Origin of the sequence: Litoreibacter roseus (assembly GCF_009811795.1) — a bacterium.
GTDB lineage: Bacteria > Pseudomonadota > Alphaproteobacteria > Rhodobacterales > Rhodobacteraceae > Litoreibacter > Litoreibacter roseus.
Window position 1 is genome coordinate 908,656 of the sequence record NZ_BLJE01000002.1, and the last position, 57,671, is coordinate 966,326.

Sequence of the window (57,671 nt, forward strand, 5' to 3'; positions counted from 1 at the left end):
GAGCTGACAATGATCAGTGTCACACCCAGAAGCTGCCCCATGTCACCGCTGAACGGCATGCACTGGAGGCGGTACAATTTATTTTCGGATTCGAAGTCCAACTCGATTGCATCGCCAAAATGAAGCGCACGGTTGCAGACATCCACAAGGCGGGGGAAACCGTCTGGCAGGCTAACCTGACTGAGGTGGGGCGAATTGATCGGGACCGGAATATCGAACATTTCGACCGCGGCGCGGCTGGCCCGGCCGATTTGCAGCGCGTTGTCGAGCACCAGAAGGGGGATCGGAATGTTGCCCAGAACCGATCCAAGTTCTGCATTGAGGGCGGTCAGTTCTGATGAGTTCACCTGAAGTTCTTCGTTCACCGTGATCAGTTCTTCATTGGTGGACTGAAGCTCTTCGTTTGAGGTCTCAAGCTCCTCGTTCGTGGCCTGAAGTTCCTCGTTTGTTGATTGCAGCTCCTCGTTCAGCGCCTGCAGCTCCTCGTTTGAGGTTTCAAGTTCCTCAATCGTTTGCTGCAATGCTTCGCGGGCCGTGGCGAGTTCCAGATCAAGCTCTCGCAGGTGTTCGCTCGACAATTCGTTTGTTGGCGCCGCGTTTGCATCCGCTTCGTCGAAATCCGTTTTCTCCCACCGATTTATCGTCAGAAGTGCGAGCTTTTCTTCGGTCTGACGTGCCTTGATCGGAATGGCCTCCAGACGGACCATTTCGTTGTCGCCGACCGGATGCCTTCCACCAACGCGCTTGTCCTGATGGCGGATTGCCAGTGTCACAAGGCTGCGCGCCTCTTCCCGGAAGGGGGACTTCAGAAGGGCAAGTTTGAGGTCGAGCTCGACACCTTCGCTGAGGTCTACATAGGGCGCGACTTCGCCGTAGATGCGCAGAAATGAGTGATCCTCAGACACGAGAATCGCGTTGTCACCCAGCGATCGCGCGAGCCCGTCGAACATCATGCGCTCAACAGATTGGTCGGTTTTCAGCTCAGGTTTGCGCGCAGGGGTCGCTGCCAGAGGCGTTCGAGACGACCAGTTGCCACTAAACGTATGCGGCTCGATGGGTTGCTTGCGGGCTAGCATCCGCTTCCGAAACAGACGGACCTGATCGGATGCCGAATGGAACAGCGCGTCGGACCCGCTGATGTTCTCAGCGGTGCCCAGAAACAGGTGGGCGTCCTGTTTTAGCGCATAGTGCAGGCGCGACAGTACCCGCCCCTGAAGTTTGGAGCCGAAGTAGATCAGCACATTGCGGCAACAAATCAGGTCCATGTTGAGGAAAGGGGGATCCTGACACAGGTTGTGATCGGAGAAGAGAATCACCGAACGCAGGGCTTCGATCACCCGCACGCCGTCAGACTGCTGGATGAAGTATGTCTCCACCAATTCTTGTGGCACGTCATAAAGGGCGCCTTGGGAATACTGCCCGCGTCTGGCGTATTCGAGTGCGGCCCGGTCAATGTCGGTTGCGAAAATCTGCGTTCCGGATCGGGCAAGCGCGTTAGGACCACCCATCGCCTCGGCCAGCATGATCGCAATAGAGTAGGCTTCCTCCCCGGTGGCACAGCCCGCGACCCAGATCCGAAGGGATTGTTGCTCGTTCTTTTCGACCATTTCGCTCATCGCGTCGGTCAGGCCAAGGAACTGTTCCTTATCCCGGAAAAACCGGGTCACCGAGATCAGCATGTCCTTGAGCAGCGCGTCCACCTCGGGCGGATGGTTGCGGCAATAACTGACATATTCTTCGATGGTTTTGATGCCAAGGGCCGTCATGCGCCGTTCCATCCGGCGTTGGACAGTCGCTTGTTTATACTCACGAAAATCGACGCCGGTGCGGGCCAGCAGGATTTGCAGGACGGTGGCCGTCGGCCCCTGCATATCGTCGCCTTCCCGGAACTGTTCGAGACTGCGCGGCGATGCCATTATACTTTTGAGTTGGGTGCCAATCTGGCTAGGTCGCAGGACCAGATCGACGCAGCCGGTCTCAATGGCGGCGTTGGGCATGCCGTCATATTTTGCGCTGCTGTCATCCTGAGCGATGGTAATGCCGCCCGCCTCACGAACGGCCTGGACGCCGTAAGCTCCGTCCGATCCAGTGCCGGACAAGATCACCGCAGTGCTTCGCTCTCCCAATTCGTTGGCCAGACTGATCAGGAATCGGTCGACCGATGGCTTGGGTTTGCCGGGTTGGTTGCTGGGTTCTACCAGCAAAAGCCGTCCCTTGTTGATCACCACATCGTAGCGGGGCGGGGTCACATAGATGATGTCCGGTTCCGGTACCATGTCGTTTTCTACGTCCACCACATTCAGCGTAGTTTCACTGGCGATCAGATGGGTCATGAGACTTTTGTGCTGAGGCGACATGTGCTGTACGAGCACGTAGGCACAGCCGTAATTGGGCTGTAGTGCGCTTGCGAGCTCGCGGATCGCCTCTAGCCCGCCGGCAGATGAGCCGACGCCGACGATGGGAATCGCTTTCCTTGGGGTTGCTGTCTCGATTTCAGCTTGGTCCTGAGCGTCAACTTGATCTGTCACTTTGCCTCAAATCACGAAAAATGATTTCTCTGGAAGGGATTGCTGGCTGCGGGATGCGTGATGTGCAGAGAACAATTGCCTAATTTCTAAATTCGATGGAACGAAAAATTAATACTGTTCGCGTAATAGTCTGTGCCTGACTGGAACAGGTTATTTCGAAAAAGGCAAGAAAGCGCCGAGGTCATGTCCGTAAACCATTTATTAATGAATTTTAATTAGCTGTTATCCTTACAGGCACTGCGGACACCAAGTAGATATTCGTTTTGCCCTTTGCGGAGTGGTTCATGAAAAGTGTGATGATGAATAGACCGGGCGATCAGGATACCTTTGTTGTGCATGTCATGCGCAAGCCTGGTGCTGTGCCGTTTGTCACTTCGATTGAGCTGTTGCTCGCCGACATGCGCAACCGTTACACGTTTAAAACGCCGCGGAACTTCAAATCCCTGTTCACGGACGACTTGGCTGATCGGCTCAACGAAGTGCTTGGTCGGATCGAGGGCGAGGAAACTGTTGTCAGCCTTCCCGACTTTGAAATGGCGAAACCGGGTCTTGTGCTTGCTGGATTGCGGGTTCTCGTAACGCGGCTGTCCGATGGGGTCGAACATATCATGATGCGCTTTCGTTATTACGTTGGTGCGATCAAGTCCGTTTTCAAATTTGATGAGACGATCACCATAGAGAGTGCGACCGTGCGGGAGCAGATTGCGGTGGAGGTGCTGCGTGACATCGTAACACCGCTGTTTGACATTGTTGCGCTGTCCGACAGCAATCTGACGCGGATGAGCGACAACAATCAGGATGCGATCAGAAAGAGGCTGCGTGCTATCTCGTCGCGTCAGAATGACCTTTCGTTCTACCTGTCTCTTTTGCAACGGTATGTCGCCGGATGCGAATCCGACACGAACAACAAACTGACCCAGGCGATGTCGGAAAAGCGGAAGATGCTGGCTGAGTAAAACCGGTCAGATGTCGCCCGTCTGAAGAAGTATCTGCTTCCAGATCGCTGTTTCATCAAAAAGTGTCCATTCCCGCCGAACAGTGCCGTCTTCATGTCCGTAGGGGCCGAACTCGGCATGCGTGATTCCCATCACGTGAACATTCGCCCCCGTTGGTCGTCCAAAGTGGCCCCAACCGTCATGGACACCATCAAGGGACCATCTCACCGCAGCGCGGGGTGAAGTTTGAGGGTCCTGAGCCCCGATGATGTGATGGATTTCAAACTTTGCGGAAGGAAACGACGCCCGCAATCCAAGCCAAAACCCATCAGCATCGCGGGGGCCGGTGCCTGTCTTGTGGCCAGGATACGCCAAAGCTGCTGCTCGGTCGTAGCGCCCCGGAATGGTTGAGAACTCAGCTGACATAATCCGGTAGAGGACATCTGCCAGTGTCTGACCCCATGGATCATCCGTGCCACGACCCTGATAAGGGCCCTCTATGTTCAGCGCCGGGCTGAAGGGTTGTACGCAGTGTTCTGGCCCACCTTCTCGTCTGATCAGATCACGGGTCCAATCGATGACATCAAAACCCATTTGCTGAACGATGGCGCTCTGGTCGCGCACAAGCCATTCATCTTTCACCTGATTATCGGCGCAGAAACAGTCGGCAATGATTCGGTAGGTCAAAGCGCGGCCTGTCGGGGGGCCATAGATGCCCTGTTGCGTATGGGTCGCGGTGCAAATTAACCGGTGAGAGGACAGAAACCCACCATTCGCATGATCCGAGGCGTCGCACCAGATCACGTCTTCTCCAAAGAGTGCCCTGTCAGGAAACTCTGCCAACGTCGCCAGCGTCGCGGCGATGATCCCGTCATTGCCTTTCACGATGGACGCCGGGGACCGAACGATTAGATCATCGCCGTAATAGGTGTGTAGGGTGTCGATGCCCCGGTCTTCCCAGATGGCTTTCGTGATACCCAAGATGTAGTGCGCAGGATCGGTCCATTTCGGATCGAAATTTTTCATAACCTCTCCTCGAACGGATCGTCTGGATAGCCCACACCCGACAGGTAGAGCCCTTCTGGCGGGGACACCGGCCCGCACGCCGCGCGGTCTTTCGCGTCTAGGGCAGTTTTAATGTCGCTTGGCTGCCACGACCCAGACCCGACCCGTGCCAAAGATCCCACAAAGCTGCGCACCTGATTGTGTAGAAAAGAGCGCGCGCGCAGGTGAAATCTGTATTCCACGCCATGGTGGGACGGGACCTCTTGAATACTCAGTTCGTCGAGGGATTTCAGAGGCGACTTGGCTTGGCACATGGTGGAGCGGAAGGTCGTGAAATCGTGATGCCCAATAAGATGCTGCGCGCCTTCCGTCATCGCCTCTACATTCAGGCGATGATTTATCTGCCAGACCAATCCGGCCTCTTGGGTCGACGGCGCGCGTCGGGACAGCAGTCGAAAAAGGTACCGCCGCTCGGTCGCACTGAAGCGGGCATGCCAGTCGTCTGCAACGGGGGTGACCTGCAGAACCGCGATCGGGTGGGGCCGCAGATGATGGTTCAGTGCCTCCGACAGCCGAAACGGCGTCCAGTTTTTCACCATGTCGCAATGGGCAACCTGAGCGAGCGCATGAACGCCTGCGTCGGTGCGTCCGGCTGCAGCGATTCCGGGGCAGTCCGGTTCCAGCTTGCGCAATGCGGTTTCAATACAGCCTTGAACCGTGACAGGCCCGTCTTGCCGCTGCCATCCTGCGAAGGGGCCGCCGTGATACTCTATTTTCAATGCGTAGCGTGGCATTCCGCCCCCATATCCCCTTGAGGCAGAAACGCCAAGACCTACACAGTGCCGCCCGATGGCCCTATGTAATGGCGAAACGGTGAGAGGGCGCGTGTGATACTTTACGATATTGTCGATGGCATCGGCAGGACGGTTGAAGGCGCGACCCAAACCGTCACAGGAACGTTTGAGCCAACCATTCGGCTTGGGGTCACTGGGCTGAGCCGGGCGGGAAAGACGGTCTTTATCACATCGCTGGTTGCCAATCTCATGGACCGGGCGCGCATGGGGCAATTGCAGGCGGCAGCGACAGGGTCGATCCAGATGGCGTATCTGCAGCCGCAGCCAGACGATACGATCCCGCGCTTTGATTTTGAGACGCATCTGGCTGCGATGACGGGGCCGTCGCCCACATGGCCAAATTCCACCCGTACAATCTCGGAGCTTCGACTGTCGCTTCGGGTGCAGCCAACCGGATTGCTGGGCGCGTTTTCCGGGCCGCGCACGGTTCATCTGGACATTATCGACTATCCCGGGGAGTGGCTGCTGGATCTGGGATTGATGGATAAGAGCTTTGCGGAGTGGTCCAAGGAAAGTCTGACGCGCGCCGAAGCGCGCGCGCCCGCCACTGACTATCTGGCGCTTCTGTCCCAGACCGATCCTGCGGCGGCCTTGGATGAACCCTGCGCGCAGCGTCTGGCGGCCGCCTACACCACCTATCTTCGGCAAAGCCGTGAAGCGGGACTGTCAGATTGCACCCCGGGGCGGTTCTTGTTGCCCGGTGATCTGGACGGCTCCCCGGTGCTGACATTTGCCCCGCTTCCGGCGCCCGATACCTCCACACGCAAGTCGCTCTACCGAGAGTTCGACCGCCGCTACGAGGCCTACAAATCACGGATCGTGAAGCCGTTCTTTCGGGATCACTTCGCCAGACTTGATCGCCAGATCGTTCTGATTGACGCCTTGGGTGCGATCCATGCCGGTCCGCAGGCAGTCGAGGACATGCGAGGGGCGATGGCTAGCATTCTGGCGGCGTTCCGCCCCGGTCAGAATTCCTGGCTCAGTAAATTGCTCTTCGGCAAGCGTGTCGAAAAAATCCTGTTCGCAGCAACCAAGGCCGATCATCTGCATCATAGTCAGCATCCGCGTTTGACTGCGGTGATGGAAGCACTGCTGCGGGAGGCGAAGGACCGTGCCGATTTTGCGGGCGCCAAAACACACGCGATGTCTTTGGCTGCCTTGCGCGCGACAGTCGAGGACCGGATGGATCATGAGGGGACGCCGCTGGATGTCGTGCGCGGGCGTTTGCTGGATACGGGAAAGCAGGCGGCGTTCTACCCGGGCGAGCTGCCCGCAGATCCCAGCCATTTGCTGACACCTGCACGGGATGGACAGACGGCTTGGTTAGATGGCGATTATGCGATCATGCGGTTCGCGCCCGCCGCCATCGAGTTGAAACCGGGGGAGGGACCGCCCCATATCCGGTTAGACAAGGCAGCGGAGTTTTTGATCGGGGATCGGTTGAGATGAGCGGAGCAAAACCAAAGGGTCCGGTCTTATTTGATCTGGACGATGCGCCACAGATCACGGAACCCGTCACCCCGGCCACTGCACCGGTTGTCCCGGACCTCGACACGCCCAAACCCTCTGGGCAGGCGATGAAAACGCTTGCAGTCGTGGCGGCGCGCCCTCGCAACCGGCTTGTGGGACTCTTCTGGTCGGCGCTCTTGTCTTTGATCGGATTTGCGGTATCCGTCGCGGCATGGGATTTTGTGACCGGTCTGCTCGAACGCAACGCCGTTCTGGGCACGATCGCCATGGTTCTGATCGGCGTCGTCCTTATTGCGCTGCTCTTGCTTGCGGGGCGAGAATGGATCGCCATCGGACGGCTTAAACGCATCGATACGCTGCGGGTCGAAGCTGAAGCGGCCTTGACGACGGGCGATCTGGGCGCGGCGCGGCGGGTGCGGGACCAATTGCTGACGCTGTATTCCAAACGACCCGGTCTCGACGCGGCGCGCGCCACGGTCAAAGAGCGGGCATCGGATAGTTTTGATGCTGATGCCGCGCTGGATCTGGCGGAACGACACTTGCTGGCGCCCTTGGATGCGGCGGCGAAAGCAGAGGTTGAAGCGGCGGCGCGCCAGGTTGCAACGGTCACGGCGATCGTGCCGATTGCACTGGCTGATCTGATCGCAGCGCTGACCGCCAACCTTCGCATGATCCGCCGGATCGCTGAGATCTACGGCGGGCGATCCGGTACGTTGGGCAATTGGCGGCTGACGCGTGCCGTCATGACCCATCTGGTCGCCACTGGGGCTGTGGCTGTGGGGGATGACATGATCAGTTCCATCGCAGGGGGCGGGGTTCTGTCACGCATTTCACGGCGGTTCGGGGAAGGTATCATCAACGGTGCTCTGACCGCCCGCGTCGGCGTGGCCGCCATCGAAGTGTGTCGCCCCTTGCCGTTTCACGCGGAAAAGCCACCTTCCGTCACACGATTGATGCAGCGGGCGCTTACGGGTCTGATCCCAAGCGGCTCTGCCACACCGAAGGACTAGTTCACATGGAAAGTCTCGCCGCCGATCTACGCCAGATGCAGCGTACGCCTCTTCACGACAGCCACGTCGCCGCGCTGCGCAAAGCGGGAAAAATACAGAGCTTCAAGAAGGGCGATATACTCGCCAATGCTGGCGACCGGATGGACAAATTTTACTACGTTCTGGACGGTGAGATTGAAGTCGTTGACCCATACACGTGGGAACGGTATTTGCCGCACGGTTTGGGCCCCACGCAGTTCATGGGCGAGATCGCGTTTCTGAACGGCGGGAATTACTCACTGCCGATGCGCGCGGCCAAGGACACTGAAACGCTTGTGGTCGAGCGCCGCCGGATGCTGGAATTGATGAGCCAAATCCCGGAGATGAGTGATATCATACTGACGGTGTTCGCGGCCCGCCGTCGCCGTCAAATCGAGGACAATGACAGCTCGCTCAAGATCATCGGGGCCGATCAGGACCGCAACATCCGGCGCATCGCTGCGTTCGCGGCGCGCAACAAGATACCTTACCAATCGATGGATTTGGGGTCACCAGATGCGGAAGATACCGCCGAAACGTGCTCGATATCCCACGGCCCAGCTGTGATCTTTGGACAAAACACCGTGGTTGACGATCCAACCCCGCGCAAGATCGCGCAGCTTTTGGGGCTGGATCTGGACATGTCCGAAAGTGAGGTGTTTGACGTCATTATCGTGGGCGGCGGACCAGCGGGCGTGGCCGCAGCGGTCTATGCCGGGGCAGAGGGGCTGTCGGCGCTCGTCGTGGAAGATATCGCGATTGGCGGGCAGGCGGGCACGTCCAGTCGGATTGAGAACTACATGGGCTTCCCGACCGGAATTTCCGGGTCCGATCTGGTCTGGCGCGGCGAGATCCAGGCGATGAAATTCGGAACGCGCTTTGCGATGCCTCGTCGCGTTTGCAATTTGGAAAAACGCGACGACGGCCTTTTTTGCGCGACCTTGGATGATGGCCATGAGGTCTGTGCGAAGGCCATCGTCGTGTCCACCGGTGTTCAGTATCGGCGGTTGCCGTTTGATCGGCTCGAAGAGTTCGAGGGCGCAGGTGTTTATTATGCGGCGACGGACCACGAAGCGCGCTATTGCAAGGGGTCCGAGATCGTCGTCATCGGGGGTGGAAACTCTGCGGGGCAGGCGGCCATGTATCTGTCGCGAACAGCAAAGCATGTCCACGTTTTGGTGCGGGGTAAAACACTGGCGGCCTCCATGTCGGATTACCTTCTGAGCAGGCTGGAAGCGGATCCAAAGATCACCATTCATTATCAGACTGAGCTGTTGAGCTTGGCGGGCGAGGATGAGTTGGGCTGTGTTACAATCTGCGACAAGGCCTCTGGTCAGGACTGGCAGTTGAATGCAAAAGCTTGCTTCATCATGGTCGGGGCGGCTCCGAATACGGAGTGGCTGTCCGGGCTGGTCGATCTGGATGACAAAGGGTTCGTAAAAACGGGGGCGGATGTCGATGAAGCATCGCCGTTTGCCACGTCCCATACGGGTATTTTTGCTGTGGGCGACGTGCGCGCGGGCTCCGTAAAACGTGTGGCAAGCGCGGTCGGCGAAGGGTCGGTCGTCATTTCTCGTGTTTGGGATCACGTGAGTTCTTAACTTCCGTTAATACAAAAGTAATTGAATCTCCCTATAGCTGCCGCGAATTTGACAGAATTCGGGTAATCGGGAAAATAAAGTGCTGAAGTTTAACAAGGGTCTTGCCATTGTCGGGGCAAGCATTTGGGGCGTTGCGGCTGGGGCCAATGCCTCAACCATCCATGGTATCGATTTCCCCCAAGGGGATCTATCTTTTGCTGATCGCATTGTAAGTTACACGCCCGGGGCAGGCGTCACTTCGCGCTACATGAAGAGCGTCGAGGCACGTGGCCTGCCGGACTGGCCAAAGGGCGGCGGCGTCGATTTCGTCTCGCTTGGATTCGGTGGATCGCTGGTGTTGGAATTCACCGACAACTTTCTGACAGCATCGGGCGACGACGCCGCGGACCTGTATGTTTTTGAGATCGGCGATCAGATCGAGGAATTTGAAGTGGCCATCTCGGTCGATGGCACGGACTGGGTTGATTTAGGCATCTACGTGGGTCAACCCAGTGGCATCGATATTGATGCGGTTTCTACCGTTCTGACGGATGAACTTTATAGCTTCGTCCGCTTGATCGATGCGCAGGAAGATCTTCCCGGCGCACCGAATTACGCAGGCGCAGACATTGACGCCGTAGGTGTGATTCAGCGGGTGTCGCTTGTGCCATTGCCCGCCAGTGCGTGGATGCTTTTGGCCGGGCTTGCAGGGCTTGGCGCTGTATCGCGCAAGCGCGCAAAGTAGGTCGGTCCCCAACCGAACCCCATCGCTAGAGCGGGCGCACTTTACGGCGCGGTCGCATCTGCATATAAGCGCGGTCATGACCCGCCCTACGCTGATCATTATTCGAATTATATCCCCGGCGCTCTGACCTGATGAGACGCCGGGCCAAGGTGTTTGAGCCACTCGCACCGCCCCTCCCTTGCTTTTCCGATACGTAGACCAAAGGACGCCACCAATGTGCGCCGACACGCCCGATTACAAAGACACGTTGAACCTGCCTCAGACTGATTTTCCCATGCGCGCAGGGCTGCCCAAGCGGGAGCCCGATTGGCTGGCGCGTTGGGAGAAGATCGGCATCTACGACCGCCTGCGCGAGAAAGACGGCCGAGACAGCTTCACTTTGCATGATGGACCGCCCTATGCGAACGGCCACCTTCATATCGGGCACGCGTTGAACAAGATCCTGAAAGACATGGTCGTGCGCAGCCAACAGATGATGGGCAAAGATGCGCGCTACATCCCCGGTTGGGACTGCCATGGTTTGCCAATCGAGTGGAAGATAGAGGAAAAATACCGCCAGAAGGGCCGCGACAAGGACGCTGTGCCGGTCGTCGAGTTTCGTCAGGAATGCCGCGAGTTCGCTGAAGGCTGGGTGGATATCCAGCGGGATGAGTTTAAGCGTCTGGGCATCACCGGCAACTGGTCTGATCCCTATCTGACCATGGCCTTTCATGCCGAGCGCGTGATCGCCGAAGAGTTCCAGAAGTTCCTGATGAACGGCACGCTCTATCAGGGTTCAAAGCCTGTCATGTGGTCTCCGGTTGAGAAAACCGCGCTGGCCGAGGCGGAGGTGGAATACCACGACCGCCAGACCGATGCGATTTGGGTGAAGTTTCCTGTCGTGCGCGGCAAAGGTCCTGACTTTGAAAGAGCTCAGGTTGTGATCTGGACGACGACGCCGTGGACCATCCCGCAAAACCGGGCAATCTGTTTTGGGCCTGAAATTTCTTACGGGCTCTACGAGGTGATCGGACGGCCCGAGGAATGCTGGGCGACGATTGGCGATCGTTACGTACTGGCCGATGCGCTGGCGGAGGATGTTCTGTCGTCCGCACGGCTGGAGGACGGTATGTATCGACGTCTGGGGGATGTGTCGGCGGAAGAGTTGTCGGCGCTGGTTTGCGCACACCCCCTGCGTGGGGCTGATGGTGCCGAGGGTGAATGGGATTTCGACGTCCCACTTCTGCCCGGGGATCATGTTACTGATGACGCTGGAACGGGTTTTGTCCACACCGCCCCTAGCCATGGCGACGATGACTACGCAATTGGCATCAAGCACGGGCTGCCAATGACCTATAACATCCTTGATGATAGCTCGTTCCGCGCCGATCTACCGCTCTTCGGGGGGGAGGCCGTCCTGAAGCCAAACGGCAAGCCCGGCGGGGCGAACAAGGCTGTTATGGCAAAACTGGTCGATGTGGGCGAACTGTTGGCGCGCAAGCGTATCACGATCAGTGACGCGCATTCCTGGCGGTCCAAGGCACCCGTGATCCGTTTGAACCGTCCCCAATGGTTTGCCGCTGTCGACAAAGAGATCGGCGATGGTCTGGACACCTATGGCAAAACGATCCGGGAACGGGCGCTGACTTCCATCGACAAACTGGTGACGTGGACGCCCCAGACCGGCCGCAACCGGCTCTATTCAATGATCGAAGCGCGGCCCGACTGGGTTCTATCGCGGCAGCGCGCGTGGGGCGTTCCGATGACGTGTTTTATCAAGAAAGACACCAAGCCGGACGCGCCCGATTTCCTCTTGCGCGACCCGGCCGTCAATCAGCGTATTCTGGAGGCGTTTGAGTCTGAAGGTGCGGACGCATGGTATAAGAACGGCGCAAAGGAGCGCTTTCTTGGCAACGATCACAACCCGGATGAGTACGAGCAGGTGTTCGATATCCTCGACGTGTGGTTCGACAGCGGTTCGACGCACGCATTCGTATTGCGGGATCGGCCGGATGGCTCTGACGACGGCTTGGCGGATCTTTATCTGGAAGGCACCGATCAGCATCGTGGGTGGTTCCATTCGTCAATGTTGCAGAGTTGTGGAACGCAGGGACGGGCACCCTATCGGGCGGTGCTGACCCACGGGTTTACGCTGGACGAGAAGGGCATGAAGATGTCCAAGTCCATTGGCAACACCATCGTTCCCGATGAGGTCGTCAAGCAGTATGGCGCGGATATCTTGCGGTTGTGGGTGGCACAGACCGATTACACTGCTGATCAGCGGATCGGGCCGGAAATACTGAAAGGAACCGCAGACAGCTATCGCCGCTTGCGGAATACCATGCGGTTCATGCTGGGCTCGCTCGCGCAGTTTTCCGAAAGCGATCGGACCGCGGCTGAAGACATGCCCGAACTGGAACGCTGGGTTCTGCATCGTCTGTCAGAGCTCGATCAGATCGTTCGGGATGGCTACGCCACCTATGATTTCCAAGGGGTGTTTCAGGCGGTTTTCACCTTTGCAACGGTGGATCTGTCCGCCTTCTACTTCGATATTCGGAAGGACGCGCTATATTGCGACGGTGACACGGCACGCCGCAGGGCAGCCCGTACGGTTCTCGATCTGATCTATCATAGGCTGACCACGTGGCTTGCCCCCGTGCTGGTCTTCACCATGGAAGAAGTCTGGCTGGAACGGTTTCCGGGCGATGACAGTTCTGTCCACTTGGTTGATATCCCCGAGACGCCCGCTGCGTGGCGAGACGATGCGCTGGCTGAAAAGTGGGGGACCGTGCGGCGTGTCCGGCGCGTCGTGACCGGTGCGCTGGAGGTTGAGCGCCGCGAAAAGGTGATCGGGTCTTCTCTCGAAGCGGCGCCGATTGTTCACACAGATGCGGCCACCGTTGATATCCTGAAGACTGTCGCATTTGAGGATATGTGTATCACGTCTGGCCTGCATCTCAGCACAGATCCGGCGCCCGACACCGCGTTCCGCGGGGAGGACAGCAGCGATATTGGCGTGGTGTTCGCAAAGGCTGAAGGAGACAAATGTCAGCGGTGCTGGAAAATCCTCCCGGACGTGGGCAAGCATAGCCATCCGGACGTTTGCAGCCGGTGCGACGATGCGCTTGGCTGAGTGGTGATCCGGCGGGCCATATCGGTTTGCCGGTCACTCCAATCTAGAGAGGTGTCTTGATGTCACCGGGCGATCTGACGAAGGCGAGTGTCGAAACACCGGTTGGTCGCATAAGGGTCGAAGGGTCGGAGAGTATTACAAGCGTGGATTGGGGAGGACCGGTCTACGAGACCGACAATCCGACGTTGTCAGAGGCGGTCCGACAGATCACGGAGTACTTTGCGCGGGAACGCGTGGCTTTTGATTTACCCTTGGCGCCGCGCGGGTCCGCGTTTCAGCAGCAGTTTTATGCTGCGCTTCAAGCCATTCCGTTTGGCGAGACCCGGACTTATGGCGACATCGCGCGCGAACTTGGCGTCTCAGCGCAGGCAATCGGCCAAGCGTGCGGTGCCAACCCCATTCCGATTTTGATCCCGTGTCACCGGGTTCTCGCCGCCACAAGTCTGGGTGGTTTTTCCGGGGCCGGCGGGGTGGAGGCGAAGGTCGCACTGCTGAAGCACGAAGGCGCCGCCTCGCTGTTGATCTAGGCGTTCTGACGTTCCGGGATCAATTGCTGTGCGATGCCAGCGAACAGAAGGTAGATTGATGTCACGACCAGACCCCAATGCGCCCAGCTTTGCGGGTCGAAATCAACCCAAGCCGCCCAACCCGCAAACCATGTCCACGCAAGAGCCATAGGCAGGCTGACCGCGCGCCACCGCTTGGTTCGGACGGGATGAACGAACTTGAGCGGCAGAAACATTGCGACGGCCAGCACGGTGACAAGCGTCAGGATGACCCAGAAATTCGGCTCTAGCGCAAAGACGACGAGGGCCACCATGTTCCAGCAGCCAGGAAAGCCGGAAAAGGAATTATCCTTCGTTTTCATTCTGGTGTCTGCGAAATACATCGCGCTGGCAAAGGTGATCACGATGATGACGAACCACCCCGTCCAGCCCTCGAACAGCCCCGACTGAAACAGCGCGAAAGCCGGAATGAAGACGTAGGTGAGGTAATCGATGATTAGATCCAGAAGCACACCATCAAAGGCTGGCGCATGGGTCTTCACGTTGTAGCGTCTGGCCAAAGGCCCATCGACGCCGTCGACTGCAAAGGCCACGACGAGCCAGAGGAACATCAATGCCCATTTCTCTTCTACGGCCGCCAACATGGCGAGCATCGCAAAGACCGCGCCGGTTGCGGTGAAAAGGTGAACGAACAGCGCTTTGAGTTGAATTGTCATCGGCGTCTCATGCCGGAAGGCACTTCGGTATGTAAAGCGAAACCTTCGCCGGGATCGAGACGTCCTCGCATATGAAAATGCCACGCGCGGTCACACACGTGGCATCTGATCGTTCGGACCGTCTGGGTCAGTTCGAGATTCGAACCTCTTCGAGAGGGTAGGCCAGCATGTCCTGCGTTTCCCAAGCAGAGTGGCAGTCGTGACAGAAGCTTTGCTTCACCTTCATGACCTTGCCATTCGGTTGCACGCCCCCATAGAGCCAGTCGCCGGCATCAGGTGCCGCGCCCGTTTCGAGCTTTGTCATAGTGAAAAGAGGACCAACCCGCCCGGTTTGCTTCTTGGTTATCTTGATACTCTCTTTCGCGAGTACCGCGCCGACAGGCATTACGACGCCCTCTTCCTCAAACTTTAGATATTGCTCGGCTGCGATGTCGTTTGCGAATGTTTGCAGCAGGCGATTGCCGTGGGCGCCAGCAACGGCCGGTCGCGTGGATGTGACGGTCCAACTGCGGAAGGCTGTGCCGATTTCATGGCCCTCTTTGGCGTATCCCTCGGCCATCTTGCCTTCGATACACGCATAAAGCTCAGTGACATCCGCTTCGCCAAGATCGAAAGGATCAGCGGCATTCACGGTGCAATCCGCGGCTTGTGCCACGGCTGTGGTTGCAGCTGTCGCGATGATGGCAGCGGTAAAAAAACGACGAAAATTCATAAAGATGCGGGCCTCCCGTTGGCATTACAGTATCCTTGGGTGGCATCCCCCGCGTGGCTTTTCCATTAAACTAAGTCTGACGAACTGACACAAAGGCGTGATGCCCCTTGGCCCAGTCAGACATTTTCGCCACGCGGATGGGCCTTGTTATAGACCTCCATCAGCCGCGCAGTGTCCACCGCGGTATACGCTTGCGTGGTGGAGAGCGAGGCGTGGCCCAACAGGTCCTGGATCGTGCGTAAGTCACCACCGGCTTCAAGCAGATGGGTCGCAAAGGAATGGCGCATCGCGTGGGGTGTCGCGGTCGCGGGTAAACCAAGTTGAAGACGCGCGCGCTCCATTACCTTTTGAATTACCCGCTGTGAAACCGGCCCGCCGCGTACCCCCCGAAAGACAAGATCTTGCGGGGCAAGCTCGAAGGGCAGGAGCTTTAGATAGCGATCAACAGCGGTGCGCGCGGGCGCAATCACGGGCACAACGCGCTCTTTCCGGCCTTTCCCCACGATACGCAACACATCCGCGATCGGCATCTCAGCCATGGTCAGGGATAACGCCTCTGATATGCGAAGACCGCAACCGTACAGCAGCGTGACCACCGCCATATCCCGCGCGGCGACCCAGTCTTCGGAGGTTTGCAGCCCGACCGTTTCGATCATCGTTTTCGCAGCATCCGGATCAAGCGGGCGGGGTAGTTTTTTCTGAAACTTTGGGGCGCGGGCCGACAACACCGCTGTCGCGTCAAACCCATCGCGTTGGGAAAACCAGCGGAAGAAGGACTTCACGGCGGACAATCGGCGCGCCAGAGATCGCGGTTGGACGCCGCGTCTGCGCTCGTGCGCCATCCAGCCCCGCATATCGCTTTGACTGACCCTTGTCAGTGGCGCCACGCCTTGGGCTGCCCCGTGATGTTCCGTCAGGAACGCAATGAAATTGTAGACGTCGTTGCGATAGGCCTCGACCGTATGATCCGCGACATCATCAAGCGCTTTCAGGCGCATCAACCAATCCTGCGCCAGATCACGTGCCGCGGGCGATATCAGGTCCATCGCGTCAGGCCAGATGCCGCCGGATCGAGCGCTCGAACACGCCACCAAAGAACGACAGAAGATCCGTGCCCTGGCTTGGACGGAACTGATGCGGGTTCTCGGATCCCATCACCAGAAGGCCCGGCAAACGGCCGTTCCCCAGATCAAGGCGAATGAGCGCTTCAGATTTGATGAACGGGGCCTGATCGCCGTAAACCTCGGGCGAAGCGGGAGAGACTTGCCTCAGCGTGACGGGACGAACTGCGATATCACGCCCCGCGGTGATGTAATGATCCACCACACCCGGACCAACCGCACGCAACACCTCATCAAAGCCTACGGATGGCCCAAGCGGATCGCGGCTTTCAAGGATCAGGCGGACGGCTGTCACTTTCAGGGCTTCGGGTAACTCGGTCGCCAGACTTTTAAGAAAGCTGGGAAAATCCACCGGATCCAGCACCCGAAGGGCTGCGTTGTGGACCAGATTTGTCCCTGCGAGATTGTCGTAAGCTGCTGCGATAACCGCCTTGTGTGTCTCTTCAAGACGATCAAGGCGGGCTTCGAGGCGCTCCATCGCGATGCCGCGCAAATCGACGATATTGCTGCCGTGGGTCCGTTCGTTGGCGTCAATCAGCGCACGCATCACATCCTGATCTTCCAGGACAACTTCGGGTTCGGACAGTATAGAGGCGCGCACGGTGTCGCGCACATCTGCTTTGGTGCTCATGCCTGTATTCCTTTTTTCTTTTTCCTATAGCGGAAAGAAAATCGGATTTCACCAGCAGAGTTCTAGAAAGCTAGGAAACGGCCTGAGGGGTTGCGCAAAGCGCACGGGCGATCACACGTTCCTCGTCGGTTGGGATAACCAACACGCGGGTGTCGCCCGTTCCTATTTCCTCACGGTTTTCGCGATTGGCCGCCTCGTCGATGGCAATCCCCATGAAGCCAAGCGCCTCTGTGGCGCGGGCGCGGATCAGGCGCGAATTCTCGCCGATGCCCCCGGTGAAAACCAGACCGTCGATCCCGCCCAGACTTGCCGCCATTGCGCCGATCTCGCGCTGCAGCCGGAACACGTAGTAGTCGATGGCTTGGGCTGCCTCGGGCGCGTCGGAGGCTTCAAGGGTGCGCATATCGCTTGTGAGACCGGACAGGCCAAGTATGCCGCTTTCCCGGTAAAGCAATGTGGTCAGTTCAGCGGCACTCATCCCGCGCTGATCCATGAGATAAAGTAATACACCAGGATCAAGCTGGCCCGAGCGGGTTCCCATCGGCAGCCCGTCAAGCGCGGAAAAGCCCATGGTTGAAGCGAGGCTTTTCCCTTCCTTGATCGCACAGATGGACGCCCCGTTTCCTAGATGTGCCACGACAAGGCGACCTTTGGTGAGGTTGGGGTGCCGTTCAGCGAGAACGCCCGTGATGTAGTCATAGCTCAGCCCGTGGAAGCCATAGCGTCGGACACCTTCCCGGTAAAACCGACGGGGCAGGGCAAAGGTGTCGTTCACCCACGGATGGCCGCGGTGGAAGGACGTGTCAAAGCATCCCATCTGAACCGCATCCGGGAATGTTGCGATGGCTGCATCCACGCAAGTAAGATTATGCGGCTGATGGAGCGGTGCCAGAGGCGCCAAAAGGCGGAGTTTTACCAGCACCGCCTCGGTCAGAACTGTGGGTCCCAAAAAATCGGTACCACCATGCGCGATCCGGTGACCAACGCCCGTAATGGCCTCGCCACCTATGTGGTCCCAGACCGTTGTCAAAATCTCGTCGAGGGCGCGGGTGTGGTCCGTCATACCCAGAGGGCGATCATCCTCGCCGTCTATGACCATCCGCGCGTCGGGGCCAAGTCGTTCCACTTGGCCCGCGATGATGAGATCCGGCTCGTCTGCCTTGCGGTAGACCCCGAACTTCAACGAAGACGACCCCGCGTTCAGTGTCAGAAGCAATGCCACTTCGCAATCCTTTGCAATTGTTTGGCGGGAACCGCCGCTTACAAGATCTTCTGACCAGTTTTTTCCCAGTCTTTCAGGAACGCGGCCAAGCCCTTGTCGGTCAGAACGTGATCCGCCATTTTCTTGATAACTGCGGGTGGCGCCGTGGCGACATCCGCACCAATCTTGGCTGCGTCCGACATGTGGTTTACAGAGCGGATCGAGGCTGCGAGAATTTCCGTCTCGAACCCGTAATTGTCATAGATTTCCCGGATATCCGCGATCAGCTCCATGCCATCGAGATTGAGGTCATCAAGCCGCCCGATGAAGGGCGAGATAAAGCTTGCCCCCGCCTTGGCGGCCAAGAGGGCCTGGTTTGCGGTGAAGCATAATGTGACGTTCACCATCCGGCCTTCATTGGTCAGCGTGTTGCACGCCTTGAGACCGGCCCATGTCAGCGGCACTTTCACTGCGATGTTGTTCGCGATTTTCGCGAGCTTGCGGCCTTCCTCAATCATCGCATCGGCTTCGGTGGCGACGACCTCTGCCGAGACCGGACCATCGACCAGATCACAGATCTCCTTGGTCACTTCGAGGATGTCGCGGCCCGATTTCATGATCAGCGACGGGTTTGTGGTGACGCCGTCGACCATTCCCAGATCATTCAGTTCTGCAATCTCGTCAATTTCGGCAGTATCTACGAAGAATTTCATGGCGGCACCCTCCAAATTGGTTCGCCGTCCGTCTACCCCATGTGGTGCGGGGCCGGAAGGGTGAGTGACGGTTTTTTCCATGAGGGCGACCTGGTCGGGGTTCTGACAACGCAGCCGCTTGATCGTTTACTTGACTACAAGGCACCCGAAGGCGGATGCCAGATTGGTGCCTATGTCGAGGTGCCTCTGGGGCCACGCAAGGTTCTGGGCGTTGTCTGGGGCGACGGGCGCGGCGACTGGGACATCTCGAAAGTGCGCAGCGTGATCCGCGTTCTGGACGCCCCGCCCATGCGGGCTGAGATGCAAGAGTTTCTGGCCAAAGCAGGCGCCTACACGCTGACGCCTATGACTGCCATGTTGCGGTTGGCAACCCGGGCGCCTGGGCTGAGTGATCCGCCGTCCATGCGCAAGATCTATCGGTACGGTACAGGTCAGGTCGACCGTATGACACCGGCCCGCCAAAAGGTGTTGGCCGTGTTGGAGGAATACGGCGGTTTAGCCTTTACCCTGAAGGAACTGGCGGAACAGGCGGGTGTCGGCACGTCAGTCGTTAAAGGATTGGTCTCGCAAGGCGCGGTTCGCGAAGAAGACAGCCCCCGTGATTTGCCGTTTCCCCGGCTGGATCCCGGCTTGCCCGGCAAAGCGCTGAACGCAGATCAGGCGGCGGCGGTTGAGACATTGAACACCGGTGAAGGCTACGCAACGACGCTTTTGAAAGGCGTCACAGGCTCAGGCAAGACAGAGGTTTACCTCGAAGCCGTCGCAGCCTGTTTGAAACAGGGCCGACAGGCCCTCGTGCTTTTGCCCGAAATTGCCCTGACGAGCGAATTTCTGACGCGGGTCGAGGCGCGGTTTGGGGCGCGTCCTGCGGAATGGCACTCCGGTGTTACGATGACGGAACGCCGCCGCGTTTGGAAAATGGTGGGCCAAGGTGAGGCCCAGTTTGTCGTGGGCGCGCGGTCCGCGCTGTTTCTGCCATATCGGGATTTGGGCCTGATCGTTGTGGATGAAGAACACGACACGTCCTACAAACAAGAGGACGGCGTGCTCTACAATGCGCGCGATATGGCCGTTCTGAGGGCCTCGCTGTGCGGGGCGAAGGTGGTGCTGGCCTCCGCGACACCAAGCCTTGAAAGCTGGGCCAATGCAGAAGCAGGGAAGTACCGCCGCGTCGAGCTAAAGACCCGCTTTGGCAGCGCTGTCATGCCAGATATGCGCGCCATTGACATGCGGGTCGAGGATTTGCCGGGCGGGCGTTGGGTGTCGCCGACCCTGCAAGGTGAGATCGCGGCGCGGATCGAGCGGGGCGAGCAATCGCTGATCTTCCTCAACCGTCGGGGGTATGCACCGGTCACCTTGTGTCGGGCCTGTGGCAATCAGATCGGATGCGATCACTGTGACGCCCGGATGGTCGAGCACCGCTTTCTCAAGCGCCTGATGTGCCATCAATGCGGGGAGACAAAGCCGATCCCGACCACATGCCCCAGTTGCGAGGCCGAGGATCGTCTGGCCCCCATCGGGCCCGGGGTGGAGCGGATGGGCGAGGAAGTTTCTGCTCTCTTCCCAGACGCGAGGGTCGCCGTGCTGTCGTCGGATCTCTATGGCACCGCGCGACAATTAAAGGCGCAGATTGAAGCCATCGCGGATGGAGCCGCGGATGTAATCATCGGCACACAACTGGTGGCGAAGGGGCATAATTTTCCGCTGCTGACGCTTGTAGGGGTAATCGATGCCGATCTTGGCCTGCAGGGGTCGGACCTTCGGGCGGCGGAGCGCACGTTTCAGTTGATGCGACAGGTTGCCGGTCGCGCGGGGCGAGCCGAGAAACCTGGCTTGGCCCTACTGCAAACCTTTCAACCGGAGCATCCCGTTATCCGCGCGATCCTAAGCGGTGACGAAGAAGGTTTCTGGCGCGCAGAAGCCGCTGAACGAGAAGAGGCCGGCGTTCCGCCCTTCGGGCGCATGGCTGGAATTGTTCTGTCCGGACCAGAGGTCGGTGCGGTCTTTGACCTAGGCAATCATCTCGCGCGTAACGATGCGCCCCTCCGCCGGGTCGGCGCGCAGGTGTTTGGCCCTGCGCCTGCGCCTATTGCCCGGATTAGAGGCCGCCACAGAGTCAGACTTTTGGTCAAGGCGCCCAAGGGCGTGGCGCTTCAACAAGCGCTTGCTGACTGGACACGCCCGCTCAAGCTGAAAGGGGATCTCCGATTGAGCATCGATATCGACCCTCAAACATTCTTCTGATCCTCGACGTCAATATGTACAATACAGTCAGTCATATCTGCCTGCGGTAGTGTGCGGCCTTTCATTCGCCAAGTCCGGTCGCTAGAACGAGCCAGAACGTTCGCAAGGGATCACCGGCCATGACCATCTATCCGCAGCCTGGAATTATGGATATTTCGCTGTATCAGGGTGGTGCGGGTCATATCGAGGGGGTGTCTGACGTCGTCAAACTCTCCTCCAACGAAAACCCTCTTGGTCCCAGTCCCCGTGCGTCTGATGCACTTCGGCAGGCCGCTGGTATGTTGCATCTCTACCCCTCGACCACACATGACGACTTACGCACGGCCATAGGCAATGTTCATGAGATGGATCCCGAGCAGATCATTTGCGGTGTCGGCTCCGACGAGATCATTTCCTTTCTGTGCTATGCCTTTGCAGGGCCGGGCGACGAGGTGCTCTATACCGAGCATGGGTTTGCGATGTACCGGATCTCCGCGCTGGCGGCGGGCGCGACGCCTGTCGTGGCACCTGAGACAGACCGGACCGCGGATGTCGACGCTATCCTTGACGCTTGCACGTCCGCGACGCGGCTGGTCTTCATTGCCAACCCGAACAATCCGACAGGTACGATGATTTCGGAAGAGGACATAGAGCGCCTCGCAGATAACCTGCCCGACGAGGTGCTCTTGGTGTTGGATGGGGCCTATGCCGAATACGTCGAAGGTTACGACGGCGGGAAGAGCATTATCGACGCGCGCGAAAATGTCTTCATGACGCGCACCTTCTCAAAAATTTATGGACTGGGCGGTTTGCGGGTCGGCTGGGGTTATGGACCGCAGAACATCATCGATGTGCTGAACCGCATCAGAGGTCCATTCAACCTGTCTTCCCCCGCATTGGTCGCAGCCGAAGCTGCCATGCGCGATCAGGCCTATATCGCGCGCTGTCGGTCCGAAAATCTGCGCCTGCGAGCAATGATGTCGGAGGAGTTTGCGCGGATCGGGATCGTGTGTGACCCCTCCTTTGCGAACTTTCTACTGCCTCGGTTCGACAGCGAAGAGATGGCTGAAGGTTGCGACGCGTATCTCAAAACGCGTGGGGTGATCGTGCGCAAAGTCGGCGGATACGGTCTGCCCCATTGCCTGCGGGTGACAATTGGGGATGAGTTGGGCTGCAAGCGCGCGATCCGCGGCATAGAGGCGTATCTCGCTGGAAAGCGGAGCTTGCCTGCATGAGCCAAATCTACGAACGGGTCGCACTGATCGGCCTGGGTCTCATTGCGTCCTCCATTGCGCACGCCGCGCGGCGCGCCGGTGTGGCAGGTGAAATCGTTGGCTACGCGCGTTCTGCAGAGACGCGTGGGATCGCCCGCGAAATCGAACTGTGTGATCGGATCACCGAGACGATGCAAGACGCAGTCGAAGGCGCTGATCTGGTCATTTTATGTGTACCCGTCGGTGTTATGGGTGATGTTGCGAAAGAGATTGCCCCCCACTTGGCAGACGGAGCGACGGTTTCAGATGTGGGCTCTACAAAGCGTGCGGTGATTGCTGCTGTTCAACCGCATATGCCCGGTCACATTCATTTCATCCCGGCACATCCCGTTGCTGGAACGGAGCAGTCGGGCCCGCGCTCGGGTTTCGAGACATTGTTTGACAACCGTTGGTGTCTTTTGACGCCGCTGCCAGATACGTCTGACGCGAAGCTCGAGACGTTCACGCAGTTCTGGCGAGCGTTGGGGTCTAACGTGGATTTCATGGATCCCGATCACCACGATCTTGTCTTGGCCGTCACGTCCCATGCGCCACATTTGATCGCCTATACAATGGTCGGCGTAGCAGACGATCTCAGCCGGGTGACTGACAGTGAGGTCGTGAAGTATTCCGCCGCCGGGTTTCGAGACTTCACGCGGATCGCTGCATCTGATCCGACCATGTGGCGCGATGTGTTTCTGACCAACAAGGATGCAACGCTCGAAATTCTAGGTCGGTTTACGGAAGAGCTTTTCGCACTTCAACGCGCCATCAGAACCGGGGATGGTGAGCATCTACATGATTATTTCACCCGAACCCGTGCAATCCGTCGCGGCGTCATCGAAGCGGGTCAAGACACGGACGCACCTGATTTTGGACGCGGTGGACCTAACTGAGATGCGAAGTCTGATGGTCGTCGCGCTGTTTCTTTCTTGCTTGCCAACTTGGGGCAGCGCTGGCGCGCCGGACACATCTATCCGACCTCTTGAGCGGCCGGCCGTCCGGATCATCAAGGAAGAGGTTACGTCGGTCAGGCCGGTCATCCGCCCGAGGATCATTTCTCAAACCAGGCAGCGACAGCGTCAGGGCTTGGGTGCGACGGTCACGCAGGTGGCGTCTCGTATCGCTCGGGGGTCCCAAGGATCGGTTTGCGGGGATAGCACGATCAAGGGGACGAAAATATCACCGATCCCGGGCCGGATCCGCGGGTGTGGTGTCAGAAACCCCGTGAAGTTGACTGAGATTGACGGCGTGGGCTTGACCCAACCGGCAACGATTGATTGCAACACGGCCCGCGCATTGAAGGCATGGGTCAAAGACGGTGTGAAACCTGCCGTCGGGCGGCGCGGTGGTGGCGTGAAATCTCTGAGGGTTGCAGCCCACTATACATGTCGCACCCGCAACAACCGGACTGGGGCCAAGATTTCAGAGCATGGCAAGGGGCGGGCCATCGACATTTCCGGTATCCTTCTGAATGACGGTAGTGAGATCACGGTCCTGAAGGGTTGGCGAACCCAACGGGAAGGACGGATGCTGCGAAAGATGCACAAAGCGGCCTGCGGACCTTTTGGGACGGTGCTGGGTCCTGATTCCGACCGCTTCCATCAGGACCATTTCCATTTCGATACCGCTCAGTACCGCTCCGGATCCTACTGCCGCTAGCGCAAAACCAGTTTCGGGGCATCGCCGAACGGAATTGGACCAATATACATTCCACCGCTGCGGAAACTGACCGTTACATCAATGCTGTTCTCGCCGCCGGATGTCCCGGAAAAAAGGCCAAGGCCCAGTTCGACGCTGGACGCGAGGCTTTCGTTTAACGCACCTGACTCGACGGCCATCCGGATCATCTCCCGCCAGTTGCGCGCATTGAGTTTGATGTCACCCGTTGGCGTTCCGTCGCTGCTGACCTCCAAATCACCGGCAAGGCGAATGTTCAACTCGCCCCAACTGCCCTCAACCTTGTTGAGGGTAAGGGATGTAATATCGGGCCGCGCCTCTTCGATCGTCAGCTTACTCAGCGGCTCACTGAACCCAGCAACAACATCCACGGTCAGCCCCTCGATGATGCCGGGCAGCGTACCGCCCTGATCAAGTAGCTTACGAAGCGGTTCCCCGGGCTGCACCTGATCAGCCGTGACCGCGATGTCGTAGCTTAGGGGTGTTCCCTCTGTCTCTCGAATGGCCGCATTCAGCGTGCGAAACCCGGTGGTCCACCCATCCGTCGAGGCGAAGGTCGCGTCGTCCATGATCAGTGTCGCCCGACGCAGGTCGAGTGTTTCGCTTGGGGCAACCACCATGCTTGCATTCATCTTTTGCGAGGCAATATCTATGCGCCGTTCCGGCGTGGCGAAGGTTTGCGTGTTGGGCCAAACCGCAATTATATGGTTCGGCTGGTAGCTCAGAGACATCAGCTGGAAAAACGGGGCTGACCAAGACCAGCCCGTCTCTGGATCTGTCAGCTGTACGTCTTCGAATGTCGTATCGAACCGATTGGGATACCCTGCCAAATCGAAGTCGGACACTTCGACTTGCCAGCCCTCGTCTGCTCGCGCGGCGAGCCAGTTGTTCAGTTCTGACTTGGTTTTCTGCGCGCCGATGAACCAGTAGCCTGACCAGAGCGCTGCACCGACCAAGACCGCAACCAGAAGTTTCTTCATCCGGTATCCTTTTTCCTTTCCCGTCCCGCCGCATCGTCTTACAAGCCAAGCCCGGAAAGGACCAGTCACGTGACCGATGGACAACTTTGGGTTTTCGCGTATGGCTCGCTTCTCTGGGATCCCGGATTTGAAGTTGCCGAGCGCCAAATTGCTGTTTTAGCCGATCACCATCGGTCGTTTTGCATGTGGTCCATCCATCACCGAGGCACCGTTCAAGATCCCGGCTTGGTTTTGGCGCTCGACCGGGCTCAAGGCACGCGATGTACCGGTCTTGCGCTGCGCGTCCCCGCGGGAAACGAAGATGACACACTGGCGTATTTGCGGGAACGGGAACTGATTTCCGCGGCCTACACCGAGGAAATCTGCGCGGTGACCCTTGAAGGCGGACCGGCGGTTCGGGCGGTGACTTACGTTATTGATCCGGGCCATGTGCAGTATTGCGGGGACCTGCCGCTCGAGCGTCAAGCCCAGGTTATTGCGACGTCTGTCGGTGGGCGCGGCCCGAACCACGAATACCTGTCTCGGACCTATTCTCAACTGCAGGCTTTGGGGATTGATGACCCTGACATGGCGTGGCTGGAACGTCGCGTTGCAGAATTGACGAAGGGTGCCGGCCAACATTGACTTTGACACAGGTCCGGTCGCTCGTATCATCCCGTCGAAAAACAAGAAAACAGGCAATAACGGCGGTACACCTATGCAATCCACGCAAAAGATTTTTGCGTCACAGTTCAAGCAACCTGTGCGCCAGATATTCACGATGCTTGTTGTCTTGGCCTTGGTTGCCGTTGGTGGGACACTCATATTTCCCGCTGTCAAACCGGTGTTTCTCGCAAACCCGTATTTGAACGGTTTCATCCTCGTCGTTTTCTTCTTCGGGGTATGCGCCTGTTTTTGGCAGGTCATTCAACTGACCTCTTCGGTTTCATGGATACAGTCATTTGCCGATAACGCACCGGGGCATGAATCTGCGCGTGTCCCCCAGCTTTTGGCGTCCTTGGCCGCGTTGCTCCGGGAACGTGGCACGCGGATGCAGATCAATACATCGTCAGCGCGGACCATTCTGGACTCGGTCGCAATCCGGATGGACGAGTCCCGTGATATCACGCGCTACATCATCAACCTCTTGATTTTCCTAGGTCTTCTAGGAACGTTTTACGGCCTCGCAACGACAATCCCCGGTGTGGTGGATACAATCCGGTCGCTTAATCTCAGTGACGGAGAGAACGGCGCTGCGGTCGTTGGCCAGCTTTTGGACGGCCTTGAAGGTCAACTGGCTGGCATGGGCACGGCATTTGCCTCCTCCCTCCTTGGACTGGCAGGATCACTTGTTGTGGGCCTTCTGGAGCTTTTTGCGGGACACGGGCAGAACCGCTTTTACCGCGAGATGGAAGAATGGCTTTCCACCATCACGCGGGTCGGTTTTGCGACCGGTGACGCCGAAGGCGGTGGGTTCGATCAAAGTGTGGTCGCCACCGTTCTGGATCATATGGTGGAACAGATCGATAGTCTGCAAGGGCTCTTTCGGAAGGCTGAGCACAGTCGACTTGAAACCGAAGAGAAGATCGATGTGCTCACGGGCGCGATGCTGCGAATGACAGAACGGCTTGAGTCAGCGGTCGATCCAACGGACGTTTTGGTGCAGATCGCCGAAAACCAAGAGCGGATGAACGACACTCTATCCCAGCAGAAAGTTGCATCTGCGCCACAGACCCAAGAGGCCGACCCCGAAGCGAAAATGCGTCTGCGCAGCATCGACGTGCAGCTTCTGAAAGTGCTCGAAGAGATGTCTGCGGGCCGAACGGAAAACGCCACGCAGATCCATGACGGTCTGGCGCGATTGACCCGAGCTGTCGAGAACCTGCACAACAACACCCGTGAAATACAGGGCGAATAGCCATGGCGCTCTCACGCAGAAATGGAAAGCGGTTCGAGGCCAATATCTGGCCGGGTTTCGTCGATGCAATGACGGCTTTGTTGTTGGTCCTGATCTTCGTTCTTTCGATTTTCATGATCTTTCAGTTCATGTTGCGAGAGACCATCACGAACCAAGACAGCGAGTTGGACGCCCTCGGAGAACAAGTCTCTGAGCTGGCAAACGCCTTGGGGCTCGAACAACAGCGTGGGGCAAGTCTAGAAGATCAGATCGCGGGGTTGGACACAGCGCTGGAGGAAAGTCTGAGTGAGGGGGAGCGTCAAGCGGCTCTGATCGCTTCTTTGACCTCGCAGAACGAAACCCAAGCTGGGCGGTTGGCCAGTTTCGAAGAGCAGGTCGCTGGTCTCTTGCGGGACCGTAGTGCTTTGCAAAACCAAGTTTCTGATCTGACGGGCGAGCGGGACGCGGCTCGTGACAGCAATGATACGTTGACCGCACGGCTGGAAGATATCGAAGCAGGACTTGCACGCGAGATCTCTGAGAAAGAAGCGGCCCAGTTGGCTCTTGCGCAAGCCCGGACCGAAATCGATACCGCGGCGGAAGAGGCCCGGCTAGCAGCCGCCCGACGCGAAGCTTTACAGGCCTTGGTCGCTGACCTGCGCAGCGAGAACGCAGAACAGTCCGAAGCATTGAGTGATGCAGAGGCCAATCGTCTCGCTGATGCGGCCGCGGCCGAGGCGCTGCGTGATCGTCTGCAAAACGCGGACGCCGAACTGACTGCGTTATCTTTGGCTTTGGAAGAAAAACGTCAGGACGCCGAAGATACGCTGACATTGCTTGCCGCCGCCAATGCCGCACGGGATGATGTCGAAGATCGTTTGGCCAGCGCATTGGCAGATATCGAGGCCGCACGGGGGCAATCCGAGGAATTATCTGGAGAGCGTGCTGATCTGCGGGCCGAACTTGCATCAGCTCTGGCAGCTCAAAGACGTGCGCGTGAGGCCGAAGAAACGGCGCTGACGCAAGCCCAAGAACGCGCGATCCTTCTGTCCTCGGCGCGAGAAACCCTGTCAGAAGAACAAGAGCGAAGCGCTGAAAGTCAACGTCAGGTTGAGGCGCTGAACCAGCAGATTGCGGCGCTCAGGACGCAGCTTGGATCGCTTCAATCTGTTCTGGATGAGGCAGGCGTCAGGGATGCGGAGGCTGACGTGCAAATTCAAGCACTTGGCACCCAGCTTAACACCGCGCTTGCCCAGGTGGCCGCAGAACAGCGCAGGCTTGCAGAAGAACGGCAACGGCGCCTTGCCCTTGAGGAGGCGGAGCGCCAACGGCTGGAAGAAGAAGCCAATGAGTTGAAGAACTACAGGTCTGAATTCTTCGGTCAGTTGCGTGCGTTGCTGGGTGACCAGGAAGGTGTGCAGATCCAAGGGGATCGTTTTGTCTTCTCGTCCGAAGTTCTATTTGACCCCGGTCGTGCGCAGCTGTCCTTCTTGGGCCGTCAGGAAATCGCAAAGGTCGCGAACATTCTGAGTGAGGTGGCAGACGACATCCCGGAAACGCTGGACTGGATCATCCGGGTTGATGGGCATACCGATAATACCCCGCTCTCCGGGCGGGGCGCCTACCGGGACAATTGGGAGCTTAGCCAAGCCCGCGCCTTGTCTGTTGTGAGGTATATGAGCCAGAATCTGGGAATCCCCTCTGATCGTCTGGCCGCCAACGGGTTCGGAGAGTATCAGCCGATCAACCCGGCTGACACACCGGAAGCGCGCGCGCAGAATCGGCGGATCGAATTGAAGCTGACTGAGAAATAGGCACGGACAGCAAAATACCAGTCAGCAGATACTAAACGAAAAAAGCCCCGCGTTCTGATCAGAATGCGGGGCCTTAAATTTTCGGTTTCGACGGGCTTTATTCGGCGGTCAGCAACGGTGGTTGCTTTTTACTCGATATTCTCGCGTTCTCCGGCTCCAGGATCCGGAGGTCGATCTTACCGTCTTTGATCCCGACTTTGACCACGCCGCCTTTCGCCAGCTTCCCGAACAAAAGTTCTTCTGCGAGCGGCTTCTTTATCTCTTCCTGAATGACGCGACCCAATGGGCGCGCACCCATCTTTTCGTCATATCCCTTGTCGCCGAGCCATTCCGCCGCAGCAGGAGTAAGCTCAATGGTAACATTGCGGTCCATAAGCTGAGCTTCCAGCTGAAGCACGAACTTCTCGACCACGCGGTTGATGACCTTCTGGCTGAGCGGCGCAAAGCTTACGACGGCGTCCAGACGGTTCCGGAATTCCGGCGTGAACGTCCGTTCGATCGCTGCTGTGTCTTCCCCTTCGCGACGGTCACGGCCAAATCCTATGGCTGCCTTAGCCATATCTGCCGCCCCCGCATTCGAGGTCATAATCAAGATCACATTCCGGAAATCAGTTGTCCGACCGTTGTGATCGGTCAGCTTGCCGTGGTCCATCACCTGCAGGAGGATATTGTAGACATCTGGATGCGCTTTCTCAATCTCGTCCAAAAGCAAGACGCAATGGGGGTTCTGATCCACACCATCCGTCAGCATACCGCCCTGATCGAAGCCGACATAGCCTGGAGGCGCACCGATCAGGCGCGAAACTGCGTGTTTCTCCATGTATTCGGACATGTCGAAGCGGATCAGTTCCACGCCGAGGGTACTTGCCAGCTGCTTTGCCACTTCCGTTTTGCCCACCCCAGTGGGGCCCGCAAACAGATAATTGCCGATGGGTTTTTCCGGCTCGCGCAGACCAGCGCGTGACAGCTTGATTGCGGACGACAGCGTCTCGATCGCATCATCCTGACCGAATACGACCCGTTTCAAAGCTTTCTCAAGATCTTTCAGAGTCTCCGCATCGTCCTTCGAAACGGTTTTTGGTGGAATGCGCGCAATCTTTGCGACCACTGACTCAATCTCTTTGATACCAATGGTTTTGCGCCGCTTGCTTTCAGCGACAAGATGCTGGGCGGCACCAGCTTCATCAATCACATCGATGGCTTTGTCTGGCAGCTTGCGGTCGTGAATATATCTTGCGGACAATTCAACGGCCGATTTGATCGCATCCGTGGTGTATTTGATCGCATGATGCTCCTCAAAATAAGGCTTCAGTCCTTTGAGGATTTTCACGGCATCATCTACGGATGGTTCTGTCACGTCGATTTTCTGGAACCGACGGCTCAGCGCGCGATCTTTTTCGAAGTGCTGACGAAACTCCTTGTATGTGGTGGAGCCCATGCACCGCAGTTTTCCGCCCTGCAGTGCTGGTTTCAGCAAGTTGGAGGCATCCATCGCGCCGCCTGATGTGGCGCCTGCGCCAATCACTGTATGGATTTCGTCAATAAACAGAACTGCATCTTCGTGTTCTTCCAGCTCGGTCATCACGGCCTTCAGACGTTCTTCGAAGTCACCGCGATACCGTGTACCAGCAAGAAGTGCGCCCATGTCCAATGAATAAATCGTTGTGTTGGACAGAACCTCAGGCGTGTCGCCCCCGACAATTTTGTGGGCCAAACCCTCTGCGATCGCGGTTTTGCCGACACCGGGGTCACCCACCAAAAGCGGGTTGTTCTTGCGACGGCGGCATAGCACTTGAATGCAGCGCTCGACTTCTTGGTCGCGGCCGATCAATGGATCAACGTCGCCCTTGCGGGATTTTTCGTTCAGGTCGACGCAGTATTTCGCAAGGGCCGATTCTTTGCCTTCACCCTCGTCAGCGTTTTCGATGGTCGCATCTTCATCGAACTCGGTTGCGCCGGTAATCGGGCGCGCTTCCCCGAAGTTAGGATCTTTTGCGACACCATGGGCGATGTAGTTGACCGCGTCATAGCGCGTCATTTCCTGCTCCTGCAGGAAGAAAGCCGCATTGCTTTCGCGCTCCGCGAAGATCGCGACCAGAACGTTCGCACCGGTCACTTCTGTTCGGCCGGATGACTGAACGTGAATGGCCGCGCGTTGAATCACACGCTGGAAGGCTGCCGTAGGCACAGCCTCGGAGCCGTCGACATCCGTTACGAGTGTCGAGAGTTCATCTTCGATGAATTCGGTCAGTGTGTTGCGCAGAATTTCAAGGTCTACACCGCAAGCCTGCATTACTTTGGCGGCGTCAGGCTCGTCCGTAAGGGCGAGCAGCAGATGCTCAAGCGTTGCCAATTCGTGGCGGTGTGCATTGGCTTGAGCAAGTGCAGTGTGAATTGCTTTTTCGAGAGTGTCCGAGAATGATGGCACCCAAATGCTCCTTATACGAGGGCAGGCACGGGTCTAAGACCCTGGCTCTACCATTGCCTCTTAGGTCTTACAGTTCGGTTTATATTTTAAACCTTCAAGTGTTTTCTGTTCACATTCCCCGTGAGAGCACACAAATCTGACGAAAACATGGGCGGGGTGGCGGAAAGCTAACGAATAAACCAAAATCGCCTTGGAACACTATGTAGCTTTAAACGGGTTCGAACCAAACTGGAACAAATTGCGTGCATCTAGACGTCCAAGATCTGAAGAAATTCTACTACCGGACCGGATTGGGACGAGTGGCCCAGCGTGCAATTCGCGACCAGGTCCGTGATCTCTGGAGAGACACAAAGGGTCAGACAGTCGTTGGATTTGGCTTCGCCGCACCCTTGTTGCGGCCCTTTCTGGGTGAGGCGCGCCGCGTGATTGCGTTGATGCCCGGTCCGCAGGGCGTGATGCATTGGCCCGTCGGTCAGGACAACGTCTCGGTTCTGTGTGAAGAGACGCTCTGGCCGTTGCAGCCTGGGCAGGTCGACCGACTTGTTCTGCTGCACGGGCTTGAAACTTGTGAAAATCCGTCGGCACTGCTGGACGAAATTTGGCGCGTTCTGGGGCCCGGCGGTCGAGTTTTGTTCATTGTGCCGAACCGCGCAGGGCTTTGGTCACGGCGTGATGCAACACCGTTTGGGTACGGGCGACCCTACTCGTTGACGCAGCTCGAAGCCCAACTCAAGCGGCATAACTTCACGCCCGAGACCCACCGCGCCGTCTTGTACTCGCCGCCGAGCCACAAGCGGTTCTGGATGAAATCTGCCCCGATGCTTGAGGCGTTCGGACGGCGCATATCCTCGCATTATGCCGGCGGTGTCCTGATGGTGGAGGCGACAAAGCAGGTCTACGCGCCGCGCAAGAAAGGCCTGAAAGTTGATGTTCGCGCTCCACTGCGTGCTTTGGAGGGGGCAGGGGCGCCTGTCGCGGGCCGGATAGGCAGAACTGATTCCTCTGGAAACGGTTGAATTGTGGGACGCTTTTTCAGCTTCAAACGGTCGCAGGCACCCAGCGAGGATCAAAGTATCTTCGGAATAGGACCTTTTAGCATGTGACATTCTGGGCGTTCCCTGTTGCGGCTTGCGAACCGCTTTGCTACATGACCGCTGATTTTGGGGGTCGCGGGTGTGCGGCCCCTTTCAATAGCCAGTCTCAGCTTATCTCAGCTTTGAACAGGCGTCAGACATCGGAAGGGTGGACGTGGCCGAACCAGTCTCGATCTCGACAGGCATCGCATCACGCTATGCGACGGCCGTTTTTGAATTGGCGAAAGAGGGCAAGAAACTGAAGGCGCTCGAAACCGACGTCGACACGTTGAAAGCCGCATTGAAAGACAGTGCCGACTTCGGCGATCTGATCTCTTCGCCGCTCTACTCGCGTGAGCAGCAAGGGGCGGCGATTACGGCGATTGCGTCAAAGATGGAACTCAGCGATACGCTTACCAACACACTTCGTCTGATGGCCTCCAAGCGCCGCCTTTTCGTTTTGCCTCAGATGGTCACTGCTTTGCAGGACATGATTGCGGAAGAGAAGGGCGAGGTCACCGCAGAGGTGACAGCCGCGAAGGCCATGACGAAGGCACAGCAAGACAAACTTGCCAAGACGCTCAAAGCGAGTGTCGGCAAAGATGTGAAAATAAATCTCGCCGTTGATGAGAGTCTCATTGGCGGTCTTATCGTAAAGGTTGGGTCTAAGATGATCGACACGTCGATCCGTTCGAAACTCAACGCACTCCAGAATTCCATGAAAGAGGTCGGATAATGGCGATCGAAGCTGCAGAAATTTCTGCGATCCTGAAGGACCAGATCAAGAATTTCGGTCAAGAGGCCGAAGTCGCCGAGGTTGGTCGCGTGTTGTCGGTCGGTGATGGCATCGCCCGTGTCTACGGCCTGGACAACTGTCAGGCGGGTGAGATGGTCGAATTCCCCGGTGGAGTTCGCGGCATGGCGCTGAACCTCGAAAGTGACAATGTGGGCGTTGTGATTTTCGGCTCCGACCGGGACATCAAGGAAGGCGACACCGTCAAGCGCACGAACTCGATCGTGGACGTGCCTGCTGGTGAAGAGCTTTTGGGTCGCGTTGTCGACGGCCTGGGCAATCCGCTGGACGGAAAAGGTCCGATCAACGCCTCCGAACGTCGGATCGCAGACAGCAAGGCTCCGGGCATCATCCCGCGTAAATCGGTGCATGAGCCGATGCCGACAGGTCTGAAAGCCATCGACTCCATGATCCCCATCGGCCGGGGTCAGCGAGAACTGATCATTGGTGACCGTCAAACCGGTAAAACGGCTGTGGCGCTCGATACCATGCTCAACCAGAAGTCTTATAACGACCGCGCAGGCGATGATGAGAGCAAGAAGCTCTACTGCATCTACGTTGCGGTTGGTCAGAAGCGCTCGACCGTGGCGCAGCTTGTGAAAAAGCTCGAGGAAACCGGCGCGATTGAATACTCGATCATCGTTGCTGCAACGGCATCCGATCCGGCGCCGATGCAGTTCCTTGCGCCTTACGCTGCGACCGCGATGGCAGAATATTTCCGTGACAACGGCCGCCACGCGCTGATTGTGTATGATGACCTGTCCAAGCAGGCTGTGTCCTACCGCCAGATGTCCCTGCTGCTCCGTCGTCCGCCCGGGCGCGAAGCTTATCCTGGTGACGTGTTCTACCTTCACTCGCGCCTTCTGGAACGATCCTCGAAGCTGAACGAAGACAACGGTTCTGGCTCGCTTACCGCACTGCCAATCATCGAAACTCAAGGCGGGGACGTTTCAGCGTTTATTCCGACAAACGTGATTTCGATCACCGACGGTCAGATCTTCCTTGAAACCGAACTTTTCTACCAAGGCATTCGTCCTGCGGTGAACACGGGTCTGTCCGTTTCGCGGGTTGGATCCGCGGCGCAGACCAATGCGATGAAGTCGGTAGCTGGCCCCGTCAAACTGGAGTTGGCCCAGTACCGCGAGATGGCGGCTTTTGCTCAGTTCGGCTCTGACCTTGATGCGGCGACCCAGCAGTTGTTGAATCGTGGTGCACGTCTGACCGAATTGATGAAACAGCCGCAGTATGCGCCGCTCACCAATGCGGAAATCGTCTGCGTTATCTTCGCCGGCACGAATGGTTACCTCGACAAGGTCGACACCAAGGACGTTGGTCGCTTTGAGGCGGGTCTGTTGAAAGAACTGCGCACGAACCAAACTGATCTTCTGGACTATATCACGAATGAAGATCCGAAGATTAAAGGTGATGCTGCCGATAAGATCAAATCCGTACTGGACGCATACGCCAAAGATTTCGCGTAAGGGGGGAGACGAGGGCCTATGCCAAGTCTTAAGGACCTTAAGAACAGGATCGAGTCGGTCAAATCGACCCGCAAGATCACCAAGGCGATGCAGATGGTTGCCGCTGCAAAATTGCGCCGAGCGCAGGAGGCAGCGGAAGCTGGTCGTCCCTATGCGGAGCGCTTCAACGCCGTAATGGCGGGACTTGCGAAATCCGTTGGAGATTCTGACAGCGCGCCGCGCCTTCTGTCCGGCACCGGTCAGGATCAAACCCACCTTCTGGTCGTCATGACTGCGGAACGGGGCCTGTGCGGCGGTTTCAATGCCAACATCGCGAAGATTGCGCGGTATCAGGCAAATAAACTGATCGCTGAAGGCAAGACCGTCAAAATCCTCACGGTCGGCAAGAAGGGCCGCGAGGCGCTAAAGCGTGATTTCAGCAAACATTTCGTCGGCCACGTAGATCTGACCGAAATAAAACGCGTGAGCTATGCGGACGCTGCCGGTATCGCCAAGGATGTTTTAGCGCGGTTTGAAGCTGAAGAGTTTGACTTCGCAAAGATCTACTACTCGCGTTTTGAAAGTGTGATCAGTCAGATCCCGACCGAGCAGCAGATCATCCCGGCGGATTTTGACGCGGAAGACGCCGAAGAATCAACGCTCTACGACTATGAACCAAGCGAAGAGGGCATCTTGGCCGATCTTTTGCCACGCGGTGTTGCCACTCAGATTTTCAGCGCTCTGCTGGAAAACGGCGCATCTGAACAAGGCGCTCGTATGTCCGCCATGGACAACGCAACGCGAAATGCGGGCGAGATGATCGACAAGCTGACCATCCAGTTCAACCGTTCACGCCAAGCCGTGATTACGAACGAACTCATCGAAATTATTTCGGGCGCCGAAGCGCTCTAGAAACCGGAGAAACGACATGGCCAACGCAAAAGGCAAGATCACACAGATCATCGGCGCCGTCGTCGACGTTCAGTTTGACGACCACCTGCCCGAAATTTTGAACGCTCTGGAAACAGACAACAACGGCAAGACGCTTGTGCTCGAAGTGGCGCAGCACCTTGGCGAGAACACCGTTCGTACGATCGCGATGGACTCCACCGAGGGTCTGGTGCGCGGCCAAGAGGTCACAGACCAAGGCGTGACGATCACGGTTCCCGTGGGTGATGCAACCTTGGGTCGCATCATGAACGTGGTGGGTGAGCCAGTTGACGAAAAAGGCCCGATTGGCGAGCAAGAGCGCCGGTCGATCCACGCGGACGCACCCGAGTTCGCCGCCCAGTCCACATCGTCCGAAATCCTTGTGACGGGGATCAAGGTGATCGACCTTCTGGCCCCTTACGCGAAGGGCGGTAAAATTGGTCTGTTCGGTGGTGCTGGTGTGGGCAAGACAGTTCTTATTCAGGAACTGATCAACAACATTGCTAAAGTGCACTCCGGCTACTCTGTGTTTGCTGGCGTTGGCGAGCGGACGCGTGAAGGGAACGACCTTTACTACGAATTCATCGAATCCGGCGTTATCAATGCGGATGACCTGACAAAGTCGAAGGTGGCACTGGTCTACGGTCAGATGAACGAGCCTCCCGGTGCGCGGATGCGGGTTGCGCTGTCAGGCCTGACAATGGCGGAATCCTTCCGCGACCAATCCGGTACGGACGTTCTGTTCTTCGTGGACAACATCTTCCGCTTCACGCAAGCGGGCTCCGAGGTGTCTGCGCTTTTGGGTCGGATTCCATCCGCTGTGGGCTATCAGCCGACACTGGCAACGGACATGGGCTCCATGCAGGAGCGTATTACCTCGACAAAGAACGGCTCGATCACGTCGGTTCAGGCGATCTACGTGCCTGCGGATGACTTGACCGACCCTGCGCCTGCAACCTCTTTTGCGCACTTGGACGCGACAACTGTTTTGAACCGTGCAATTTCGGAATTGGGCATCTATCCAGCGGTAGACCCGCTCGACTCTACGTCGCGTCTGCTTGATCCGGCTGTGATCGGCGAAGAGCATTACAAAACGGCGACGGACGTCCAGCAGATCCTTCAGCGGTACAAGTCGCTGCAAGACATCATTGCCATTCTCGGCATGGACGAATTGTCCGAGGAAGACAAACTGACGGTCGCCCGCGCGCGGAAAATTCAGCGCTTCCTGTCCCAGCCATTCGACGTGGCACAGGTTTTCACAGGGTCGCCCGGCGTTCAGGTGCCGCTCGAAGACACCATTGCATCGTTCAAGGCTGTTGTGGCTGGCGAGTATGATCACCTTCCCGAAGGTGCGTTCTACATGGTTGGCGGCATCGAAGAAGTGAAAGCCAAGGCCGAACGTATGGCGGCTGACGCAGCTTAAGGAAGGTCCGGCTCATGGCTGATACAATGCAATTCGACCTCGTTTCACCGGAGCGCCGTTTGGCATCCGTTTCGGCGACGCAGGTGGAGATCCCCGGCGCCGAAGGTGACTTCACCGCGATGCCAGACCATGCGCCGGTCATCACTACTCTGCGCCCTGGCGTCCTGACGGTGACGACATCCGGTGGAAGTGACGACTACTTCGTGACGGGCGGCTTCGCGGAAATCACAGCCGAAGGCACATCCGTCCTTGCGGAGCGTGCCTTTGCGAAAGCCGATATGACGCAAGAGATCATCGATGATCTGGTGGCCGAGGCCGACACAGCGCGGGGCGAGGCTGGTGCTGAGACGGTAGATGCCGCCACGAAGCTGCTGGCGGATATGGTTGCCGCAGGCACTGCAATTGGCCTGAGCCCTAAGCAACCATCACTGTAAGGCGCAAAGACAGACAAGAAAGCCCCGTATCGTTCGGGGCTTTTTTACGTTTCCAGACCTATTATCGCCAAATTCGTTGGTTAACAGCGGGTTCAAGGTAGTTCCATGAAACGAGTAAACGCCAGTCAGATCGGTATCGTGCAGGGGTCACGGGTGTTGTTCTCGGACTTCCGGGATGACGGTCCCATGTGGGCGGGCACAGGCCCGCGGGAACATCGGGAAGCCGTTACATTCGACCCGCCATTTCACGATGCCCCCAGTGTTCAGGTCTCAATGAGCATGTGGGACACGGACAGCCAGACCAACCACCGCATGGATATCTCTGCGGAAAACATCACGTCGGCCGGATTTGACCTAATCTTCAAAACATGGGGCGACAGCCGTGTTGCCCGTGTTCGGGTGGACTGGCTCGCCATAGGCGCTCTGGGCCATGACGAAGGCTGGGACGACCTTTATTGAAAGATCAGGACCCCGGATAGAGACCTTCGTAAATCGGCGACAGGGTGTCGTTGTCAAAAAGCGAAGACACCGATGTTCCGCCCCAGATGTTCAGGATCGCTTGCGCGAACAGCGGCGCAGTCGGAACGATGCGAATGTTCTTGGCGCCTTTTACGGCCTCTGTTGGTTGGATCGAGTCGGTGATGACGAGTTTTTTCATGACGGACTTGGTGATCCGCTCCACCGCAGGGCCGCTCAGAACGCCGTGGGTGATGTAGCTGTGGACCTCGGTCGCCCCGGCCTCCATCAGAACGTCCGCCGCCTTGCACAGCGTTCCAGCGGTGTCGCAGATGTCGTCCACGATGATGCAGCGTTTGCCTTTGACGTCCCCGATGACGGTCATCTCAGCCACCTCGCCAGCCTTCTCGCGGCGTTTGTCCACGATGGACAGTGGGGCACCGATGCGTTGCGCCAGTTCGCGCGCGCGCGCAACCCCACCTACATCGGGTGAGACGATCATCACATCATCCATCTTCTTGAAGTGATGCAGTATATCGAGCGCAAAGATCGGCGAGGCATAGAGATTGTCGACGGGGAGGTCGAAGAAACCTTGGATCTGTGCGGCGTGAAGATCCATTGTCAGCACCCGTTCCACGCCTGCTTGTGCAATCAGATTGGCTACAAGTTTTGCCGAAATCGGAGTGCGAGCTTTCGTGCGACGATCCTGACGCGCGTATCCGAAATAGGGGATTACGGCAGTGATGCGCGCTGCGGACGACCGCCGGAGCGCATCCGTCATGATCAAAAGCTCCATCAGGTTGTCATTGGCCGGATTTGAAGTTGGCTGCAGGATGAACATGTCTTCGCCGCGGACGTTCTCGTAAACTTCGACGAAAATCTCGGCGTCATTGAAGCGCTCTACACGGGCTTCGACGGGCTTGACGGTCAGTCCGCGGTGCATCGACATGCGACGGGCTATGGCGTCCGCCAAAGGCTTGTTGGCGTTTCCGGCGATAAGCTTCGGTTCGGAATTGGTTGGCATGTCTGTGTCCCTGGCAGCGGCATTCATCCCACCGGATCCCCGCGCCCGGCGTTGAACCCCGCTTAACACCCCGCTACGGTCCTGCAAACAGGTAACGCAGCAGGAGGCTTTCCGATGGCCCATATCGACTACTTTTTTGCAACCATGTCGCCCTATACCTATTTGGCCGGGACGCGGTTGGAGGAGATTGCCGAGAAACACGGGGCCTCAATCACCTACAAGCCTTTAGATATCATGGGATTGTTTGCACGAACGGGTGGCGTCCCGCCCAAAGACAGACACCCGTCCCGTCAGGAGTATCGTCTTCAGGATCTGCGGCGGTCCGCAAAGAAAGCGGGCGCTCCGATCAATCTGAAGCCGACCTACTGGCCGACCAACCCGGCCCCAAGCTCCTACGCGCTGATCGCGGCACAAAAGGCAGGTGGGGGCGATCTGGGCGCGCTGGTCAAAGCGATCACTACGGCGTGCTGGTCCGAAGAGCGCAACATTGCAGAAGATGACGTGATCCAGTCCTGTTTAACGGTCGCGGGGTTCGATCCGAAGCTCGCGGACAGCGGCATGTTGTCTGGCGCCGAAGAATACGCGGCAAACTTGGAAGAGGCCGTGTCGCGCGGCGCATTCGGCGCGCCATTCTACATCGTTGGCGAAGAACGGTTCTGGGGTCATGATCGGCTGGACGATCTGGAGATGCATTTAGCCGGAAAACTCTGACGTGCCACACCAGCAATCGGGAGGGTTCACCACGCACTACATTCGGGGCGGGCAAGGGGAACATAAAGCGCTATTTCTCCATTGCTCCCTTGCCCATGCCCGCGTGTTGGATGGATTGACGGCGCGAATTGCCAATCAGTTTAATACCATTGCGATGGACCTGCCCGGTCACGGCGACAGCGCCGACTGGGATCCGAGCCGCGACTATCAGGCGCAGGCCCGCGATATGGCACTGGGTCTGTTGGACGGGCCCGCGCATCTTGTCGGTCATTCCTATGGCGCGACTGTTGCGCTGCGTATGGCTGCAGACAATCCGGAACTGATACGTAGTCTGACATTGATCGAGCCTGTGTTTTTCTATGCTGCTGCGCAAACTGAGCCGGAAGTTGCAAAGGCATACCGACGTGCAAGCGGTGCATTCACGGGGGCGATTGCGGCGGGTGATCTTGTGGCGGCTGCCCGTGCTTTCGTTAGTGATTGGGGTGGCCAGCCGTGGGAAAGCCTCAAACCCGCGCAGATTGACTACATGAGTGCGCGGATGCCGCTGATAGCTGCCGGCGAAGCTGCGATTGTGAGGGATACGGGTGGCATCTGGCCGAAACTACCGAAGATGCAAATGCCGACCGTGCTGATCGAAGGGGATTGCTCGCCACCGGTTATGGCGGCAATCCAGAAAGCGCTCTGCGCGAGGATGCCGGACGCACGCCGCGAGGTGATCGAGGGCGCCGGACACATGGTGGCCATCAGCCATCCTGTTGAGGTTGCAGGGCTTCTGGCGGCATTTGTAGACGCTCAGCCGCGGAACAGCGAAAGCAGCTGATCGATCTGATCTTCCGTCTTTGACCAATCACAGACCAGCCTGCAGGTCAGAGGCGTTTCATCAGGTCCATCCAGTGTGGCACCTGGCGACGTCACATAATACTGCGCCCCAGCAGCTTTGGCGCGCCTGTGTGCTGCACGGGGTAACTCTGCAAAAATCATATTGGCTTGGGGTTCATGGAGAAGGCGCGCGTTGTCGATTCCGCGTAGCCCTGCCGCTAGCTGATCAGAGTTCGCATTCGCCTTCCGGGCAAGGTCGAGCCAAAGATCATCCTTCAAATACCCCTCCATCTGGCCTGACAGAAACCGGTGCTTCGAGAACAGATGCGCCCCACGTTTGCGGCGCAGCTCGAACTCCCACGCTTTGTCCGGATCGAATAGGATCACCGCTTCTACACCGGCGCAGCCGTTCTTGGTGCCACCAAAGCTCACAGCATCCACGCCAGCCCGCCATGTCATATCGGCGGCAGAGCAATTGAGACGGCTCATTGCGTTGGCGAAGCGTGCACCATCCAGATGGACGTTTGCACCATGGCTCTTGGCGACTTCGGCCAGATCTCCAATCTCTGTCGTTGTGTAGAGCGTACCGAGTTCGGTCACTTGCGTGATCGACACAGGGCCAGTCTGGACCCCGTGAACGGACCCACCCGTTTCGGCCATCGACGCCTCAAGGGCGGTTGGTGTCATTTTTCCATCAGACCCATCGACCAGTTTCAGCTTGGCCCCGCCTGCGTAGAATTCAGGTGCGCCGCACTCGTCTTTTTCGGTATGGGAGGTGCGGTGACAGAAAATCGCGTCCCACGGATTTGCATAGGTGGCCAGTGCAAGCGCGTTCGCGGCGGTGCCTGTGGCGACCAGATAAACCGCGGCCTCGGGGGCTTCAAAGATCTCGCGAACGCGCGCCTTTACACCGTCCATGATCGTATCCGCGCCATAGGGCATCTGAGTGCCATCATTTGCCCGGATGACGGCGTCCAGCACCTGGGGGTGCATTGGCCCGGCATTGTCAGAGGCGAAGTTCATGTTCCAGGTTCCTCGATGATGTAATCTTCCCATTCGTCCTCCGGTACTTCGAATTCCGGGACGGTCCAGCCTTTGACCGAGATCCCGTTCTCGTGAACAGTGGCGGGTGTGCCGGAAATCAACGGATGCCAGTCGTAAAGGGCCTTGCCTTCGCTCAGCAATCGGTAAGCGCAGGTTTCAGGCATCCAATAGCCGATCTCGTCAATGTTCTGAGGTGTCAGTACGACGCAGTCCGGAACGAATTGTTTGCGGATGTCGTACTGTGCGCAACGGCAGGTCTCGCCATCCAGCAGGCGGCAAGCCACACGGGTAAACGCGATTTCTTGCGTGTCCTCGTCTTCCAGCTTGTTGAGGCAGCATTTGCCACAGCCATCACACAAGGCCTCCCATTCCTTGGGGGCCATGTTGCGAAGCGGGACCTGCTCCCAGAACTTCGGTCGCAGCCCTTTGCGGTCGATGGGGTCGCTCATACCGCAGCCAGCAGACGCCGGGCCTTGGTGCAATCCGCGTCCATCTGGGCAATCAGGGCTTCGAGGCTGTCGAATTTTTCTTCGCCGCGCAGGAAATGCGTCAGAGCAACTGACAGCGTCTCACCGTAGAGATCGCCCTTGAAATCGAACAGAAACGTCTCGCAATTGGGTTTGTTTACCCCAAACATGGGGCGGACGCCGATGGAAGCAGCGCCATGGTAGGACCCCGCATGCGGTCCGGTCAGGACATTCACTTCGACCGCGTACACCCCGAATTTGGGCGGATGCAATGTTTCGATCGACATATTTGCAGTGGGATATCCCAACTCCCGGCCGCGCTGATCGCCTTTTACCACCTCACCTTCGATCCGATGCCAATGCCCGAGCATTTTGGCGGCATCACCGGGTCTGCCCTCGCTCAGAGCTTGCCGAATGTTAGTCGAGGACACCTGACCAAGATCCCCCATCACGAGATCGGCGATCGTGACGCCGAACCCATGGGCACCGCCGATTTCGCGCAGGATGTCAGCGGTGCCGACCCGACCTTTGCCAAAACGGAAATCTGACCCCACAACGATGTGGCGCAAACCCAAGCCGTTCACGATCACATCCTCCGCAAATTGTTCTGCGGTCAGCGCGGCAAGTTGGGCGTTGAAATTGATCTCATACAAAAGATCTACGCCTAACTTCTCAAGACGGTGCGCCTTGGCTTGGGCATTCATCAAACGGAAGGGCGGTGCATCTGGTGCAAAGAACTGGCGCGGATGCGGCTCAAAGGTCATCACGCCCAGCGGAACACCGATACAAGCCGTTCTCGCAATCTCAATGACAGCCTGGTGGCCCAGATGCACACCATCAAAATTCCCGATCGCGACAGTGGCGCCGCGGTCGTTGTCTTGTACGAATTGATAGTCTCGGATGATCCGCATGGGCGATTGGGTAACCGCCCGCCCGGAGACGCGCAAGCGCTAGTCGAACTTGCGTGAGGGTGCCAGAACCGTGGCTTCGCCTTTAAGCACGTCTTTGCCATCCACTTCACACCGCGTCAGCATTGTGACCCGTCGCTTTGCATGGTCGATGGCGGTCACTTCAACCTCCGCGAGGACCATGTCCCCGGGACGGACAGGCGCCATGAATTTGAGGCTTTGACCCAGATAGACCGTACCATGGCCGGGAAGCTGTTCACCGATGACCGCCGAGATCAATCCAGCCGTAAGCATGCCGTGGGCGATGCGACCCTGAAAAATCGTATCCTGTGCATAGTCATCATCCAGATGGACTGGATTATGGTCTGTGGAAACTTCGGCAAAAAGTTCGATGTCGCGATCTGTCACCTGCTTGCGTAAATGGCGCTTCATCCCGATTTCGATGTCTTCAATACAGATTGTGCCGCGCATGAAATTGTCGCGTGGTATGTCTAGCATGGCGAAGTCCTTCGGTAACAAATAGACCTTCTGAGATCCAAATTTGAAACTTAATTACTTCGCAAATGCAGAAAAGTCCACAAAAACCAAGGTCAACGCAACTTACCTATCGTGTACGTCGGATTGACTATTTCTTTTTCTAAATAAGTACTTAGGGCATCCGGGTCCGGACTATGCGACGTTTTGGTAACCTGGGCGGCGAGCCCGCCGGAAATGAAAAGAGAATCGAGATCCTCCCCCATCGCGCCGCGGATGTCGGTCAGTACGCCATCTCCGATGGCCAGAATTCGGCTATCCGGCACATCCTTGCCAAGCGCAGACAGCCTGCGGCGGGCCAGATCATAGATGGGTGGGTGTGGCTTTCCGAAGTAAAGGCTTTCGCCACCCATTTCAGTGTAGAGCTTTGCCAGCGCGCCCGCGCACCATTCACGTACCTCACCCCGATCTACGACAATGTCTGGATTGGCGCAGAGCAATTTCAGGCCCTTTTGCTTCGCATACAGGAAGTCCGGCCGATACACGTCGGGATCCGCTAGCGGATCTTCCGGTCCCGCGCACACGATCCCGTCTGCCTGTTCCAGCGGGACTTGTTCGATCTCGACCGGATCTTCTACGATCTTCAAGGGATCAAAGAAACTCTGATCGTGTTTCTGACCAATGAAGTAGACCTTGTCGCCAACCGCACCGCGGTAGAGCGCCAAGCGCGCGCTGTCGCCCGATGTCGCGATCTCATCATGCGCATCTGGCGCGACGCCGATCTTCAGGAGTTGTTGCTCAACGCTGGTTTTGTGACGGGGCGCGTTGGTCACGTAAACGACCGCACCGCCGCCCTCGCGAAACTTCTGCATCGCTGCAACAGCATCGGCAAAGGGCTCGATACCATTATGCATGCAGCCCCACAGATCGACAAAAAGCGCATCGTAATTTTGGGAGATTTCGGACAGCGCATCGATGATCTTGGACATGGAAGCCTCGTGCTTGGCGCAGCGTTAAAGATGCTGTTGAACGCGCGACGGGCTCAGAACGATCCATCGCGCGCCGTGGGTCAGACCGCCAAGTTCGGGATGATCTGCTTTTTACGGCTCATGATACCAGGTAGAACGACCGTGTCCCCGCTGACCGATGCCCCAAAACTTTTCTCGGCGACGCGCTTGGACAGATCGTTCGGGATCAGCATTGTTGCCTCTTCTTTGAGGATATCGACCACGAAGAGAAGAACTTCGTTCACCTTGTCCTCGCCTGCAACCTGAGGCATCGCTTCCATCAGCGCGGCCTTGCGGTCCAGCACGGCAGACGGTGAGGTTGTTTCGAGAACGCTGACCCGGAACTTCACGCCCTCGACCTCGTACTCCTTGCTGTCCATACGCAGCAACTCCGCGTCCGAGAACGCCGAAACATCGGACTTTGCCGCAAACATTTCTGCTGCATAGTCGGGGATCGAGATACCCAGGTCGCCTGCCAGTTGTTCGGCCAATGCTTTATCGGTTTCGGTTGTGGTGGGGGAGCGGAACTCCAGCGTGTCAGACAGGATGCAGCTGAGCATCGCGCCCTTAATGCTGTCCGGCATGTGGTTCACATGATCGCCCATCAGGTCGTGCATGATAGTTGCGGTGCAGGCCAAGGGACGCACCGTGATATCGATCGGTCCTTTTGTTTCAAGCCCGCCGACCAGTTTGTGGTGGTCGATTATGCCCTGAATATCGGCACCGTTCACGTTTGCAGGCAGTTCTGCAGGGTTGTTGGTGTCCACGATAATACAAGCCTGATCGTCGGCGACGTCCGCGATGATCTCGGGTTTGGCCAGATTCCAGCGATCCAGCACAAAGGCGGCCTCTGTATTGGGCTCGCCCAGAAGAACGGCTTTTGCATCGCCGCCCTGATGGTTCAAAAACCATTCCCAGATCAGGGGGGAGCCGGTGGAATCGGTATCGGGGGACTTGTGGCCAAAAATGAGCGTTGTCATGGATCATCCGTCAGGTTGTTTCGCGCGCCTTATAGGAGGGTGCTCCCGGGTTGTCACGCGACCAAGTGCCATTAGGATGCCGCGCCATGACCAACCAGAAATCACCTCGCGAAGTCGACTTGTATCCGCCGATCAAGATGTTTCTGGAAGATCAAGGGTTCGATGTTAAGGCAGAGGTTGGACCGTGCGATGTGATGGCCTGCCGGGGTGACGATGATCCGGTGATTGTGGAGTTGAAGTTGGGGTTTTCCCTTAGCCTCGTCCATCAGGCCATTGCGCGACAGTCTGTTTGTGATGACGTCTATTTGGCCGTTCCTCGTCAAGGCGGTAAGCGGTTCGGCAAAAGTCTGAAGGATATGAAAATGCTCTGCCGCCGATTGGGGCTTGGGTTGATAACGGTTCGGCTTTCAGACGGTCTTGTCGAGGTTCATCAGGATCCTGCACCTTACGCGCCCCGTAAATCAAAGCTGCGCAAAGGCCGCCTGTTGCGGGAATTCGCCAAGCGCGTCGGCGATCCCAACACCGGAGGTGCGGTACGAACGGGGCTCGTCACTGCCTACAGACAAGATGCCATGAAATGCGCGAATTTTCTTGGCGGGCAAGGGGCATCAAAAGGCGCGCGGGTTGCCAAAGAAACAGGCGTGATCAGAGCCACTCGTATCATGGCCGACAATCACTACGGCTGGTTTGAACGGGTAGAAATCGGTATCTATGACCTGACCCCAGCCGGTCGAAAAGAACTACCTAAATTCAGCGCTCTGCTACCCGGGAAATGAAACAGTTTTCTGAAGTTTCAAATCGCAAGAAGATTCCAGAACCAGATTGGTTGACAGCCCATATCTGAGCCCTTAGCTACCCGATGTTGGCACTCGATAGAGGCGAGTGCTAACGGCCTCGATCCGGGGCAGAATTGAAACTTTGAGCGAGGAGCTGCAAAGATGGCATTGAAACCGCTTCACGACCGCGTGCTGGTGCGCCGCACAGAAGGCGACGAGAAAACCGCAGGCGGGCTTATCATTCCCGACAGCGCAAAAGAAAAGCCCGCAGAGGGTGAAATTGTTGCGGCTGGCGAAGGCGCACGCAAGGACAGCGGCGAACTGATCGCGATGTCCGTCAAGGAAGGCGACCGTATCCTGTTCGGCAAATGGTCCGGCACAGAAGTCACCATCGACGGTGAAGAACTGCTGATCATGAAAGAAAGCGACGTTCTGGGCATCCTGTCCTGATCCGACCGCTTCCTGAACGCAAAACATATCTGAAATCTGATAGACGAGGAAAAGCACAATGGCTGCTAAAGACGTCAAATTCGACACCGACGCCCGGAACCGGATGCTGGTTGGTGTGAACACGCTGGCAGACGCCGTTAAGGTGACGCTGGGCCCCAAAGGCCGTAACGTGGTTCTGGACAAATCCTTCGGTGCGCCGCGCATCACGAAAGACGGTGTATCTGTCGCCAAGGAAATCGAGCTGGAAGACAAGTTCGAAAACATGGGCGCGCAGATGGTCAAGGAAGTGGCCTCCCGCACCAATGACGAAGCAGGCGACGGTACAACAACCGCCACTGTTCTGGCGCAAGCCATCGTAAAAGAAGGCATGAAATCGGTTGCCGCTGGCATGAACCCGATGGACCTGAAGCGCGGTATCGACATGGCAACAGCGAAGGTCGTTGAGGCGATCAAAGCCGCTGCTCGCGAAGTCAAAGACAGCGATGAAGTCGCACAGGTTGGCACCATCTCTGCCAACGGCGAATCCGAGATTGGCCGTCAGATCGCAGACGCGATGCAGAAGGTTGGCAACGAAGGCGTCATCACCGTCGAAGAGAACAAGGGTCTGGAAACAGAAACCGACGTTGTCGAAGGCATGCAGTTCGACCGCGGCTACCTGTCCCCATATTTTGTCACGAACCCCGATAAGATGACGACAGAGCTGGAAGATGCGCTGATCTTGTTGCACGAGAAGAAATTGTCTTCCCTGCAGCCTATGGTTCCGCTGCTCGAGGCTGTCATCCAGTCCGGCAAGCCACTTCTGATCATCGCAGAAGATGTCGAAGGCGAAGCGCTGGCAACTCTGGTTGTAAACAAACTGCGCGGCGGTCTGAAAATCGCAGCGGTCAAAGCACCTGGTTTCGGCGATCGCCGGAAGGCCATGCTGCAAGACATCGCGATCCTCACAGGCGGTCAGGTCATCTCCGAAGATCTGGGCATGAAGCTTGAGTCCGTCACAATGGATATGCTGGGCACAGCCAAGCGCGTTTCCATCACCAAGGACGAGACAACCATCGTCGACGGTGCGGGTGAGAAAGCCGAGATCGAAGCACGCGTGTCCCAGATCCGTCAGCAGATCGAGGAAACAACCTCGGACTACGACCGTGAAAAGCTGCAAGAGCGTGTCGCGAAACTCGCAGGCGGCGTTGCGGTGATCCGTGTCGGCGGCATGACAGAGGTCGAAGTGAAAGAGCGCAAAGACCGCGTCGACGACGCGCTGAACGCGACCCGTGCGGCCGTTCAGGAAGGTATCGTCGTGGGCGGCGGTGTTGCTCTGGTTCAAGGTGCCAAAGCGCTCGACGGTCTGACCGGTGAAAACAACGACCAGAACGTTGGGATCAACATCGTCCGCAAGGCGATTGAGGCACCTCTGCGTCAGATCGCTGAGAACTCCGGCGTTGACGGCTCTGTTGTGGCTGGCAAAATTCGCGAAAGCGATGACGCGACATTTGGTTTCAATGCGCAAACCGAAGAGTACGGCGATCTGTTTAAGTTCGGCGTGATCGACCCTGCGAAGGTTGTACGGACTGCTCTGCAGGACGCGGCCTCCATCGCGGGTCTTCTGATCACAACCGAAGCCATGGTTGCAGACAAGCCATCCAAAGATGGCGGCGCCGGCGGCGGTATGCCTGACATGGGTGGCATGGGCGGCATGATGTAAGTCACGCTGACATTTTGTTCAGGAAAGGGCGTGCCATCCGGCGCGCCCTTTTTCTTTCGGGTGTGTCGTGCAAGAAGAAACTTCTTTCGCCATTTGGACGTTTTTGTCTTCCATTATGAAGCTGTTGTTGCTGACCGCCCTGACGATGATCGCTTTTGCGGCGAATTCGGTTTTGAACCGGCTGGGCATCGCAACGGGGGACATCACGCCCCTTGGCTTTGCGCTGGTGCGCGTTTGCGCAGGCGCGGTGACGCTTCTGGCACTGCTGACGATGCAAGGTCGGTTCCAGCGCCCAAAATTTCGCATCGTCGGCGCGCTCTCCCTTGTGACCTATATGGTGGGTTTTTCTCTGGCCTACTTGACGCTTGATGCAGGGATCGGTGCGTTGATCCTTTTCGGTGGAGTGCAGATCACAATGTTCGCCGGTGTTCTTCTGACTGGTGGATCCGTTCCGCTAATCCGCTGGGTCGGGGCAAGCATAGCCTTCGCTGGGTTGGTCTATCTTCTCGCGCCAAGCGGCGACACGGCGCCAGATTTTCTTGGCTCCATGCTGATGCTCGCTGCTGCGGTGGGTTGGGGCGTCTATTCGTTGGTGGGGCGGGTGGAAACAGATGCGCTTGCGGCCACCACGGCGAACTTTGTTTACGCACTGCCGTTTTTAATCGTTGCGGTCCTGATCTTCGGCTCAGGTAACGTGAAGCTCGGGCTCGGGCTGACATATGCGATTGTATCGGGGGCGGTGACATCTGCGATGGGATATGCGCTCTGGTATTCTATCCTGCCGCGGCTGGAGGCGAGCGTTGCCGCAGTCGCGCAATTGACCGTGCCGATCATCGCACTTGCAGGTGGCATGCTGTTTTTGGGCGAAGAGCTGACGCTGCGCTTCGTGATCACATCCGTATTGGTGCTGGGCGGCGTGGCCCTTTCACTGCGAAAGGCCTAGTCAGGTTCGGCTCAGAAGTCCCCCCGGCTGGCGCGTGATCTTGCCCTCCATCTCAAGCGACATGATCTGTGGCAAAACCAGCTGAGCCGGGCGCGCCAGATCGCGGATCAATTGATCCTCGGCAACTGGCGTCGGTCCCAGAAGGCCCAGAATTTCCGCGTGAGCGGGTCCATCCGTATGAACCGGGGCCGCCAACGGCTCCTGCGGGCGCACAGTCGGTTCAGGCAGCTTCGGCGCGATGGCTTCGATCACATCTTTTGCATTCCGCACCAGCGTGGCTCCGTCCCGGATCAACATGTTGCATCCTGCCGAGCGCCCGTCAAAAGGATGCCCTGGAACAACAAGGACGTCGCGCCCTTGGTCCAATGCATTTTTCGCGGTGATCAGACTGCCAGATTTAGCAGCGGCCTCAACGACGACGATGGCCTGCGACAGACCCGAGATAATTCTATTGCGTCGCGGAAAGTCGCGAGCTTGCGGTGTCAGACCGAGAGGTTGCTCACTCAGCCGCAAACCTTTTGCGCCGATGTCCTCGTGTAAGTTCATATTTTCTGCTGGGTAGACCGTATCTACGCCGCCTGCCTGAACCGCGATGGTCCCATGATCCAAAGCCGCGATATGAGCGGCTGTATCGATCCCACGCGCAAGGCCTGAAACGACGGGAAATCCCGCCTCTGACAGCTCTGAGGCAAGCGCCTTGGCCATGCGTGTTCCGAGGGATGACGCATTTCGCGCGCCGACCAGTGCCACCATTGGCTTTTGCAGAAGAGAGATATTGCCGATCATCCACAGGATCGGCGGGGCGTCTGAGATCTCCATCAACGTTCGAGGGTAGTCTGCCGCGCCGAAGCAGACGGGCCGCGCGCCAAGACGTTTTCCATGAGCAAGCTCGCGCCGGGCGGCGTCATCCGAACAAGGCGTATATTTCTGCACACCGGCAGCAGACGCGATGCCCGGCAAAGCGTCCAGCGCGGCTGCCGCGCTGCCGTATTCGTTTAACAATCTGAAGAAGGTCGCGACGCCAACGCGGCGGGATCTGATCAGACGGAGCCACGATACCAAATCACCCTGGGTCTGAGGGGGTGCGAGGGGGGGTGGGGTAGACAGCAGGTTGCTGGCCATCGTGCCTCCGTCCAATCATTAAAGTCTATTTGGGCCATGAGGTCTTAAGGAGTGGTGAAAAGCTCGAACTTAAATGAAATGGAGGCTAGAAAACCGGCAAATATTTGTTTCTAATTATAAAAACCGAAAATCAGACCGATTTCTAAAGTTACGGTTTTATGCTTTTTCGGCAAAACCTCCCCATAAATGGGGAAGCGATGCCATGCTATGTCGCAAAAGAGCTTAAGCTGCCGAACCGCCCACGGTCAGGCCGCCAATCATTAAAGTCGGCTGTCCAACTCCGACTGGGACCCATTGGCCCTGTTTACCGCAATTGCCGATCCCCGGATCCAACGCCATGTCGTTTCCAATGCCGCGTATTTGCCTGAGTGCGGTCGCGCCGTCTCCAATCAATGTGGCTCCTTTAACGGGCGCGCCAACGACGCCGTCTTTCACGCGGTACGCTTCGGTACAGGAAAAGACGAACTTACCATTGGTGATGTCAACTTGACCGCCGCCGAACCCAACCGCGTAGATGCCGTCTTTCAAATCCGCCAAGATCTCCGATGGTTCTGTATCGCCGCCCAGCATATAGGTGTTTGTCATCCGCGGCATCGGCGTATGCGCATAGCTTTCCCGCCGACCATTGCCGGTCGGTGCAACGTCCATTAAACGGGCATTTTGCCTATCCTGCATGTAGCCCACCAGAACCCCGTCTTCGATCAGCGTATTCTTAGCGCCGGGCGTTCCTTCATCATCCACAGTGATAGAGCCCCGCCGGTCCGGAATCGTCCCGTCATCCAGCACGGTGACCCCCTTGGATGCGATTTGCTGCCCCATGAGACCCGCGAAGGCCGATGTCTTCTTGCGGTTGAAATCACCCTCCAACCCATGGCCAATCGCTTCATGCAAAAGAATTCCGGGCCATCCCGGGCCAAGGACCACATCCATGACACCTGCAGGTGCGGGCTCGGCCTCAAGGTTGACCAAGGCGATCCTTAAGGCTTCACGGGTGAGATCCTGCCAGTGTTCGGATTCCATCAAGCCGTCCAGCATGGTGCGTCCGCCGCCACCGGCGGATCCGCTTTCACGTCGTCCGTCCTTTTCGACGATAACCGCCACATTCAGGCGCGTCATGGGGCGGTCGTCAGTGACGAGCGTTCCATCGGGCCGCAAGATTGCCACCTCCTGATGGGATGCGCCAAGGGAGGCTGACACCTGCACGACGCGCGGATCCAACCCGCGAGCAAAGGCGTCGATCTCCCGCAGGGTCTCGACCTTTGCCGGAAAGCTGAAGCCGTCCATCGGATCCGCATCGGAATAGAGCTTTCGATTGGTGCGGGCCGGGGCCGCTGCCAGTGTGCCGCCCCCTGATCCAACTGCGAGGCGAGCGGTTTCAGCGGCACGGATCAATGCATTTTCGGAAATTTCGGTCGCGTGAGCATATCCCGCGGTTTCACCACGCACCGCGCGCAACCCAAAGCCTTCGGATGCATCGTAGCTGGCGGTTTTGAGACGACCATCATCGAAGGCAAACATCTCGCCACGCTTGCGTTCGATAAACAACTCGCCGTCATCTGCGCCCTCTGTAGCGCTACGCAGAATCTTTAAGGCTGCGTCTTTGTCCAGATGGGTCTCGAACGGGCGGAAGGCTGTGCTCATCAGGAAATCCTTTGTTAAGACCGTGAAAATAGTGCGGCAAGGTAGCGCGACGAGGGTGCGAGTGCTTGCCCCTGCCCAGCTAATATGGTTTCACGCAGGCCAGACGCAACGGGGGAATCCATGCCGACGCAGCATACCCCTGAACACACGGGAAACACATGATGCGACTTTCGACGCTTTTCACAGGTCTGAGTGCCGCTTTGGGTGCAGGGGCCGCCAGCGCGCAGAGCTCCCTTGAAAACCTTGAGATCATCGGCAAGCCGGTTCAGGGCGGTATTGGTTTTCAGCCCGCAGTGACCGAATTGGCAGAAGAGATCCACTGGCTCGACAACTTCCTTCTGGTGATCATCACAGTGATCACTCTGTTTGTGGTGGCGCTGCTGGCAATTGTGGTGTTCCGCTACAATGAAAAGCGGAACCCGAAGCCAGCGACCTTTACGCACAACTCACCGCTTGAGGTGGCATGGACGATTGTGCCGGTCCTGATTCTCGTATTCATCGGCGCATTCTCTTTGCCCGTGCTGTTCAAACAGCAACGCATCCCTGAAGGCGATGTCGTGATCAAAGCGACGGGGTATCAGTGGTACTGGGGCTATGAGTATGTCGACCACGAGTTCGGATTTGACAGCTTCATGATCGGGGCGGGCGAAAATCGTCTGACACCCGAGGTCGAAGAGCAGTTGATCGAAGCGGGCTACACGACCGATGAGTTCCTGCTGGCCACCGACACGGCGATTGTCGTTCCAGTGAACAAAACAATCGTCATTCAAGTGACGGGCGGCGATGTGATCCATTCCTGGACCATCCCGGCCTTCGGCGTGAAGCAGGACGCCGTTCCCGGTCGTCTTGCAGCACTTTGGTTTACGGCGAAAGAAGAAGGCGTTTATTTCGGCCAGTGTTCCGAATTGTGCGGCCAGGCCCATGCCTACATGCCGATTACGGTAAAAGTGGTCAGCGAAGAGGCCTATGAGCAGTGGCTTGATGGTGCGATCGAGGAATACGCGGGCACACCGCGATCCGTCGACGTCGCTGCAGCCGCCGAGTAAATTAAGGTCCCGCCGGTCTTTGGCGGGCCTTTCCTCCCTTCTCTTGAGATACTTATGACAGACGCAACCACACAGATTGGCAGCACAGACGGCGAGGCGCAGTTTGGCGACTATATTGCCCTGCTAAAGCCGCGCGTGATGTCCCTCGTGGTTTTCACGGCTGCCGTTGGTGTTTTTGTGGCGCCAACCTTTGTGCATCCGTTCGTTGCGTTCGTTGCGATCCTCTTCATTGCGTTGGGCGGTGGTGCATCGGGCGCGCTTAACATGTGGTACGACCACGACATCGACACCATTATGAAACGGACGCAGCGCAGACCTGTCCCGGCTGGAAAGGTCTCGCCGGGTGAAGCGTTGAGCTTTGGTCTGTGGCTTTCGGCTATATCCGTTGTGATGCTTGGGCTTGCTGCCAACTGGGTTGCCGCTGGCATTCTGGCGTTCACAATCTTCTTCTACGTTGTGATCTACACGATGTGGCTCAAGCGGTGGACTCCACAGAACATCGTGATCGGCGGTGCGGCGGGTGCATTCCCCCCAATGATCGGGTGGGCTGTTGCAACTGGCGGCGTGTCTGTCGAGAGCGTTTTAATGTTCTGCCTCATCTTCCTGTGGACGCCGCCTCATTTCTGGGCCTTGGCGCTGTTTATGAATGAGGATTATTCAAAAGCTGGTGTTCCAATGCTGACGGTCACGCATGGTCGGCGCGAGACTCGTAAACAGATCCTTATTTACACGCTGATCCTTGCGCCCGTTGCGATCGGTACAGCTTTCACATCGGTCGGCGGCGCGATCTATCTGGCGGCCGCTCTCGTGCTCAACGCGCGGTTTGTGATTGGCGCATGGCGCCTTTGGCGGCGGGACGAAGTGGACGCGGAAGGCGACAGCTATTTGGCCGAAAAGAAGTTCTTCCGCCAGTCCTTAGGGTATCTCTTTCTACATTTCGGGGCCTTGCTGCTGCAGGCGGCTTGGGTCAAAGCAGGCATGGGGGTCTGGTTCTGATGGCAATTCGTGTCGAGCATGAAATTCATAACCGTAGGCTTGGTCGCAACGTAGGCGTTGGCATCGTCCTTATCGGATTTGTCGCGATTATCTTCGGCTTGACCATTGTGAAGGTCAGCGGCGGGGCACCAATCGAAGCCTATGACCACACCGTGCGGCATTCCATCACCGTGGAAGACGGTAACTGATGCTGTCTCGTCTGGATCCAAAACAGCGAACACTTGCGCTTTTGGTTGGCATGGTGACGACGATGGGTGCCTTGGCATTTGCATCTGTGCCACTTTATGACTGGTTTTGCCGGGTCACGGGATATGGCGGCACAACGCTTGAGGCCGACGCAGGCTCTGACCTGATCCTTGACCAGACTATCACGGTCCGGTTTGACGGATCACTTGCAAGCGGTATGGGATGGCAGTTCAAGCCAATGCAGCGCGAGATGGAAGTGCGGATCGGTGAGACGGGTTTGGCGTTCTACGAAGCGTACAATCCGACAAACACACCTATCGCCGGATCCGCGTCTTATAACGTGTTCCCCTTCACGGCTGGCGGCTTCTTCACCAAGATCGATTGCTTTTGCTTTGAAGAACAGGTGCTTCAGCCCGGTGAACGGGTACAGATGCCTGTGACATTCTATGTGGACCCGTCCATTGTCGAAGATGCGGATGGAAAGCACATCGAACAGATTACTCTGAGTTATACGTTTTACCAGATTGACTTGCCTGAGCCGCAGGCGTCATTGGTGACACCGAAATCAACAGATATAAACTAAGCCATACGAGGGACCGAAATGGCTCACGCAAAAAATCACGACTATCACATTTTGCCCCCGTCGATTAACCCGCTTCTGGGCGCTATCGGGGCGTTTGTTATGCTATCGGGCGCCGTAATCTGGATGCATGACAGCGGGCCTTGGATGTTCCTCATCGGATTTGCCGCTGTTCTGTACGTCATGTTCAGCTGGTGGTCTGAAGTGGTTGAGGAAAGCCAGCAGGGCGATCATACGCCTGTCGTGCGCCTTGGCCTGCGGTATGGCTTCATTTTCTTCATCATGTCCGAAGTCATGTTCTTTGTGGCGTGGTTCTGGTCATTCTTCAAGCACGCCATGTATCCCATGGGTCCGGACAGCCCGGGCATTGACGGCCAATGGCCACCCGCAGGGATCGAGACGTTCGACCCATGGCACCTGCCTCTGATCAACACGCTGATCCTGTTGTGCTCTGGCGCTGCCGCAACATGGGCGCACCATGCTTTGGTTCATGAGAACAACCGGAAAGACCTGAAGAACGGGCTGATCTTGGCAATTGTTCTCGGCGTCATTTTTACTGGCTTCCAGGCTTACGAATATAGCCATGCCGCGTTCGGCTTCTCCGGCAATATCTATGGCGCGAACTTTTTCATGGCGACCGGTTTTCACGGCTTCCACGTTATCATCGGGACGCTCTTTCTTCTGGTGTGTTTGATCCGCGTCCGAGCCGGCCATTTCACACCCGAAAAGCATGTCGGGTTTGAGGCGGCTGCGTGGTACTGGCACTTCGTGGACGTTGTCTGGCTGTTCCTGTTTGCCACCGTTTATGTCTGGGGCGGCTGACCTTCTGATTTGACGGTTCGCGAGACACTTTGAGTTAGGGATGCGCGGGGCCGGAAAGCCCCGCGCATTTTGATTGGAGAGGCATGCTCAAACGAATGATCATTCCGCTGCTCTTTGGATTGGGGGGCATTGCAATTCTTGTGTCCCTTGGTTTGTGGCAAATCCAGCGCTTGGCGGGGAAGGAAGCGATGCTTGCCGATATCGATGCAAGGATTGTCGGAGACCCGACTGAACTGCCCGCGACTGCAGACCCCGAGCGAGAGCGTTATCTGCCCGTTGCAGCAACCGGAACGATCACGTCTGACGAAGTGCATGTTCTGGTCTCCGTCAAGCGGCGCGGTGCGGGTTACCGCGTGATTTCAGCTTTCGAGACGGACGGGCGGCGGGTTCTTCTGGACCGTGGTTTTATCCCGACAGATCAGAAAGACGCCTCGCGCCCTGCGGTTGAGGCCGAAATTATGGGCAACCTTCACTGGCCCGATGAGATTGACAGCTACACGCCCGAGCCTGATACAACCCGCGACATCTGGTTTGCCCGTGATGTGCCTGCACTCGCGACGGCCCTCGAGGCGGAGCCGCTCCTGATTGTTTTGCGCGAAACGTCGGAGATGAACTCACCCGTGTCGCCCTTGCCTGTCGACACCAGTACGATCCCCAATGATCACTTGCAGTATGCGATCACATGGTTCTCACTCGCCGCGCTTTGGATGGGGATGACACTCTATCTGCTTTGGCGTATCAGGCGTCGGACCATTTAGAGGAACAGGGTTATATGCGCTACGTCTCAACGCGGGGAACCGCACCGGTCTTGAGTTTCGAAGAGGCTATGTTGACGGGGCTGGCGCGTGATGGCGGCCTTTATCTTCCTGAAACGATCCCCACTCTGACGGCAGAAACCATCGCAGGCTTTCGCGGCAAACCCTATGAGGACGTTGCATTCGAAGTAATGCTGCCTTTCATCGGCGATACGTTCACAAATGACGAGTTTCGCGAGATCATCGACGCGGCCTATTCAGGCTTTGGCCACGCGGCGCGCGCGCCTTTGGTACAGTTGGGTTCGAACCATTTTCTGCTCGAGCTGTTTCATGGCCCCACGCTGGCCTTCAAAGATTTCGCAATGCAGCTGATCGGTCAGCTGTTTCAGAAGGCGCTGGCACGATCCGGCCAGCGGGTCACAATTGTAGGTGCGACGTCAGGTGACACCGGATCTGCAGCGATTGAAGCCTTTCGGGGTTTGGACGCAGTGGACGTGTTTATCCTCTTCCCGGACGGGCGTGTCAGCGACGTCCAACGCCGGCAGATGACCACGCCGACCGAAAGCAATGTCCACGCATTGGCCGTTGAGGGCGATTTTGACACCTGTCAGGCCGCCGTAAAAGATATGTTCAATGATTTTGAGTTCCGCGACGGGGTCAGGCTTGCGGGCGTGAACTCGATCAACTGGGCGCGTGTTCTGGCGCAAGTGGTCTACTATTTTACATCTTCTGTTTCGGTAGGCGCGCCGGATCGCGCCGTCAGTTTCACGGTGCCCACTGGCAATTTCGGCGATATTTTCGCGGGCTACATTGCCAAGCAGATGGGGCTTCCCATCGAGAAGCTCGTGATCGCGACAAACCAGAATGATATACTGCATCGGACCTTGCAAACAGGCGCTTATACGACCGAGGGGGTTTTACCCTCAATCAGTCCGTCCATGGACATTCAGGTCAGTTCAAATTTCGAACGGGCCTTGTTCTACGCCTATGACCAGCAAGGCTCAGCGGTAGCCGAACAGATGTCAGCCCTGAAGGACACCGGCGAATTCAAGATATCGCAAGGGGCGTATGAGAACCTCAAGGATACCTATGCGTCTGGTCGGGTCAGCGAAGATGAAACGTCGGCGATGATTGCCCAAGCCAAAGCCAAGATGGGTGAGCTTCTGTGCCCCCACTCCGCAGTGGGCGTTAAGGTCGCGCTCGACCATCAAAGCGCGACACCGATGATTACCCTTGCCACCGCCCACCCGGCGAAATTCCCTGCGGCGGTCGAAGCGGCCTCTGGCCTACATCCGCCATTGCCTGATAGGATGGCAGACCTGCTTGAGCGCGAAGAGCGTATGACCCGGGTTCCCGGTGAGCTTGCCGCCATTCAAAGCATTATTAGAGAGAGGATCGCGCATTGAGCGAGCGACTGCACACTTTGCCCAACGGATTTCGTGTCGTGACCGAGCATATGCCCGGTCTTGAAAGTGCGTCCATCGGGATATGGGTGAATGCAGGCGGTCGGCATGAGCGGATCGAACAGAACGGTATCGCTC

The 57,671-nt window shown here is 57.5% G+C and carries 55 protein-coding genes (2 of these 55 only partly in view); 35 read left to right on the plus strand and 20 right to left on the minus strand.

Features of this window, described 5'->3' with window-relative positions:
• Positions 1–2,528 carry the 5' portion of a chemotaxis protein CheB gene (locus KIN_RS11515; protein WP_159807024.1) on the minus strand. 1,135 nt of this gene lie to the left of the window's left edge, so only the first 2,528 of its 3,663 coding nucleotides appear in the window; it begins with the start codon at positions 2,526–2,528; its stop codon lies beyond the left edge, outside the window.
• A gap of 284 nt (positions 2,529–2,812) precedes the next feature.
• Here KIN_RS11515 and KIN_RS11520 point away from each other — a divergent pair, with 284 nt between their 5' ends.
• Positions 2,813–3,484, plus strand: coding sequence for a hypothetical protein (locus KIN_RS11520; protein WP_159807026.1), 672 nt, complete (start codon positions 2,813–2,815; stop codon positions 3,482–3,484).
• A gap of 6 nt (positions 3,485–3,490) precedes the next feature.
• Here KIN_RS11520 and KIN_RS11525 read toward each other — a convergent pair whose 3' ends face one another.
• Both KIN_RS11525 and truA read right to left on the minus strand, forming a co-directional pair.
• Entirely contained in the window at positions 3,491–4,489 is a 999-nt protein-coding gene (locus KIN_RS11525; RefSeq protein ID WP_159807028.1) for a nuclear transport factor 2 family protein, read from the minus strand.
• On the minus strand, positions 4,486–5,262 hold the full coding sequence (truA, locus tag KIN_RS11530; RefSeq protein WP_159807030.1) for a tRNA pseudouridine(38-40) synthase TruA: 777 nt from the start codon (positions 5,260–5,262) through the stop codon (positions 4,486–4,488). The genes KIN_RS11525 and truA overlap by 4 nt, the downstream gene beginning before the upstream one ends.
• A 93-nt stretch (positions 5,263–5,355) precedes the next feature.
• Between truA and KIN_RS11535 the strand changes: the two genes are divergently transcribed.
• The 6 genes from KIN_RS11535 (at position 5,356) to KIN_RS11560 (ending at position 13,784) form a co-directional block, all read left to right on the plus strand.
• A complete protein-coding gene (locus KIN_RS11535) occupies positions 5,356–6,771 on the plus strand; it encodes a YcjX family GTP-binding protein (protein WP_159807032.1) in 1,416 nt (471 codons plus the stop codon).
• Positions 6,768–7,802 carry a YcjF family protein gene (locus KIN_RS11540; RefSeq protein WP_159807034.1) on the plus strand — a complete coding sequence of 345 codons (1,035 nt, stop codon included), beginning with the start codon at positions 6,768–6,770 and terminating at the stop codon, positions 7,800–7,802. The genes KIN_RS11535 and KIN_RS11540 overlap by 4 nt, the downstream gene beginning before the upstream one ends.
• Before the next feature lie 5 nt (positions 7,803–7,807).
• Positions 7,808–9,421, plus strand: coding sequence for an FAD-dependent oxidoreductase (locus tag KIN_RS11545; RefSeq protein WP_159807036.1), 1,614 nt, complete (start codon positions 7,808–7,810; stop codon positions 9,419–9,421).
• A gap of 79 nt (positions 9,422–9,500) precedes the next feature.
• Complete coding sequence (locus tag KIN_RS11550) at positions 9,501–10,145, plus strand: VPLPA-CTERM sorting domain-containing protein (protein ID WP_159807038.1); 645 nt, start codon at positions 9,501–9,503, stop codon at positions 10,143–10,145.
• Positions 10,146–10,359: 214 nt separating this feature from the next.
• On the plus strand, positions 10,360–13,257 hold the full coding sequence (gene ileS / locus KIN_RS11555) for an isoleucine--tRNA ligase (protein WP_159807040.1): 2,898 nt from the start codon (positions 10,360–10,362) through the stop codon (positions 13,255–13,257).
• A gap of 59 nt (positions 13,258–13,316) precedes the next feature.
• Positions 13,317–13,784 carry a methylated-DNA--[protein]-cysteine S-methyltransferase gene (locus KIN_RS11560; protein ID WP_243144903.1) on the plus strand — a complete coding sequence of 156 codons (468 nt, stop codon included), beginning with the start codon at positions 13,317–13,319 and terminating at the stop codon, positions 13,782–13,784.
• Here KIN_RS11560 and KIN_RS11565 read toward each other — a convergent pair.
• From KIN_RS11565 to fsa, 6 genes are all read right to left on the minus strand, one after another.
• Positions 13,781–14,479, minus strand: coding sequence for a CDP-alcohol phosphatidyltransferase family protein (locus tag KIN_RS11565; protein ID WP_159807042.1), 699 nt, complete (start codon positions 14,477–14,479; stop codon positions 13,781–13,783). The genes KIN_RS11560 and KIN_RS11565 overlap by 4 nt on opposite strands.
• A 127-nt stretch (positions 14,480–14,606) precedes the next feature.
• Entirely contained in the window at positions 14,607–15,191 is a 585-nt protein-coding gene (locus KIN_RS11570) for a cytochrome P460 family protein (protein ID WP_159807044.1), read from the minus strand.
• A 116-nt stretch (positions 15,192–15,307) separates the two neighbouring features.
• A complete protein-coding gene (locus KIN_RS11575; protein ID WP_159807046.1) occupies positions 15,308–16,237 on the minus strand; it encodes a tyrosine recombinase XerC in 930 nt (309 codons plus the stop codon).
• Positions 16,238–16,241: 4 nt separating this feature from the next.
• The gene (locus KIN_RS11580; RefSeq protein WP_159807048.1) at positions 16,242–16,943 is read right to left on the minus strand and encodes a DUF484 family protein; all 702 of its coding nucleotides are present in this window, start codon (positions 16,941–16,943) and stop codon (positions 16,242–16,244) included.
• A 70-nt stretch (positions 16,944–17,013) separates the two neighbouring features.
• Positions 17,014–18,165 carry an acetate/propionate family kinase gene (locus KIN_RS11585; RefSeq protein WP_159807050.1) on the minus strand — a complete coding sequence of 384 codons (1,152 nt, stop codon included), beginning with the start codon at positions 18,163–18,165 and terminating at the stop codon, positions 17,014–17,016.
• Between the two features lie 38 nt (positions 18,166–18,203).
• Positions 18,204–18,857, minus strand: a complete 654-nt coding sequence (gene fsa, locus KIN_RS11590) for a fructose-6-phosphate aldolase (RefSeq protein ID WP_159807052.1) — start codon at positions 18,855–18,857, stop codon at positions 18,204–18,206.
• A gap of 39 nt (positions 18,858–18,896) precedes the next feature.
• Here fsa and KIN_RS11595 point away from each other — a divergent pair, with 39 nt between their 5' ends.
• From KIN_RS11595 to KIN_RS11610, 4 genes are all read left to right on the plus strand, one after another.
• Entirely contained in the window at positions 18,897–21,101 is a 2,205-nt protein-coding gene (locus KIN_RS11595) for a primosomal protein N' (protein WP_159807054.1), read from the plus strand.
• Positions 21,102–21,220: 119 nt separating this feature from the next.
• The gene (gene hisC / locus KIN_RS11600) at positions 21,221–22,315 is read left to right on the plus strand and encodes a histidinol-phosphate transaminase (protein ID WP_159807056.1); all 1,095 of its coding nucleotides are present in this window, start codon (positions 21,221–21,223) and stop codon (positions 22,313–22,315) included.
• Entirely contained in the window at positions 22,312–23,229 is a 918-nt protein-coding gene (locus tag KIN_RS11605; protein WP_159807058.1) for a prephenate/arogenate dehydrogenase family protein, read from the plus strand. Before hisC ends, KIN_RS11605 begins: the two co-directional genes overlap by 4 nt.
• A gap of 13 nt (positions 23,230–23,242) precedes the next feature.
• The gene (locus tag KIN_RS11610) at positions 23,243–23,995 is read left to right on the plus strand and encodes an extensin-like domain-containing protein (protein WP_306439006.1); all 753 of its coding nucleotides are present in this window, start codon (positions 23,243–23,245) and stop codon (positions 23,993–23,995) included.
• On the opposite strand, the gene KIN_RS11615 is transcribed toward KIN_RS11610, so the two are convergent.
• Entirely contained in the window at positions 23,992–24,993 is a 1,002-nt protein-coding gene (locus tag KIN_RS11615) for a DUF2125 domain-containing protein (RefSeq protein WP_159807062.1), read from the minus strand. The two genes, KIN_RS11610 and KIN_RS11615, sit on opposite strands and share 4 nt — an antisense overlap.
• A gap of 69 nt (positions 24,994–25,062) precedes the next feature.
• Between KIN_RS11615 and KIN_RS11620 the strand changes: the two genes are divergently transcribed.
• The 3 genes from KIN_RS11620 (at position 25,063) to KIN_RS11630 (ending at position 28,683) form a co-directional block, all read left to right on the plus strand.
• Positions 25,063–25,617: a gamma-glutamylcyclotransferase gene (locus tag KIN_RS11620; protein WP_159807064.1), complete on the plus strand. Its 555-nt coding sequence runs from the start codon at positions 25,063–25,065 to the stop codon at positions 25,615–25,617.
• A gap of 73 nt (positions 25,618–25,690) precedes the next feature.
• The gene (locus KIN_RS11625; protein WP_159807066.1) at positions 25,691–26,890 is read left to right on the plus strand and encodes a biopolymer transporter ExbB; all 1,200 of its coding nucleotides are present in this window, start codon (positions 25,691–25,693) and stop codon (positions 26,888–26,890) included.
• Positions 26,891–26,892: 2 nt separating this feature from the next.
• Entirely contained in the window at positions 26,893–28,683 is a 1,791-nt protein-coding gene (locus KIN_RS11630; protein ID WP_159807067.1) for a peptidoglycan -binding protein, read from the plus strand.
• Positions 28,684–28,780: 97 nt separating this feature from the next.
• On the opposite strand, the gene clpA is transcribed toward KIN_RS11630, so the two are convergent.
• Complete coding sequence (clpA, locus tag KIN_RS11635) at positions 28,781–31,111, minus strand: ATP-dependent Clp protease ATP-binding subunit ClpA (protein WP_159807069.1); 2,331 nt, start codon at positions 31,109–31,111, stop codon at positions 28,781–28,783.
• A 242-nt stretch (positions 31,112–31,353) separates the two neighbouring features.
• On the opposite strand from clpA, the gene KIN_RS11640 reads away from it, so the two are divergent.
• From KIN_RS11640 to KIN_RS11670, 7 genes are all read left to right on the plus strand, one after another.
• The gene (locus KIN_RS11640) at positions 31,354–32,127 is read left to right on the plus strand and encodes a class I SAM-dependent methyltransferase (protein WP_159807071.1); all 774 of its coding nucleotides are present in this window, start codon (positions 31,354–31,356) and stop codon (positions 32,125–32,127) included.
• Between the two features lie 232 nt (positions 32,128–32,359).
• Positions 32,360–32,920 (plus strand): F0F1 ATP synthase subunit delta, encoded by a 561-nt coding sequence (locus KIN_RS11645; protein WP_174239116.1) that lies wholly within the window; start codon positions 32,360–32,362, stop codon positions 32,918–32,920.
• Entirely contained in the window at positions 32,920–34,458 is a 1,539-nt protein-coding gene (gene atpA / locus KIN_RS11650; protein ID WP_159807075.1) for a F0F1 ATP synthase subunit alpha, read from the plus strand. The genes KIN_RS11645 and atpA overlap by 1 nt, the downstream gene beginning before the upstream one ends.
• Before the next feature lie 18 nt (positions 34,459–34,476).
• The gene (locus tag KIN_RS11655) at positions 34,477–35,349 is read left to right on the plus strand and encodes a F0F1 ATP synthase subunit gamma (RefSeq protein ID WP_159807077.1); all 873 of its coding nucleotides are present in this window, start codon (positions 34,477–34,479) and stop codon (positions 35,347–35,349) included.
• Positions 35,350–35,365: 16 nt separating this feature from the next.
• Positions 35,366–36,790, plus strand: a complete 1,425-nt coding sequence (atpD, locus tag KIN_RS11660; protein WP_159807079.1) for a F0F1 ATP synthase subunit beta — start codon at positions 35,366–35,368, stop codon at positions 36,788–36,790.
• Between the two features lie 14 nt (positions 36,791–36,804).
• Positions 36,805–37,224, plus strand: coding sequence for a F0F1 ATP synthase subunit epsilon (locus tag KIN_RS11665; protein ID WP_159807081.1), 420 nt, complete (start codon positions 36,805–36,807; stop codon positions 37,222–37,224).
• Positions 37,225–37,329: 105 nt separating this feature from the next.
• Positions 37,330–37,683, plus strand: coding sequence for an H-type lectin domain-containing protein (locus tag KIN_RS11670; RefSeq protein ID WP_159807083.1), 354 nt, complete (start codon positions 37,330–37,332; stop codon positions 37,681–37,683).
• A 4-nt stretch (positions 37,684–37,687) separates the two neighbouring features.
• On the opposite strand, the gene KIN_RS11675 is transcribed toward KIN_RS11670, so the two are convergent.
• A complete protein-coding gene (locus KIN_RS11675; protein ID WP_159807085.1) occupies positions 37,688–38,704 on the minus strand; it encodes a ribose-phosphate pyrophosphokinase in 1,017 nt (338 codons plus the stop codon).
• 114 nt (positions 38,705–38,818) lie between these two features.
• Between KIN_RS11675 and KIN_RS11680 the strand changes: the two genes are divergently transcribed.
• Together KIN_RS11680 and KIN_RS11685 are read left to right on the plus strand one after the other, a co-directional pair.
• Entirely contained in the window at positions 38,819–39,415 is a 597-nt protein-coding gene (locus tag KIN_RS11680; RefSeq protein ID WP_159807087.1) for a 2-hydroxychromene-2-carboxylate isomerase, read from the plus strand.
• Between the two features lies 1 nt (position 39,416).
• Entirely contained in the window at positions 39,417–40,235 is an 819-nt protein-coding gene (locus KIN_RS11685) for an alpha/beta fold hydrolase (protein ID WP_159807089.1), read from the plus strand.
• Here KIN_RS11685 and KIN_RS11690 read toward each other — a convergent pair.
• From KIN_RS11690 to KIN_RS11715, 6 genes are all read right to left on the minus strand, one after another.
• Positions 40,208–41,257: a threonine aldolase family protein gene (locus KIN_RS11690; protein ID WP_159807091.1), complete on the minus strand. Its 1,050-nt coding sequence runs from the start codon at positions 41,255–41,257 to the stop codon at positions 40,208–40,210. The two genes, KIN_RS11685 and KIN_RS11690, sit on opposite strands and share 28 nt — an antisense overlap.
• Positions 41,254–41,727 carry a YcgN family cysteine cluster protein gene (locus KIN_RS11695; protein WP_159807092.1) on the minus strand — a complete coding sequence of 158 codons (474 nt, stop codon included), beginning with the start codon at positions 41,725–41,727 and terminating at the stop codon, positions 41,254–41,256. Before KIN_RS11695 ends, KIN_RS11690 begins: the two co-directional genes overlap by 4 nt.
• Entirely contained in the window at positions 41,724–42,656 is a 933-nt protein-coding gene (locus tag KIN_RS11700) for a bifunctional riboflavin kinase/FAD synthetase (protein WP_159807093.1), read from the minus strand. The genes KIN_RS11695 and KIN_RS11700 overlap by 4 nt, the downstream gene beginning before the upstream one ends.
• A gap of 39 nt (positions 42,657–42,695) precedes the next feature.
• Positions 42,696–43,151 (minus strand): MaoC family dehydratase, encoded by a 456-nt coding sequence (locus KIN_RS11705; RefSeq protein WP_174239117.1) that lies wholly within the window; start codon positions 43,149–43,151, stop codon positions 42,696–42,698.
• Positions 43,152–43,243: 92 nt separating this feature from the next.
• The gene (locus KIN_RS11710) at positions 43,244–44,116 is read right to left on the minus strand and encodes a TIGR01459 family HAD-type hydrolase (RefSeq protein ID WP_159807094.1); all 873 of its coding nucleotides are present in this window, start codon (positions 44,114–44,116) and stop codon (positions 43,244–43,246) included.
• A gap of 80 nt (positions 44,117–44,196) precedes the next feature.
• Entirely contained in the window at positions 44,197–45,114 is a 918-nt protein-coding gene (locus KIN_RS11715; protein WP_159807095.1) for a manganese-dependent inorganic pyrophosphatase, read from the minus strand.
• An 86-nt stretch (positions 45,115–45,200) separates the two neighbouring features.
• Here KIN_RS11715 and KIN_RS11720 point away from each other — a divergent pair, with 86 nt between their 5' ends.
• The 4 genes from KIN_RS11720 (at position 45,201) to KIN_RS11735 (ending at position 48,982) form a co-directional block, all read left to right on the plus strand.
• Positions 45,201–45,890 carry a DUF2161 domain-containing phosphodiesterase gene (locus tag KIN_RS11720; protein WP_159807096.1) on the plus strand — a complete coding sequence of 230 codons (690 nt, stop codon included), beginning with the start codon at positions 45,201–45,203 and terminating at the stop codon, positions 45,888–45,890.
• A gap of 162 nt (positions 45,891–46,052) precedes the next feature.
• A complete protein-coding gene (locus tag KIN_RS11725) occupies positions 46,053–46,340 on the plus strand; it encodes a co-chaperone GroES (RefSeq protein ID WP_159807097.1) in 288 nt (95 codons plus the stop codon).
• 58 nt (positions 46,341–46,398) lie between these two features.
• Positions 46,399–48,039, plus strand: a complete 1,641-nt coding sequence (gene groL / locus KIN_RS11730; protein WP_159807098.1) for a chaperonin GroEL — start codon at positions 46,399–46,401, stop codon at positions 48,037–48,039.
• A gap of 115 nt (positions 48,040–48,154) precedes the next feature.
• Entirely contained in the window at positions 48,155–48,982 is an 828-nt protein-coding gene (locus tag KIN_RS11735; protein WP_159807099.1) for a DMT family transporter, read from the plus strand.
• Here the strand turns inward: KIN_RS11735 and dprA are convergent, their stop codons facing one another.
• Both dprA and tldD read right to left on the minus strand, forming a co-directional pair.
• Positions 48,983–50,104, minus strand: a complete 1,122-nt coding sequence (gene dprA / locus KIN_RS11740) for a DNA-processing protein DprA (protein ID WP_159807101.1) — start codon at positions 50,102–50,104, stop codon at positions 48,983–48,985.
• A 222-nt stretch (positions 50,105–50,326) separates the two neighbouring features.
• Positions 50,327–51,748 (minus strand): metalloprotease TldD, encoded by a 1,422-nt coding sequence (gene tldD, locus KIN_RS11745; protein ID WP_159808021.1) that lies wholly within the window; start codon positions 51,746–51,748, stop codon positions 50,327–50,329.
• Positions 51,749–51,906: 158 nt separating this feature from the next.
• Between tldD and coxB the strand changes: the two genes are divergently transcribed.
• From coxB to KIN_RS11785, 8 genes are all read left to right on the plus strand, one after another.
• Complete coding sequence (coxB, locus tag KIN_RS11750) at positions 51,907–52,791, plus strand: cytochrome c oxidase subunit II (RefSeq protein WP_159808023.1); 885 nt, start codon at positions 51,907–51,909, stop codon at positions 52,789–52,791.
• Between the two features lie 54 nt (positions 52,792–52,845).
• The gene (gene cyoE / locus KIN_RS11755) at positions 52,846–53,787 is read left to right on the plus strand and encodes a heme o synthase (RefSeq protein ID WP_159807103.1); all 942 of its coding nucleotides are present in this window, start codon (positions 52,846–52,848) and stop codon (positions 53,785–53,787) included.
• A complete protein-coding gene (locus KIN_RS11760) occupies positions 53,787–53,975 on the plus strand; it encodes a cytochrome c oxidase system small membrane protein (protein WP_159807105.1) in 189 nt (62 codons plus the stop codon). Before cyoE ends, KIN_RS11760 begins: the two co-directional genes overlap by 1 nt.
• A complete protein-coding gene (locus tag KIN_RS11765) occupies positions 53,975–54,556 on the plus strand; it encodes a cytochrome c oxidase assembly protein (protein ID WP_159807107.1) in 582 nt (193 codons plus the stop codon). The genes KIN_RS11760 and KIN_RS11765 overlap by 1 nt, the downstream gene beginning before the upstream one ends.
• Positions 54,557–54,574: 18 nt before the next feature.
• A complete protein-coding gene (locus tag KIN_RS11770) occupies positions 54,575–55,375 on the plus strand; it encodes a cytochrome c oxidase subunit 3 (protein ID WP_159807109.1) in 801 nt (266 codons plus the stop codon).
• A gap of 83 nt (positions 55,376–55,458) precedes the next feature.
• Positions 55,459–56,133 carry an SURF1 family protein gene (locus KIN_RS11775; RefSeq protein ID WP_159807111.1) on the plus strand — a complete coding sequence of 225 codons (675 nt, stop codon included), beginning with the start codon at positions 55,459–55,461 and terminating at the stop codon, positions 56,131–56,133.
• A 14-nt stretch (positions 56,134–56,147) separates the two neighbouring features.
• Complete coding sequence (thrC, locus tag KIN_RS11780; protein ID WP_159807113.1) at positions 56,148–57,536, plus strand: threonine synthase; 1,389 nt, start codon at positions 56,148–56,150, stop codon at positions 57,534–57,536.
• Positions 57,533–57,671: the 5' portion of a M16 family metallopeptidase gene (locus KIN_RS11785; RefSeq protein ID WP_159807115.1), read on the plus strand. 1,124 nt of this gene lie beyond the right edge of the window; 139 of the gene's 1,263 nt are visible here — the first part of the coding sequence; it begins with the start codon at positions 57,533–57,535; the stop codon falls past the right edge of the window. The genes thrC and KIN_RS11785 overlap by 4 nt, the downstream gene beginning before the upstream one ends.

Coding starts and splice junctions, on each gene's coding strand:
- KIN_RS11520 (WP_159807026.1), top strand. CDS start 2,813: ATGAAAAGTGTGATGATGAATAGACCGGGCGATCAGGATACCTTTGTT.
- KIN_RS11605 (WP_159807058.1), top strand. CDS start 22,312: ATGAGCCAAATCTACGAACGGGTCGCACTGATCGGCCTGGGTCTCATT.
- KIN_RS11670 (WP_159807083.1), top strand. CDS start 37,330: ATGAAACGAGTAAACGCCAGTCAGATCGGTATCGTGCAGGGGTCACGG.
- KIN_RS11735 (WP_159807099.1), top strand. CDS start 48,155: ATGAAGCTGTTGTTGCTGACCGCCCTGACGATGATCGCTTTTGCGGCG.
- cyoE (WP_159807103.1), top strand. CDS start 52,846: ATGACAGACGCAACCACACAGATTGGCAGCACAGACGGCGAGGCGCAG.
- KIN_RS11570 (WP_159807044.1), bottom strand. CDS start 15,191: ATGAATTTTCGTCGTTTTTTTACCGCTGCCATCATCGCGACAGCTGCA.
- KIN_RS11775 (WP_159807111.1), top strand. CDS start 55,459: ATGCTCAAACGAATGATCATTCCGCTGCTCTTTGGATTGGGGGGCATT.
- hisC (WP_159807056.1), top strand. CDS start 21,221: ATGACCATCTATCCGCAGCCTGGAATTATGGATATTTCGCTGTATCAG.
- KIN_RS11525 (WP_159807028.1), bottom strand. CDS start 4,489: ATGAAAAATTTCGATCCGAAATGGACCGATCCTGCGCACTACATCTTG.
- KIN_RS11720 (WP_159807096.1), top strand. CDS start 45,201: ATGACCAACCAGAAATCACCTCGCGAAGTCGACTTGTATCCGCCGATC.
- KIN_RS11690 (WP_159807091.1), bottom strand. CDS start 41,257: ATGAACTTCGCCTCTGACAATGCCGGGCCAATGCACCCCCAGGTGCTG.
- ileS (WP_159807040.1), top strand. CDS start 10,360: ATGTGCGCCGACACGCCCGATTACAAAGACACGTTGAACCTGCCTCAG.
- KIN_RS11580 (WP_159807048.1), bottom strand. CDS start 16,943: ATGAGCACCAAAGCAGATGTGCGCGACACCGTGCGCGCCTCTATACTG.
- thrC (WP_159807113.1), top strand. CDS start 56,148: ATGCGCTACGTCTCAACGCGGGGAACCGCACCGGTCTTGAGTTTCGAA.
- KIN_RS11675 (WP_159807085.1), bottom strand. CDS start 38,704: ATGCCAACCAATTCCGAACCGAAGCTTATCGCCGGAAACGCCAACAAG.
- KIN_RS11560 (WP_243144903.1), top strand. CDS start 13,317: ATGTCACCGGGCGATCTGACGAAGGCGAGTGTCGAAACACCGGTTGGT.
- KIN_RS11625 (WP_159807066.1), top strand. CDS start 25,691: ATGCAATCCACGCAAAAGATTTTTGCGTCACAGTTCAAGCAACCTGTG.
- KIN_RS11665 (WP_159807081.1), top strand. CDS start 36,805: ATGGCTGATACAATGCAATTCGACCTCGTTTCACCGGAGCGCCGTTTG.
- KIN_RS11615 (WP_159807062.1), bottom strand. CDS start 24,993: ATGAAGAAACTTCTGGTTGCGGTCTTGGTCGGTGCAGCGCTCTGGTCA.
- KIN_RS11540 (WP_159807034.1), top strand. CDS start 6,768: ATGAGCGGAGCAAAACCAAAGGGTCCGGTCTTATTTGATCTGGACGAT.
- KIN_RS11705 (WP_174239117.1), bottom strand. CDS start 43,151: ATGCTAGACATACCACGCGACAATTTCATGCGCGGCACAATCTGTATT.
- atpA (WP_159807075.1), top strand. CDS start 32,920: ATGGCGATCGAAGCTGCAGAAATTTCTGCGATCCTGAAGGACCAGATC.
- fsa (WP_159807052.1), bottom strand. CDS start 18,857: ATGAAATTCTTCGTAGATACTGCCGAAATTGACGAGATTGCAGAACTG.
- KIN_RS11575 (WP_159807046.1), bottom strand. CDS start 16,237: ATGGACCTGATATCGCCCGCGGCACGTGATCTGGCGCAGGATTGGTTG.
- dprA (WP_159807101.1), bottom strand. CDS start 50,104: ATGGCCAGCAACCTGCTGTCTACCCCACCCCCCCTCGCACCCCCTCAG.
- KIN_RS11565 (WP_159807042.1), bottom strand. CDS start 14,479: ATGACAATTCAACTCAAAGCGCTGTTCGTTCACCTTTTCACCGCAACC.
- KIN_RS11695 (WP_159807092.1), bottom strand. CDS start 41,727: ATGAGCGACCCCATCGACCGCAAAGGGCTGCGACCGAAGTTCTGGGAG.
- KIN_RS11710 (WP_159807094.1), bottom strand. CDS start 44,116: ATGTCCAAGATCATCGATGCGCTGTCCGAAATCTCCCAAAATTACGAT.
- KIN_RS11770 (WP_159807109.1), top strand. CDS start 54,575: ATGGCTCACGCAAAAAATCACGACTATCACATTTTGCCCCCGTCGATT.
- KIN_RS11610 (WP_306439006.1), top strand. CDS start 23,243: ATGGTCGTCGCGCTGTTTCTTTCTTGCTTGCCAACTTGGGGCAGCGCT.
- atpD (WP_159807079.1), top strand. CDS start 35,366: ATGGCCAACGCAAAAGGCAAGATCACACAGATCATCGGCGCCGTCGTC.
- KIN_RS11595 (WP_159807054.1), top strand. CDS start 18,897: ATGTGGTGCGGGGCCGGAAGGGTGAGTGACGGTTTTTTCCATGAGGGC.
- KIN_RS11655 (WP_159807077.1), top strand. CDS start 34,477: ATGCCAAGTCTTAAGGACCTTAAGAACAGGATCGAGTCGGTCAAATCG.
- KIN_RS11700 (WP_159807093.1), bottom strand. CDS start 42,656: ATGCGGATCATCCGAGACTATCAATTCGTACAAGACAACGACCGCGGC.
- groL (WP_159807098.1), top strand. CDS start 46,399: ATGGCTGCTAAAGACGTCAAATTCGACACCGACGCCCGGAACCGGATG.
- coxB (WP_159808023.1), top strand. CDS start 51,907: ATGCGACTTTCGACGCTTTTCACAGGTCTGAGTGCCGCTTTGGGTGCA.
- KIN_RS11760 (WP_159807105.1), top strand. CDS start 53,787: ATGGCAATTCGTGTCGAGCATGAAATTCATAACCGTAGGCTTGGTCGC.
- KIN_RS11630 (WP_159807067.1), top strand. CDS start 26,893: ATGGCGCTCTCACGCAGAAATGGAAAGCGGTTCGAGGCCAATATCTGG.
- KIN_RS11680 (WP_159807087.1), top strand. CDS start 38,819: ATGGCCCATATCGACTACTTTTTTGCAACCATGTCGCCCTATACCTAT.
- KIN_RS11725 (WP_159807097.1), top strand. CDS start 46,053: ATGGCATTGAAACCGCTTCACGACCGCGTGCTGGTGCGCCGCACAGAA.
- KIN_RS11715 (WP_159807095.1), bottom strand. CDS start 45,114: ATGACAACGCTCATTTTTGGCCACAAGTCCCCCGATACCGATTCCACC.
- truA (WP_159807030.1), bottom strand. CDS start 5,262: ATGCCACGCTACGCATTGAAAATAGAGTATCACGGCGGCCCCTTCGCA.
- KIN_RS11765 (WP_159807107.1), top strand. CDS start 53,975: ATGCTGTCTCGTCTGGATCCAAAACAGCGAACACTTGCGCTTTTGGTT.
- KIN_RS11545 (WP_159807036.1), top strand. CDS start 7,808: ATGGAAAGTCTCGCCGCCGATCTACGCCAGATGCAGCGTACGCCTCTT.